Genomic DNA, 57,671 nt, shown 5'->3' on the forward strand with positions numbered 1-57,671 from the left:
GGATAAATTGTAACCCTATGATTATATTGTATTAATATTTACTCTTTCGGCGATAATGTGAATGTGCCTCGAAAAAGCGTGCACACCATTTGGCTTTCCTTACCAATAAGCTGATGAATAAACAGTCTTAGAGGGAGGGAAAAGATCATGACCAAAAGTCCGTTTATGGCAAGCCTTCAGCACGAGATTAGGCGACGAGGCTATGCGATTAGAACCGAGAAAAGTTACTTGTACTGGGTTCGTCGATTTATCCTTTTCCATCACAAGCAACACCCTACAGAGCTCAGTGACGAGGATGTAAAAACGTTTCTGTCTTATTTGGCGAATGCGCAGCAAGTTTCACCAAACACACAAAAGGTTGCCCTCAATGCATTAGCCTTTCTTTACAACCAGTTTTTAAACCAACCGCTAGGTAAGATTGCGTTTAGTCCGTCCAAAAAATCGCCGCGAATTCCAATTGTGCTCAGTAAAGAAGAAGTTTCCAAAATTTTTACCTACCTTAGCGCAAGAGATAAGCTGATTTGTGGGCTTATGTACGGCAGTGGCCTACGCATCAATGAGTGCTTGAGGTTACGTATTAAGGATTTGCTTTAACACCCACGCTACCGCCCTTTGGTTAGCGGCATCCAAAAGGCCTTACAGGGCAATTTTTTGCGGTTAGGTTATCAGACGCTGGGCAGTGTGTTTAGGCAAAGGAGTCTAAAATGTTGGCGGGGTCAGAATTTAGAAATTTTTGGGGGTATAAACGCAAAAAAGCCGCTGACTGAGCAGCGGCTTTTCTATATGTGGCGGAGAGATAGGGATTTGAACCCTAGAAGGGCTATTAACCCTTGCCGGTTTTCAAGACCGGTGCTTTCAACCACTCAGCCATCTCTCCGGAACGCGGCGTATATTATTGGCTTAGGCTTCGCTTGTAAAGTAAAAAGCGACGATTTTGATTTGTTTGGTTAGCTTTCGTGCAATAAAAAAGAGGCCAGCGTTTGGCTGACCTCTTTCGTCTGTTTTCTAAACAGTTTTAGATGTTTTCGACATCAAATTCTACCAATGGGCTCACGTCTGCGTCGTAGTCTACGCCGTCTACGCCAAAGCCAAATAGCTTCAAGAACTCGGCTTTGTATTCGTTGTAGTCGGTTAGCTCGGTGAGATTGTCAGTGGTGATTTGCGGCCACAAGTCGCGACAGTGCTGCTGAATGTCTTCGCGTAGCTCTAGGTCGTCTAAACGCAAGCGACGCTCGCTATCAACGGCAGGCTCACTGCCATCGGCTTGATAGAGGCGTTGAGTAAACATGCGATGGATTTGCTCCATGCAGCCTTCATGGACCCCTTCTTCGCGCATCTTTTTGAACACCATGGCGATATAAAGCGGCATAACGGGAATAGCCGAGCTTGCTTGGGTCACGACGCTTTTCAATACGGCGACGTTGGCGCTACCACCTTTGGCGGCAAGCGTCTGGTTTAGCTCGTTGGCGGCACGGTCTAAGTCCATTTTGGCTTTGCCTAGTGCCCCTTCCCAGTAAATTGGCCAAGTGAGCTCTGTGCCAATGTAGCTGTAGGCGACCGTCTTGCAGCCTTCGGCCAATACGCCGGCGTCATTGAGTGCGTTAATCCAAAGTTCCCAGTCTTCACCGCCCATGACAGTGACGGTGTCTTGGATCTCTTGCTCAGTAGCAGGCTCGACGCTCGCTTCGATAAGTTGATCTTTGTTGGTATCGACGGCGGTTGAGGTGTACGTCTCACCGATAGGTTTGAGTGATGAACGTACCAGCTCGCCGCTGTCAGGTAACTTACGGACTGGCGAGGCCAGTGAGTAAACCACCATGTCGATTTGACCCAAGTCTTGTTTGATCAAATCGATGGTTTTTTGCTTGGCCTCGTGCGAGAAAGCATCGCCGTTCAGGCTTTTTGAATACAGGCCTTCTTGCTTGGCAAACTTGTCGAACGCGGCTGAGTTATACCAGCCTGCGGTGCCTGGTTTTTTCTCGGTGCCTGGCTTTTCGAAGAACACGCCTATGGTTGCTGCGCCGCCACCAAAGGCGGCTGCAATGCGTGAGGACAAGCCATAGCCGCTGGATGCACCCACGACCAACACACGTTTTGGCGCATTGGCAATCGGGCCTTGCGCTTTAGTGTAGTCAATTTGTTCTTTTACGTTCGCTTCACACCCCACTGGATGGGTGGTTGTACAGATAAATCCGCGAATTTTAGGTTTGATGATCATATTCAACGTCCCTCACAAAATTGAGGCTAGGATAAATACTAACGCCTGCCTATGCATCCCCTTTTATGGAAAAAGGGCAAAAATACCCAGTGGTTGGAGGTGTTGCAGGCAAAAATAGTGGGCAAGATCGCAGTGTAAATCGGTTCCATGAGCGAGCCAACAAAAAAGCGTCTGCTCATCACAGACGCTTTTCATTAGCGTAATCACAGCATTTAAGCGGCTTTATTTGGGTTGGCTTTGTCGATAGCGCCCCCTTGTAACTGGTTTGAGGTAAACCAATCGGCCTCAAAGTCATCCACTTGTACGGCGTAAGCACGCAACGCATCGGCCTCAAGCAATTTTTCACGCGCATCGGCGGTAATAATATTTTGCTCTACCGCTTGTTGTGAACGGTCGGCCAGGCTGGCTTTACCATTGATTTTCTTGGCTTTTACTGCCTTGATCAGGGCTTTTTCGGTATCACGACACGCCCACATGGCTGTGAAGGCGCGTTCCATTACCGCCACCGGATCGTCGGCTTTTTCCCCGACATAGCAAAGATGCGTCCAACGGTCGCGCTCTGCACTTGGGGTCATTAACTGCTCGGCGATCTGGTTGAGCAGTTTATCGGACGGCATCGTATAACGCATGCCTAATGGGAACAGTAGCACCCGTAAACTACGACCCACGCCTTTGGCCGGGAAGTTGTTAAAGGCGCCATCAAAGGCTTTGGCACACTGGGCTAAGCAGTATTGCAGCGCATAGTGCACCATTGGCAGATCTTGGCTTGGACGCCCTTCATCTTCATAGCGCTTCAGGGTTGCCGATGCCATATAAAGGTGACTCAGTACATCACCAAGGCGCGCTGAAAGCATTTCGCGGCGTTTTAGCTCACCGCCTAGTGACAACATCGCCACATCGGTGGTTACCGCCAGTGCACGACTCATGCGAGTCAGGTGGCGATAGTATTTGGCCGTTTCACCACTAACCGGTGCACGGTTAGTCAGCGAGCCGGTTAACGCATTCACTAACCCCATGATGCTGTTTTTAGTGGCATGACCAATGTGTTTAAACAGCAGGTTATCAAATGCTTGTGCGCCTTGCTCTTGGTCTGGGTTAGCCGCCGCTTCCATCTCTTTAAGTACATAAGGGTGGCAACGGGTCGCCCCTTGACCAAAGATCATCAGGTTGCGGGTAAGAATGTTCGCCCCTTCCACGGTGATCGCGACAGGAATACCAAAGTAATGGTGGCCAATGTAGTTGAGTGGCCCCAATTGAATGGCACGACCCGCGTGAACATCCATCGAGTCGTTTAAGATGGTGCGCGCGATCTCGGTCATGTGGTATTTAGAAATGGCGGTGATGATCGCCGGTTTCTCACCTTGGTCAAGCGCGGTGGTGGTCAGGGTACGGGTCGATTCAATCAAGTAGTTCAACCCGCCCATGCGACCCAGTGCTTCGGCGACCCCTTCAAAGCGGCCAATATGCATACCAAACTGCTTACGTACATAGCTGTAAGCGCCTGTGGTGCGTGTGGCTAAGTGGCCGACCGCCGTGCCGAGCGCAGGCAGCGAGATCCCACGTCCGGCAGACAGGCATTCCACCAGCATACGCCAGCCTCGACCTACGTAGTCTTTCCCGCCGATGACCCAATCAATCGGAATAAAGACGTCTTCACCACGGGTGGTGCCATTCATGAAGGCCATATTGAGTGGGTTGTGGCGATCGCCAATTTCCACCCCTGGATGGTCTGCCGGGACCAAGGCACAGGTGATGCCGAGATCTTTTTTGTCACCCAACAACCCTTCAGGATCGCCGAGTTTGAAGGCAAGCCCAACGACACTGGCCACGGGGGCTAAGGTGATATAGCGCTTGTTCCAGCTTAAGCGGATCCCGAGAACCTCTTCGCCATTATGCTCACCCATGCAAATAACACCATGGTCGGGAATGCTCCCTGCATCCGAGCCTGCTTCCGGGCCCGTGAGCCCAAAGCAAGGCACTTCACGGCCATCGGCCAGACGTGGCAGCCAGTAATCGCGTTGTTCTTGGGTGCCGTAGTGCGTCAGTAGTTCTCCTGGGCCCAGTGAGTTCGGCACCATCACAGTGACCGCCGCGCTTAAACTGCGCGTCGCAATGCGCGATACGATGGTGGAGTTGGCCAGTGCTGAGAACGCGAGGCCGCCGTATTCTTTGGGGATGATCAGCGAGAAAAAGCGTTCTTTCTTCAAGTAATCCCACACCTCTTCCGGCAAATCTTTTTGCTCTTGCACGATTTTAAAATCGTCCAGCATGGCCAGTAAGGTATCGAGTTGGTTATCAATAAAAGCTTGTTCTTCAGCGGTGAGCGTTGGCTTGCCATAGCTATGCAAGGTTTTCCAATCTGGCGATCCGGAAAAGAGTTCGCCATCCCACCAAACGCTGCCCGCTTCCATCGCTTCACGCTCTGTCGCTGATAAGGGTGGCAGCACCTTTTTGAAGAAAGTAAACGCTTTGTCACTAATCAGTGAACGACGTAATGAAGTTTGAGAGCTCATGATTCAGGTCCTTTTGTTGATCATGGTTGCACTCTTGTTGCTGTTATTGTGCGACCAGAACGGGTTTTACATTGCATTCCACGCATTGTCAGACATCGACAATAACGTGGGCGAATAAATGAGGGCTGGCTCCACGCCTACCACGCCCATACGTTGTTGCGCTAGTCGGCCTGCGATTCCGCCGCAAACGGAAGCACTTGGCCTTGCTGCATCACTGCTGGCTCGGCGTTCATCCCTGCTGCTAAATACGGGATGAGGCGGTCAACGATCGCTTCGGTGTCTAACGTGCGATCAAAATCATTTTCGGCAATATCACGGAGTGCCTCGCTCGATGCCATGGTGAAAATGGCCGCGCCGAGCGTAAAATGGATGTGCCAGAAGACGGCTTCGGGAGTGAGTGCCGGGTTGGCTTTGTGCACCGCTTGGTTAAACAAGGATAAAACGTGCTCATAGCGCGTGGTAATAAACCAACGCAAGTGCCCTTGCACATCGGTGTAGCCTCGACCAATTAATTGCATAAAGGTGGCCGCGCCATGAGGCCGGTATTGGTCAAGTGCGAGTACCGGCTGTTTGGCACAAGAAAACACTTGGGCCATCGTACATTCACGCTGGCTTAACAACATTTGCAGTTGTTCGCCAAGTGCGGGCATAAATGCCTCGAGATAACGTCCAAGCACCGCGCGCACCAATGATTTTTTATCACCAAAATGGTAATTCACCGAGGCAAGGTTAACCCCTGCTTTGCTGGTGATGGTGCGCAACGATGTTTCTTTAAAGCCATGCTCGGCGAAGAGCTGCTCCGCGGCATCCAGTATTTTCGCTTTGGTGTCGCCTCGTCCTGCCATTATTCATTCACCTGATTTAAACGCTTGTTTAACTTTATACCGACAAGCCTTATTTAACAAGTAAGAAACACCTACGTATCGCATGAGCAACATCACATTATTGAGTGATGACAAGGTGATCAGGCCATTACTGGCGTTCAGCGCCCGTTTGTTGTCACCGTATAATGTTTGGTAAATGATCCGTCTGAGGCAGGAGGGGCAAGATGATATGTAACGTATTGAATATCAGAGACTAAACCAGTAAGTCCGTACGGCCGCAAAAATAAGCGGCGCTTTTTTTATACCAATGTGGGAACCCATTCGCATTTTTGCTAGTCACACCTTGTGCCACTGCTTTTTCTAGAAGACTTTTCTTCTATGCCCACTTGCTCGTTGCTTGTGGGCTTTTTTATGCGCTTACTCCCAAATCTGGGCTCTTTTCGCCCGATTTCGATGATTTAATGTCTATCCACAGTAAAGTGTGTCTGCGTTCGCTAACAGATGTGGTCACCCTATTATGTATTTCACTTTTCTTGTCGCTATGGCGTTGATCATTATGGTCGGCAGTATTTGCGGCGTTGTTGCGATCATTAAAGTGAGTTCCTTGCGTCATGATCTTGAGGCGACCCAACATGCACTGAGGCAGTTGCGTCAGAGGCAAGAGACCACGACAAGTTCCAGCGAGAACCACACGTCATCAAGTATGCGTTCGAGCAATGAACCTTCAGTAAAGTCATCAACGGAATCGGATGCTTTAGAGGAAAACCGCGAGCATCATACTCTCCAGCCCACAGATGCCCCCCCTCTTCACGACGATAACGCCATGCGTGCCACCAAAGGACATGCGATGGCATGGCTTGAGCGCGCGAAACAGCAATGGCTGGTTTGGAGTGGCGCCGGCATTTTTACCCTCGGTGGACTTTTCTTAATTTCCTACCTGATCAGCGAAGGCTATTTTCCCCCTCTTGCCCGTCTTGGCTTGGGAGCGCTGTTTGGCGTCGGTTTGATTGTAAGCAGTGAGTGGCTGCACGATAAGTTGCGCTGTTATACGCAAATTGATTGGCCGAGCTATGTGCCCGCTGCCATTGCGAGTGCGGGCTTTATCAGCTTGTTTGGCCTGACCTTGATGGCGGCGACGCCCTATCAGTTTATTTCTGATCCTATCGCTGTTGTGATGCTGGCGCTGATCTCGCTCGCTGCGACCTTCTACGGGCTTAGGTTTGGCCCACTACTGACCGTTGTCGGGCTCATCGGTGCGTATGGCGCGCCATTGTTCTCTACCAGTGCCACCCCCAGCTACGGGTTGCTCACCAGCTATTTTTTACTCGTCGCCGCCGCCATCACCTATGTGGCTCAACGTGTCGAGCGCCGATGGCTGTGGTATAGCTTGTGGGGGATGCATCTTGCTTGGTTATTTGCTTTTGCCCATTTTTCGGCGCCCCTGCTTATCGTCACTGGATTTGCTGTCGGCTCAGTCTACGTGCTGATTGCAGTACCAAGATTGGGTTGGTTGCTTAAACCAACATCTGACGGGCCACTATCTTGGCGTATTCTTGTCAATATTCGATCATGGTACCATCACGCACTCGACACCTGGCTGATGCTTGCCATTATGCTGATTGCATCAATGGCGGCATTTCCATTATCTATCACCGCTGGTATTCCATTGATCGCAGCACTAGTGGGGTGGCTTTACCTCGCTCCCCTATTCTCTGTGCGTTGGGGTGCTTGGCCTGCTCTGGGCTTAATTTGGGCCGCGCTTTGGCTACTGACAAGTGATCTTGATGGCTCTGCACTTGCCCAACATATGGGTTTAAGTATCGGTGTGTTTACCCTGTTATATGGTTTGGCCTTGGGTAAGCGTTCGCCAAAAAGCATTCACTTTATCTGGTTGGCGTGCCTAGCGACACCATTAATGGTGAGCCTAAACTCGGTAGTGACGGATCCGTTTTGGGGTGGGCAACCTCCTCACGCATATAGCACCCTATTATGGTCAGCATGTTTAGCCGGTGGCGCGGCGATATTAGCGGCATTTACTCGTTATTTTAAAGGGACAGACCAGACACAACATTTAGTCCGGTTAAGCCTATGGTGTGGGGTGAATGCACACCTTGCGCTTGCGCTGACCTTACTATTGAGCAATTACGCGCTAACCTTGGCGATCGCCCTTCAAGCCGTGGTGATGCTTTGGCTTACCCATAAATACAGGATTACACTCGCTGATTGGATTATTCAAGCCCTGGTCAGTCTTGTGCTCGCTCGCGCGACCTTATTATTGCTCACAACCAATCACATGACATCGGTGCCCGATACACTGTGGCTTTATCCGTCGCTTAGTCTGTTGATTTATGGCAGTCAGCGTTGGGTACAAAGCCAAACACTGCCCGCTTGGCTCACGGGTGCCCAGTTACAGCTCATCGCACTGTGGCTGACCAGCACGACAATTTGGCTGTGTGATCTTCAAGGCCTTAGCGGTGTCATCTATTCCGTCTCAGGCGCTGTGGTAATGAGTATGAACTGGTCATTGTTAGCTTGTGTTTATCTTTATCGCTATCGCCTCGCGCAGACGTTCGCTTTTTTATACCACTTTAGCGGGATAGCACTGCTGGCATTGAGCATACTCATTCAACTGATCCTCTTTGTCGACCACAATCCCTACTTTGAAGAGGTATCTATTGGTTATTCGCCACTTTCCAGTTTGCTCTGGCCTTGGTGGGGCGTCCCCTTGCTGGTTTGTCTTTGGCTGGGCCGAGAGGGATCCTCATCGAGCCTGGCGTTTAACGCGCGAGTACAACTGCTTACGGGTACCGCTGCGGCATTTTTTGGGTTCTTGCTCGTCAACGGATTAATCCGCCAAGCTTGGCAAGGTGACACCATTGTGCTTTCACTGCCAACATCAAACGCAGAGCTTTACACTTATTCATTGGTTTGGTTAGTAATTGGCAGCCTGACTCTGCTCGGTGGATACTGGCAACAATCGGTACGTGTGCAGCAAGGTGCCATGGCGACTTTGGCGTTAGTGATATTGAAAGTTTTCTTGGTTGATATGGCAAGTTTGGAGGGGCTAATGCGAGCTTTGTCCTTCATTGGCCTAGGGCTATGCTTAGTGGGTCTAGGTGGCTTATTCCAGTGGCTCAAACAACGCCAATGGGCCGTGTAGTGCTACACCAATTACACGCAGGATAAATAATTTATATCTGTTTCAATTTAACGAGATGGCGGCGTTTATTGCCGCCAAGTTTGTGATAAAAATCACGAAATCGTCGCCCATTGACAAGATTTAGCGACTTTTTTAAATCATCAGGAACTTCTTGGTCATCGCCCAGTCCTAATGGGTGCATCGGTAAGAAATGCCTTGTCCCCCTCAGCGATTGAGGTGCATGATTCACCTTTCTTTCCGAACTGCTGCTGCTTTTTCTACTTACTTTAGAGTTTATTTGTCTCTACCTTTATTTTTGCCCACCTTGTGTGGGCTTTTTTTATTTTGGTGCAGGGTCATCAGACGTTACCTGACCATTGGCAATCATTTGATAGGGCGACGCATACCGTAAGGTGAGTCCCAGCTGCGCCAGCGTATGCGAGGCATCAATCCATTTTCCATCGCCAGCACTTGGGTGATACTCAGGTGGCGCTAATCCCATTTCACGTGCAGCCCAGCTGTAATAAACGCTTTTGGATGGATGAAGATCCGCACTCAAATGGAAAACATGCCCCCATTGGCGCTGATGAATCATTGCACTGATTGCAGCCATAACATCGCTACGATGGATAAGGTTAACCGGCTCGCTGCCGCCAGACAGCCCTGTACGCCCTGACAACATGGTTGATGGGTGACGTTCACCGCCAATTAAACCTGCCAAGCGCAGTACACTGCCCCGCTCGCCATACACGCGATCAACATGGGCTTCAATGGCTTCATGCGCTTGACCGGAAGCCGTTGTCGCGGCGGTCGGTGTTTGTTCTGTGACTTGTCCTTTAAGCTCTCCATACACAGACGTCGTGCTAATAAAGAGCACATGTTCAACGCCCGCTTGTGCCAGATGATCGATAAAGGCGGTCATCGCGCTGCGGTAGGCATCAAAATCGGCATTACGTCGCCCTGCCGCGATATTGATCACCACAATGTCGCAATCAAGCAATGGCTGCGCGTGGTGGTAATCGGGCGCCATGACATCAAAAGGCACCATTGGCGCACCTAGTGACTGGCTCCATGCTTGCGCTGCATCCGATTGGCGCTTGGTCCCCACCACCTGATGCCCTGCCGCTAGCAAGTGCGACGCAAGGGGGGTACCCAACCAACCACAACCACAAATTCCGACTTTCAATCCTGACACAAGCACTCCTTAGGGTTACGTAATTATTTTTCAATGTAATCGGCTTCACACCGCTTTTTGCCCCATTTTTGACCGATTATTTATTTCACGCTGTAAATATATTCCTTCATTGTGTAAGGAAATAACCAAAAGCGTGAATGGTGACAAAGTTTTCATTCTCAGATAGTCATAATAATGTCATTACAAAGCGTGAGAAGATAGACTATTCATCATTAAACGGTGGTCAAAAACCGTGATGATTGACGTACTTAAACACTGCATTTTGTTCGCTCTCAGGGAGCGATAGTTTTTAATTTGGTCTTGAACGTAAGCGGTAACTCAGATGAATACTCTGGAAAAAATACAAAAAAATATTGAAAACTTCAGCAAATCTGAAAGAAAAGTTGCTGAAATTATTGTCGCCTCGCCTCAAACCGCTATCCACTCAAGCATTGCGACGTTAGCGAAAATGGCTGATGTGAGTGAGCCAACGGTGAATCGCTTTTGTCGTCGTTTAGACACCAAAGGATTTCCCGACTTTAAATTGCATTTAGCGCAGAGCTTGGCAAACGGTACGCCTTATGTGAACCGTAACGTTGAAGAGAACGACGGTGCCGATGCTTACACAGCCAAGATTTTCGAGTCAACCATGGCCTGTTTAGATGTGGCGAAGAACAGCATTGATACACACCAAATTAACCGTGCTGTTGATATGTTAACCCAAGCAAAGAAAATTTCTTTCTTTGGTTTGGGTGCGTCAGCGTCTGTTGCCCACGATGCGCAGAACAAGTTTTTCCGTTTTAACATCCCTGTCGTCTGCTTTAACGATATTGTGATGCAACGCATGAGCTGTATTAACTGCAATGACGGCGACGTGGTGGTGATGATCTCACACACAGGCCGGACCAAAAGCCTGGTCGACGTGGCGAACTTGGCCCGAGAAAATGGCGCCACCGTGATTGGTATCACCCAGCGCGATTCACCGCTCGATAAGGTTTGCTCGCACACCATTCAACTCGATGTCCCTGAAGATACCGATGAATACATGCCAATGGCAAGCCGCGTGGTGCAAATGACCGTCATCGACGTCTTGGCTACCGGTTTTACCCTACGCCGCGGCCCCGGCTTTAGAGATAACTTGAAACGTGTCAAAGAAGCCATTCGCGATTCACGTTTTCATAAAGAATCATTGACCTAATCCCGAGGAGTGCATGGCACTCCTTTTTTGTGTCATCTCGTTGATATTTTCCGTGCGCTACACTGATGTCAGCGTTTTATTGGTTTATTACTAAGCGGTGATGCTTGCCTTGTAACACGCTTCTTGCGCATCACCCTGTCTACAGGAGTTAATCATGTCTGCAAAATTGAGAAGAACGAAAATTGTCACCACCTTGGGCCCGGCAACGGATAAAGATAGTGTGTTAGAGGCCGTCATTCAGGCGGGTGCCAATGTCGTTCGCCTCAACTTCTCTCACGGCAGTGCAGAAGATCATATTAAGCGTGCCGAACAGGTGCGTGCTATCGCCGCACGACTGGGTCGCCATGTGGGGATTTTAGGCGATTTACAAGGCCCTAAGATTCGCGTATCCACGTTTAAAGACGGCGCTATTGTGCTTGCGGTGGGTGATAAATTTACCCTAGACAGCGATCTTTCTCCGGGAATGGGCGATCAAGACGCTGTGGGGCTGGACTACAAGGCGCTACCGCAAGATGTCACCCATGGCGACATTTTGCTGCTCGACGATGGCCGTGTACAGCTCAAAGTATTGGCCGTTGACGGCACCAAAGTGCATACCGAAGTCACGGTGGGCGGGAAGCTATCAAACAACAAAGGGATCAACAAGAAAGGCGGTGGCCTGTCTGCGCCTGCGTTGACCGAAAAAGATAAACAAGACATTCTCACCGCCGCCAAAATCAAGGTCGACTTTTTGGCTATCTCGTTCCCTCGCAACGGTCAAGACATGCATTATGCCCGCTCATTAGCACGCGAGGCTGGTCTGGATGCACGTTTGGTCGCCAAGGTTGAACGCGCAGAAACCGTGGTGAGCGATGCCAGTATTGATGACATTATCGAAGCGTCTGATGTGGTGATGGTGGCACGTGGCGATCTTGGCGTCGAAATTGGTGACCCTGAGTTAGTCGGGGTACAGAAACAATTGATCCGACGCGCACGCAGTATGAACCGCTTAGTGATCACTGCCACACAAATGATGGAGTCGATGATCACAGCCCCGATGCCAACCCGTGCAGAAGTGATGGATGTCGCTAACGCCGTGTTAGATGGTACCGACGCGGTAATGCTATCAGCAGAAACCGCAGCAGGACAGTATCCGGTTGAGACGGTACGCGCCATGGCAGAAGTGTGTGTCGGTGCGGAAAAAATGCCGTCGGTGAACGTGTCTAACCATCGCTTGGATCGTCAGTTTGATAGCCAAGAAGAGACGGTGTCGATGGCAACCATGTATGCGGCAAACCATATGAAAGGGATTAAAGCCATGGTGTCGCTGACTGAGTCAGGCCGCACCGCGTTGATGATGTCACGTATTTCATCGGGTAAGCCCATTTTCGCCTTGTCTCGCCATGAACAAACGCTGAATCGTGCAGCATTGTATCGCGGCGTCACCCCCGTGTATTTCGACAGCAACAGTGGTGCCGGTCCGCAAGTGGCCGAGCTTGCCCTGCAGACACTGAAAGCGGGTGGGTTTTTGAATGAAGGCGATCAGGTGATCATGACCCAAGGTGACCAAATGGAAGTGATTGGCTCAACCAATACGATGCGAGTCTTAACAGTGAAATAGCGAATGTCCATGAGGGCACGAGCAAAAACAGCAACGCAAAAGGCGATCGCAATCGATCGCCTTTTTTCATGGAACCTTCCTTTAGGACGACGATTTAGGGCGCCAGTGGGGATTAATATGTGCCATTAACAGGTGATCTTCCCATTGACCATTAATGAGCAGGTAATCCCGTGCTCGTCCTTCTCGTTCAAATCCAACGGCCTCTAACACCTTGGCACTGCGCGCATTGCATGGCATATAAGCGGCATTGACGCGGTGAATATGGATATTATCGAATAACCATTGATTGGTGGTCGCCAATGCGCGGCGCATAATGCCCTGCCCTTGTGCCGCTTGGTCTAACGAGTAACCGACGGTGCAAGAATACGAAGGATACTGCATCATGCTGGTATAAGAGATCACTCCCAATACCGTGGGAGAATCTTGCTTGGCAATTAAAAAATAATATGCCAGCTGATGCTTTTGTAACTCCATCAGCTGTAGCACCCGCCGTTTCCAGCCCTGCTCGGAGTAAAAGCCCGATGTTCGCGCCGGCTCCCAGGGGGCAAGAAAGACACGATTGCGCTGAAAGTATTGCACAACTCGCATGACGTCTTCATGGCTGATGGCATCAATGCGCAGTTCATCCACGGATAATCGCGGCAAATCACTCACCGAGGGTTCGTACATAGTCACTGTCTTGGCCCGCGTTATTTCTTACCAATGCCATAGTCGCGCAGTTTATTGGCGATAGCGGTATGCGAGACATCCAGCCGCTTAGCCAGTTTACGCGTGGAAGGGTAGCTTCGGTACAAGTTATGCAATATGCCAGACTCATAACGCTTCATGATTTCGTCCAACGATCCATCAATCGACTCTTCACTCAGAAACTGGGTGTTTTCGATTTCTGGTAACTGCACATCGTCTATCGTCATCACGTCGGCATCGATTTGGGTCATCGCATGCAATAACACATTGCGAAGCTGGCGGATATTACCCGGCCATGCATAGTGGGTCAGGTAGTCTGCAAGGGCGTCATCGATGCTTGGCTTGGATTGGCCCAAATCGGCGGCAAATTGTTTAATAAATAGCTGCGCAAGTGGCATCACATCCGCAGAACGTTCTCTCAGCGGTGGAACCGTCAGCGATAAGACATTAAGGCGATAAAAGAGGTCTTCGCGGAATTGATGCGCGGCCACCAGCTCAGGTAAATTTTTCTGCGTTGAACAAATCACCCGCACATCGACCTGCATTTCACGCTCTTCACCGACCCGACGGAAGGTGCCGTCTTGCATAAAGCGCAGCAGTTTTACCTGCAGGTGACGGCTCATTTCACCGACTTCATATAGGAAGACGGTGCCGCCGTCCGCTTGCTCTAAAATCCCTTTTTTCGCGCTACCGCCCTCTTCTGCGGCGGCCATGCCAAATAGCTCGGTTTCAGCGGCGTTATCAGGCATCGACACGCAGTTCACCAGCAAGAAGGGTTTGTCTGCCCGCAGTGAATGCCGATGGCAAGCGCGCGCAATCATCTCTTTGCCTGTTCCGGTTTCGCCTTGTACCAACAGTGGCGCGTCGAGCATCGCTAATTTTTTAGCTTGGCTCATCAGCTGCTTAAACTTGTTGGATTGGCCAACGAGGTGCTCAAAACCATGGTCGCTAGGCGTGCGGAAAACCGTTTGCGGGGTGTTATTCAGCGCCACTTGTTTCAGTTGGACCACGGCGCTCACGAGCACAGGCTGTTCGCTTTCATCGTTGATATGAACAGGCATCACTTCCATGAGGAAGTCGAGGCCAGCCATCACCACCATCCTACAGCTTTGGCTGGCTTCTTCTTTTTCCAGCCAATGGGCAAACTGAAAGTCAGGAAACACGGTGTTCGCATGCTCGTCGATAAGCTGATGCTCACTGGATCCAATCAGATCTTGCGCGGCTTTATTGGCCATATCGATGTAGCCGTCGAGGTTGATCGAGACCACAGGATCGGTCAGGCTTTCGACCAAGGCACGTAGCTCTTTATGCTCGCGCTCGGCAGGCAAGAACTGGACTTTGCGCACATCGGTGACCCCAGAAATCAGTCGAATTTCAGACATCAACTGACTAAAGGCTTCAAATTCAATTTCAGGGCAGTTCAGATAGATAATCCCGACTTGGTCGATTTCGATCCCGCGTAGATCAATATCGCGGCGAACCAGAATATCAAGCAGTTCGCGGGTCAGTCCGATCCTATCTTCACAACAGACTTTCAGTCTCATAATGGATTCCTGTAACGTGACAGTGATACCCAATACCGGCGCAGAACAAGATGGGATGAGGTGATTAAAACCTGCTCTGATCAAGACGTTACAAAAGCAATCGTCAGTATTTTTTCATGTGCCGGATTAGCTGTCAGGATAAGTTGACACTGAGGCGAAGTTTGAGCGGGTTAGGGTTAACAGTCAAGCCCTGATGCCATTTTTGCCTTGCGACATCACGTTTGTAGCACAGACTTTTGCCGTTTAAACTTTTGATTATATTATAAATAAAAACACAAGGTGACAGAGCGCAATGGGCTACGATGTCACCAAGAGCCTGTTACTAAGAGCATGTTACCAAGAGCGTCACCAAGGGCGCCACCAAGAACGTGTCACCACGCGTGCTACACGCATTCGCGTCAGTGGGGTGATTCGCCGGGGGTTGGGCTTTTACCCATTAGCCGTTTTACCAGCTCGCGCCGCAACTGTGACAAGCTCGGGGCCGCTTGCCCATGCCAAGGCAGTGGCCGCATCAGGGTCATGGTTTTTAATCCAAGGCGAGCCGTGAGCAAACCAATCCCCAACCCTTGGGCGACGCGGCCAGAAACACGTCCAGCGAGGTTCACTGAAAGGACATCAAAGCCGACATCGGTCATGGCCTCACTCGCGCCGGCAAGCGCCATGTTGGTGAGAACCATTTTAAGTAAACTCAATCGGGCTTTGACCCCAAGTTGAATGCCATACACGTTGGCAATCTTGGTCATTAAATGAAAATTTCGCCACGCAACCAGTAACATATCGGCGGCCGCCAATGGGCTAACGGCTACCATTAAGGCCGCCTCTTGCGAGTGTTTCGTCACCAAGGCTCGCGCTGCCTTATCTTGAGCGCTGAGTACCTGTTGCTCATAAAGGCCTAAAATTTCGCTGTCGTTATGGGTTGCCGTGATCGCTTGCTGCCACTGTGTAAAAGCTGGACGTTGTACTTGTCCGGTTTGCTCCGCTAACTGACGACAAAAGTGTTCGCCCTGCCCGACCGCATCACTGGCCAGCAGTTGCTCAGCCTGTTGGCGGACAGCATCGCGTTGCAGCAAACGACGCATCGCGCGCCATTCTTTACCCAGCATCACCAATCCAGTCGTGGCGATGGCGATCAACAAACCTTGCCAACCAAGGCTAAGCCAATCTTGCGCTAGCCAGCTTTGATACACACTGTCAGCGGATTGCCACAATGCCAGTAGCATGGTTGCCAACATAAGAAATGGCCACACTCGGCGTCGCTTGCGTGACGAGGGGGCGAGCGTTGCATCAAGTGAGGCTTCCCATTCAGCACTCGCCGCCGGCGTAAAATCATGGTCCGATTCAAACGTGGTGCCTTGTTGTATCCGGCTATCTAATGCCGTCTGGTCTATCTCGGCATCCTGTGCATAGGTTTGTTTTGGCTTATATTGGGTCATGACTACCTCATTTATCGAAATTTGTCGCCAAGCAAATAATCCAAGGCTTTATCCATGCGGATATGTGGCAAGGGGGCATCGAGCGGCGCGGGTTGCGGACGAAACGACGGGAAGTCAAACCCTTGATCCTGCCAGAAGGCATCTTCCGGTAACTGAGCCGGTACCTCTCCCGGGTATAACGTCACTGGGCTGTTATCGGCCAAATGGCCTTTTAACGCGCTTTGGGTGCTGCCTTTTACCGAGACATAGCCCGGTGTGGTTGCTTCAATCGCGGCGACACTTTGGCAGCGCATATCAATGCCTTCAAACGCCGCCTGTTGCCACGCTTGATGAACAATTTGTTGCAACAGGCTCACCAAGTTTGGATGTTGCTCGGGGGTCACATGATCGGCTTTGGTGGCGGCAAACAACACTTTATCGATACGGGGCGAAAACAGCCGTTTGAGTAACCCTGACTTGCCGTATTTAAAGCTTTGCATGAGCTGCTCAACGGCGAGGCGCATATCGTGAAACGCAGCGGGCCCTGCGTTCAACGGTTGTAAGGTGTCGACCAAGATGACTTGGCGATCAATTTTGGCAAAGTGTTCGCGGTAGAAATGGGCAACCACATGTTCACAGTAATAGTCGTAGCGCGCTTTGAGTACCCCATAGTTGGAGCCTTTCCCTGCTTTGGCCAAATCCTGTTCATTGTCCGAGCCAACCCAAGGAAAGAACTGCACCACAGGTGCACCAGCCAGTTCCCCGGGGAGCACAAACCGGCCAGGTTGCACCCAATGCAGCCCGCCATGTGCTTTACACTGGTGTAAAAAGGCCGTGTAGTCGGCAGCAATCTCAGCCAGCTTTTTTTCATCTGCAGGTGCAAACGGGTCGAGCGCCGCGGCTTTGGTTGTCCACGTGCCAGCAAGCTCGCCACGACGCCCGGTCAATAATCCCGACTGTTTAGCTGACCATTGCGAGTAGGTTTGACTCAACAAGGGTAAATCGAGCAGCCACTCTCCGGGGTAGTCAATAATATCAACGTACAAGGTCGCCATGTCGTTAATCGCTCTCAGTGCGGCAGACTGGGGCCGATACCGCACGGCTAGGCGTACTTCACTGACATCACGCGTGGGTGACGGCCACGCCGGCGGAGTACTATGTAGCGCCTGCATGGCAGAGTCGTAATCAAACGCGGGCAAGTGCATATGTGGATGTGGCTCTCGACGCGCCCCTAATCCACGTCCCTGCTGCACCAGTTGCATTAACGGCAAATTAGGCTCGGTCCCCAAATGCGTCAGCTGGTTAATGAGTGAGGTAATAAAGGCCGTTTTTCCCGCACGCGAGAGGCCAGTAACCGCAAGACGAACATGACGGTCAGCGCCTCGGCTGGCCCACTGCTTTACGCGCCTTTTCACTGATGGCATAAGTTTTTATGGCTCCTTGATCAGCCAAGCTGCCTACGACAGGCAGCCGCTGTGCATGGTTAAATGCGTGTTCTGATAAGTTGAGGCGGATTATAGCTTTTTAAACGCTTGATCAACGTTAAACGCTGATGATGTCACATAGGCTTCCATCTGAGTGATCTTGTCTTCCATTTGCGTGAACTCGCCGTTGAGATCACGGATCAGTTGGCTGGCTGACTTGCCCGACTGCCATGGCTTTTGTTTCACCTGATGCGCTGGCGCCGCTTGAGCCGGCTCAACCGTTTCGTGTTCTTGCGCCGGTTTTTTATCTAAGATCAGCACGGCGGCGATGTAGGCCACCACCACAAAAAAACCGAAGCCGAGCAAAAACGCGGAGACCGTCAGGATCCGCACTAACCAGGTTTCCATCCCAAAGTGGTTGGCAAGGCCGGCGCACACACCGGCAATGCGGCCGTTGTCTGGATCTCGATATAAGGTTCCCCTCATGCGCGTTGCCTCCATTGTGGCGCTTCAGCATCAAGCAAGCGCTCTAAGTTATCCACACGGGCTTGCAGTTTTTCAGCGCGCTGAGCCAGCTGCTGTAACGTTTCGTAATCTTGCCCACTTAAGCCCTGCTCAACTTGGCGTTTACTGCGGTAATGCAGCAACAGCCATAGCGGGGCGACGAACAGTAAAAATATCGCCAGTGGAAAGCCAAGAAATAGTGATGACATGTCCGCTCCTCGTCGTATTGGTTATGATTGATTATCTTTCATTTTGGCTTTTAAAGACGCCAACTCTTTCTCAATTTCGTCTTGGGCTTGAAGATCCGCGAACTCGTCGTCTAGTCCTTTGCCTTTGCCTTTGCCAACTTGATAACTGTCGGCTTCCGCTTCAAGTTCGTCAATACGGCGCTCGTATTGTTCAAATTTCGCCATTGCTTCGTCCGCACGACCACTGCCGAGGTGACGACGTACATCACGACGATTGCCCGCAGTCTCACGGCGAATGCTCAGCGATTGCTGACGTGCCCGCGTTTCGCTCAGCTTGGTCTCAAGCGCTGCAATTTCACCACTCAGTTTTTCAACGCTTTCCGCAATTAAACTCAGCTCTTCATCGAGTGCGACTTTCACATCATGCGCTTTCTGTTTTTCGATCAATGCAGCGCGCGCGAGATCTTCACGATCTTTTTGCAGCGCTAGCGAGGCTTTTTCCTGCCAGTCTTGAATTTGGCGTTCGATGTTTTCAATCTTACGCGCGACTTCTTTTTTATCTGCCAGCGCTTTCGCTGATGATGTCCGCACCTCTACCAAGGTGTCTTCCATTTCTTGAATGATCAAACGGATCATTTTTTGTGGATCTTCTGCCTTATCGAGCAAGGCATTGACGTTGGCATTGACGATATCTGCAAAACGAGAAAAGATTCCCATCATTGACTCCTTCTATTTGTTCAAGTTTGTTTAAACCTGCTCACACTTATTCAAACGGTATGCCAACTTTTTATGCACTATTTTTCAATCGGTTAAAAGCAGTTGCGTCGGCCTTCTAAACCGTTCATGATGAATAAAACCACTATTTGGTAAAAATCGCCATGCGAGAACAAGATAACTTACTGGGGGAGTCCGACCGTTTTTTAGCCGTGTTAGACCATGTTAGTCGGCTGGCCCCGCTCAACCGTCCGGTTCTGATTATGGGTGAGCGCGGCACCGGGAAAGAGTTAATCGCGCAGCGTCTTCATTACCTCTCAACCCGTTGGTCACAACCGCTTGTAAGCTTAAACTGTGCAGCGCTAAGCGAGGGGCTGATCGATTCTGAGCTCTTTGGCCATGAGGCCGGTGCTTTTACCAGTGCCAAAGGCCGACATGCGGGCCGATTTGAGCGCGCTGAGGGCGGAACTCTATTCTTGGACGAGATTGCTACCGCGCCTCAGGGCGTTCAGGAAAAGTTACTCCGTGTGATTGAGTATGGCGAATATGAACGTGTTGGCGGCACCACGCCTTTGCGCGCAGATGTTCGGCTGGTGTGCGTCACCAATGAAGATCTACCCGCGCTTGCACAAGACAACCAATTTCGTCCTGATCTGCTGGACCGGCTCGCCTTCGACGTTATCCATCTTCCCCCGCTTCGCGAGCGCCAGCAGGATATCTTGATCATGGCCGAGCACTTTGCCATGAAAATGGCGGTTGAGCTCGGTTATCCATTATTTGCGGGCTTTTCGCAACCGGCCCAAGCACAATTGCTAACACACTCCTGGCCAGGTAATGTGCGAGAGCTGAAAAATGCAGTTGAGCGGGCGCTTTCTCGCCATAATGATGCCACCACACCCATCGATACGATTTGTCTTGACCCATTTTCACCGCCTTGGCAGCCTCAGCAATCCACACATGCTCCTTCAGCGGTCAAAGGTTCATTTCCAGCCTTTCCTCTTGATCTGCGTGAGTGGCAAACCACACAAGAACGCGATTTGGTCACAGCGGCGTTGTCGCAAGCCAACTATCATCAGAGGAAGGCCGCGCAGTTACTCGGCCTAAGCTACCATCAATTCAGGGGGCTGTTGCGCAAGCATAACGTGGGACAAGATAACTAATCTTGTGGTTGCTCAACCTTTATCGGCACAGGGACAACTCACGGACACAGAAACGCAAGATAACCCTTACTTTACTTGGTGGTAAGACCGTTTCGGTGGTAGATTACGGGATTCATTTTGATAGCTGATTTTACTTGGTTTATGCGCGTTTTTTTCCAGTTTTTGATCCTGGGCGTGAGCGGTCTGCTTCTCGCAGGTTGTGATGCGGCTAACGATCAACGTGCGGCCGACAACCGTGGTTTTGTGTTTTGTGGCCCAGGCCAACCGAACACATTTAACCCTCAGTTGACCGATGGCGGCCTGACCGCAGACACCTTATCGAGCCAGCTGTACGATCGCCTGCTTCAGCTGAACCCTGACACCTACCAACCCGAGCCCATGCTCGCGAAAAGTTGGGAGGTCAGTGATGACGGTAAAACCTATACCTTTGTACTCCGTCGTGGTGTGGCTTTTCATCGCAGCTTGACCTTTACGCCGTCTCGTTACCTCAATGCTGAGGACGTTGTTTTCTCTTTTCGGCGCTTGATTAACCCCCGTCACCCTTTTCATCGCATTTCTGGCGGCCAATATCCATGGTTCGATAGCATGGATTTTTCAAGTTTAGTCTCGAGTGTCAAAGCGACCGATACCTATCGTGTGCAATTTACCCYCTCGCGACCCGATGTGTCGTTTCTTTCTACACTGGCCACCAAATTTTCGGTGATTCTTTCAAAAGAATATGCCAACCAATTATTAGCCGCCGGTACACCGGAAAAGATCGACGCCTACCCGGTTGGCACCGGCCCGTTTGCTATGGCTGAATATCAGCCTCGTGAATTAATTCGTCTGCGCCGCCACTGGCAATATTGGCAAGGTCCCGCCCCGATGGAGCAGGTGGTCTTTGATATTTCAACCCGAGGAACGGGCACCTTGGCAAAAATGCTGACGGGTGAATGTGATGTGCTCGCCTCTCCCGTTGCCAGTCAGTTACCCGTCGTGGTGAATGATCCGCGCTTTCGTTTATCATCTCAAACGGGGATGAACGTGGCGTTTATTGCGCTCAACACCCGCCATCCAGCGCTTTCGCAGGTGGAGGTTCGTCAGGCGATCAATCTGGCGATTAATCGCGGCGCCTTACTAAGCTCGGTGTATTATGGCACAGGCACGCCTGCCACCAGCTTGTTGCCACCGATGTCCTGGGCGTATGACCCTAATCAGCAAAGCCAACATGATCCCAAGCTCGCAGCGGCCCTGCTCGCCAAAGCCGGGTATCGCCATGGGTTCAGTGTTGATTTAACGGTGCCATTAAAGCCCACGGCGTTTAATCCAAGTCCGCGTAAAACCGCCGAACTGATCCAGGCCGATCTGGGAGAAATTGGCATAGACGTAAATATCATTCCAGAAAAAACCGTTAACCGCGCATCGATTCGGGAAGGCGATGACAGTCACGGTATGGTGCTTACCGGTTGGGTGGCCGATAATGGGGATCCCGATGCTTTTTTACGCCCGTTACTGACTTGCAATGCCAAGTTCACGGGGTGGAATATCGCCAATTGGTGTAACCGCTTTTTCGATCAAACCTTAAATGAGGCAATTGCGACAGACAATATGGCCATGCGCAAAACCTTATACCAGGACGCACAAACCATTCTTGACCGTCGGATGCCGGTGGTGCCACTTGCCCATGGTATTCAACACCAAGTCCGTGATGCACATTTAACCGGGCTCACGATGACACCCTTTGGGGCAGACAGTTTTGCTGATGTGTCACGGGAGCGCTAAACCATGCTGATTTATACCTTACGACGCTTCAACTTATTTTTGATCACCTTGGTGATCCTCACCTTGGTCGCTTATAACATCATTTTATTGTCGCCTGATTCAGGATGGCACCAATATGACTATTGGTTAGGGTGGGTTTATTATCTACGCCAACTCATTGATGGAAACCTAGGGCTTGCGGCTAACGGGGAGCCAGTGGTCAATATTCTTGCCCATGTCGCACCGGCGACTTTAGAGCTCTGTATTTCAGCGCTGGTCATTAGCGTGATGGTCGGCGTACCGCTCGGCACGCTCGCAGGGCTGCGTAGTCAAGGCCCCACTGATAAAGTGATTTCATCCCTCGCCGTCGTGGTATTTTCGATTCCGACATTCTGGTTAGCCATCTTACTGATTATGGTGTTCTCACTCGACTTACAATGGTTCCCCGTATCAGGCCGCTACAACCTTTTGTATGAGATTCCGCATATTTCTGGGTTTGCGTTAGTCGATTTATGGCTCTCGGATTTACCGCTCCAGGGAAAAGTCGCGACCGATATTATGCGTCATCTTGCTCTCCCGACACTGACGCTTGCCGTGGTTCCGACAACTGAAATTATTAAGATGGTCAGAAACTCAATGGCCTATGTGATGAGTCAGAATTACATTAAAGCCGCGGCCACTAAAGGGCTATCGAAAACCGAGATTGTGCTTCGGCATGGAATGAAAAACGCGATTCCGCCTATTATTCCCAATTTTGGATTATTGGTTTCCACCATGGTGACCTTTGTGATTATTGTCGAATCTGTATTTAACTGGCCAGGCATTGGGCGTTGGTTACTCGATGCGCTCCTTGTCAAAGACTATACCTCTGTACAGGCGGGCGTGCTCGCGATTGGTGGATTTGTCTTATTGATTAATATTGTCTCCGATGTGCTAGGGGCGTTTATGAATCCGCTGGTAAGGAAGAAATGGTATGCCCTCAAATAGTGTCTACGTTGAACAGCATATTCCCACTCAGTTTGAGCGGACTTGGACTGCCTTTCGCCGCAATAAGTTAGCTGTGATTGGGTTTTGGTGTCTAGCCGGGCTTCTCTTAGTGACCCTCTTTGCACCCTTGCTCGCCCCTTGGAGCCCGCAACATCAAACGGGTCAGCTTTTGATGCCACCCTCTTGGGTGCAGTCTGGGCAGATTGAGTTTTTTCTCGGCACCGATGATTTGAGCCGCGACATGCTATCGCGCTTAATTGCCGGCTCTCGCTTAACCTTTGGATTGGCGCTGATAACGGCATTAACCGCGTCGTTGGTCGGCATCGCTATTGGTGTGCTGGCAGGCATGACCAAGGGGCTAAAGTCCAGTGTGTTAAACCACATTCTTGACAGCATTCTTTCCATCCCTTCGCTGCTATTGGCGATCATTGTGGTCGCCTTTCTCGGTGTCGGTGAAACCCAGATATTGCTCGCGATTTGGTTGTCACTGATCCCTCGTATTATTCGTGCGGTGTATACCGCGGTCCACGATGAAATAGAGAAAGATTACATCATCGCCGCACGCTTGGATGGCGCGAATAATATCTATCTGTTACACCATTCTATTTTGCCGAATATTGTCACCGTATTGAGTACTGAAGTAACCCGTGCAATCTCGGTCGCGATCTTGGATGTTGCCGCGCTGGGTTTTCTGGGATTAGGAGCTCAACCCCCAGCCCCCGAATGGGGCGCTATGCTCGGTGATTCCATTGAGCTTATTTTTACCGCCCCCTGGACAGTGACTCTGCCCGGCATAGCCATTGCGTTTAGCGTGTTGGTTGTTAACCTTGTCGGTGAAGGCGTCAGCCAAGCCATCAACGCAGGAACTGAATAATGCCGTTATTAGATATTCGACACCTAACCATCGAAATTGAAACGCCTCAAGGGATGGTGAAAGCGGTTGATAGAATGAGCCTGACCATTAATGACGGTGAAATTCGTGGCCTGGTAGGAGAATCGGGCTCAGGCAAAAGCTTGGTCGCTAAGGCCATTTGCGGTGTGACCAAAGATCAATGGCATGTCAGCGCCGACCGTTTAAGGCTGGGCAATATTGATTTACTGGAGCTACCAGCCAGAGAGCGTCGCCACGTCGTGGGTAAAGATATTGCGATGATCTTTCAAGAGCCATCGACCTGTCTTGACCCCTCTGAAGTGGTGGGCCATCAGCTTGAAGAAGCGATTCCTCCCGCGTCGTTTTCTGGCAGTTGGTGGCAGCGTTTAAACTGGCGTAAACAGCATTCCATCGCCCTACTCCATAAGGTTGGGATAAAAGATCATCGGCGGGTGATGGACAGCTATCCTTACGAGCTCACCGATGGCGAATGTCAAAAGGTGATGATTGCAATGGCGATCGCTAACCGCCCTCGATTATTAATTGCCGATGAACCAACCAATGATTTGGATCCCATCACGCAAGCACAAATTTTCCGACTGCTCAGCCGCACCAATCAGCTGTCGAACACGACCATTTTGTTGGTTAGTCATGATCTGACTTTGGTTACGCGTTGGGCGGATAGAATTACCGTGATGTATTGTGGCCAGTCTGTAGAGTCGGGAAACCGAGAACAAATACTCACCACGCCCCATCATCCATATACAGACGCATTATTACGGACCATGCCGGATTTTAGCCGCGAGATCCCGCATAAAAGCAAACTAGAAACTCTGCCTGGATCAATACCGCCATTACAACATTTACCTATTGGTTGCCGACTTGGCCCGCGTTGCCCCTATGCGCAGCGTAAATGCGTAGAAGTACCGCGAACCGAGAAAGTGAAAAACCATAAATTTGCCTGTCATTTCCCGCTCAACATGGAGAACAAGCATGGCCGCTCTTCTTGAAATTGATGGGCTATCGAAAGACTATCATCACCGGTCTGGTTGGCTAAAAAAGCGCGTCACCCATGCGGTGAAGCCGGTGTCCTTTTCATTGGATGTCGGCGAGACAATTGCATTTGTCGGGGAAAATGGCTCAGGTAAGTCAACCTTAGCACGAATGATTGCTGGCGTGATTGAACCGACCGCGGGACAAATCCGCGTTAATGGCGATCCGCTCCGCTATAAAGATTATCAAACACGCTGCAAGCTCATACGGATGATCTTTCAAGACCCGAATACCTCGCTGAACCCACGCAACCAAATTGGACAAATATTGGAAGGGCCTTTGCGTCGAAATACCAATATGACACCTCAGGAGCGAGGGAAACGGATTAAAGACACCTTATTACGGGTCGGGCTAATCCCGGAGCACGCTTATTTTTATCCGCAAATGCTTGCTACCGGTCAAAAGCAACGTGTTTCGCTTGCAAGGGCGTTAATTTTGCAACCCAGTGTGATTGTTGCCGATGAGGCATTAAATGGCTTGGATATGTCAATGCGATCGCAGATCATCAACCTGCTTCTCGAGCTACAAGAAGAGATGGGGTTATCTTATGTTTATGTGTCGCAACACATGGGCGTGATTAAACATGTGACGGATAAGTTGATGGTGATGCAAAAAGGCGAAGTGGTTGAATCGGGCGATACCGCCTCACTGTTTGCTAACCCACAGCATAGCCTCACCCAAAGGCTTATCGATAGCCACTTTACCGCTCCGGTATTAGACAGGCGCTCTCGCAAATCCTCAGGTGCACGACCGTAATACAAGCATGAGCGGTCAGCTCTGTCCGCCGCTCATGCTTTTTTTGCTTGATGCTTCTCTTTGAATGCTTTCTCTTTGAATGCTTTTAGTGCGCTATCTGTTAATGCCTTCTCTGGTAAGACTCAGATAGCTGGCACATCAAGTGCGTAGGGATTGATTAATCGTATGTAACACAGCGGCTGGATCGGCAGCTTGGGTGACAGGTCGACCAATGACAAGGTAATCCGATCCTGCATTTATCGCTTCTTCTGGCGTCATAATTCGGCGCTGATCGCCTGCGGCACTGCCAGTCGGACGGATCCCTGGAGTCACCAACTTAAAGGTGTCACCACACTGCGCTTTAAGCAAACTGGCTTCTTGTGCTGAACACACCACACCATCCAAACCCGACTGTTGCGTCAGCTTGGCAAGATGCTGCACCTGCTCTTGTGGTGAGCGTTGTACCCCAGTTTGGCGTAAATCCGCATCCGTCATGCTGGTCAACACGGTGACACCGATAAGCAATGGGCGGTTGCCTCCATATGGTTCAAGCGCCTCGCGTGCTGCGCTCATCATGCGCTCGCCTCCTGATGCATGCACATTGACCATCCACACGCCTAGCTCTGCCGCAGCCGCTACAGCACGGGCACAGGTGTTGGGGATATCATGAAACTTGAGGTCGAGAAAGACGTCGTGTCCGCCTGCATGAAGCTGTTTGACAAGCGCCGGGCCAAACAAGGTAAACATTTCCTTGCCCACTTTTAAACGGCATGAACCTGGCTCGATTTTATCCGCAAAGGCTAACGCTTGGTTCATATCTGCATAATCAAGTGCCACGATGACTTTTGGGTCGTGCATGTTGTTTCCTCGTTCCTCGTTGAATGCTTATAAACGGCATAATGCCGCACTAACCGATAAAAAAACGGCGCTGCCTAAGCATCGCCATTACTCCCCATCAAGCCCTCGAATTGGCTTGATAGCGCCCCAGCTTTTGCAAGATGGGCATTGCCAATAAAGCGCATGCGTGGAAAAACCACATTTACGACATCGGTAATGAGGCTTCACTTTCATTTGTTCAGCGACCAAGCCTTTTAAGGTGTTCAAGCTTGCTTTTGCTCGCCCTTCCTCGGCTTGCTCAACATGGTATTCCATTAACTTATAAAAGCCGCGCATGGTCGGATTACGCGTAAGTTGGCGCGTAAGAAAACTCTGTGCCATGGCGATATTCTCGTTGCTGCCAATCACTTCAGAGAGCATTAGCTCGGCGCTGACGCCTGCATTCTTTTCAATACATTCTTTTAAAAAACGCACCAACTGCATCTCTCGTCCCAAAGCGCGATAGCTTTCTGCAAGCAAAGGTAGCGCTTCACTGACAAAATCAGCATCCTGCTCTAAGATGTTCTCGAGCTGTTTGAGCGCCCCTTTGTAATCTTCATGCTGGATGTCGAGCCTTGCCAATTTTAAGCTCGCTCGGACACAGCTTTTATCGTAAGACAAAGCACGACGTAACAATTGCCGTGCTTTGTGCTCATCACCCTCAGCGAGTTGCTGCATCGCAAGCTCACAGTGGAAATGTGCGATATCTTTACGCAGCTTATGTTTGCCCATTTTGACCAGCTTCGCTGCGGTATCGATTGCTTGCTCCCATTCTCGCGTTTGTTGCGAAATGGCAAGTAATTGCTGCAGGGCAAATTCGCGATAATCTGGCTCATCAACCAGCTCTGCAAAGATTTTCTCGGCGCGATCAAAAAAGCCGGCAACCATATAATCTTTAGCCAGCTGCTGCATCGCGAGGTTGCGCTGATCTAAGGTGAGATTGGGCCGGGCGATTAGGTTTTGATGAATTCGGATTGCCCGGTCGACTTCACCCCGAGAGCGGAAAAGGTTGCCCAACGCCAGGTGAGTATCAATGGTTTCGTTATCGACCTGCAAAAGCTCGATAAATAAGTCGACCGCTTTATCTGATTGCTCAGACAGCAGCAAATTGAGCCCCGCCACATATTGGCGAGACAAATGATGGGACTGTTCTTGCCGTCGATGACGAGCATTCCTGTTACCCATGTACCAGCCGTAACCGGCGGCAATCGGGAGTAACAGAAACAACAGCTCTAGCATGAATTATTGTTCCTTAAGCGGGTCCGTACGCAACTTATCAAGTTCTTTGCGTTGCTTTTCCACCTGTTTACGTAGTCTTCGAGCCGTCATTCGGGCTTTGAGATATAGTGCGCCGCAAACGAGCCAGCCAATGCCAAACCCGATGACAAAGACAATACCCAAGATGACGGATAAACGAAACTCACCCTGAGCGATTAAATAGTTAAAATTGACCACAGCTTGGTTTTGCGCTCCTAGCGCCAAGGCGATCAAAAAGCATAATACCAGAAACAGAATGCCGAGTATTTTCACAAGTATTCCCTCATTGCGAAAGGCCGAATGCCCGATCAGTTATGGTAGATAGACAAAGTGCGAGGCACCTGCCATTGTGAACATTGACGCTTGATTTCAATACTAAACGTCGTCGTTACCCTTCCCCTAGCTTACGCTTTATTCAGGCTAAGGTTAATCCGAATAACAACGTGTCGTCGTAGGTATAAGATCTTACACAGGAGGTATGATTATGCAGGAAATTCGTCACGCAAGCTATGATCAGCGGACATAAAAAAACGGCATACTTGCAGCATGCCGTTTTTTTCAGCGTCTATCGATTAACCATAAATGTTAACGCGATCACGAAGTTCCTTACCAGGTTTAAAGTGAGGGACGTACTTGCCGTCTAACTCGACCTTTTCGCCTGTTTTAGGATTACGCCCCACACGAGGCGCGCGATAATGTAGTGAGAAACTACCAAAACCACGGATTTCGATACGATCACCGCTTTCTAGTGTGCTTGCCATATGCTCAAGGATTTCCTTGATGGCATCCTCTACCTGCTTCGCAGATAGATGGGTTTGTTGACTACAGAGTCTTTCAATCAACTCAGATTTGGTCATAAACACCCCGCTTTAGTATGTTTCTCAACAGTATAAGTGCAGAGGGGGAAAATTTCCCCCTCAACGTATACATTATTCGCTTTTCGCTGCTTTAAACGCGTCAGCCATAGCGTTGCCGATAGAACCTTCTTCGGTTTTGTTCAGGCTCGCTACTGCTTCTTGCTCGTCAGCTTCGTCTTTCAGACGGACAGACAGGTTAAGAACGCGGTTCTTACGGTCAACACCGGTGAACTTCGCTTCAACACTGTCGCCAACTGAAAGCACTTGCGTCGCGTCTTCAACACGGTCACGCGATGCTTCAGAAGCACGCAGATAACCTTCAACACCTTCTGCTAGCTCAACCGTTGCGCCTTTCGCGTCAACAGCAGTTACCGTACCATTAACGATAGCACCTTTTTTGTTGGCTGCCAGGTAGTTGTTGAATGGGTCTTCTTCCATCTGCTTGATGCCGAGTGAGATGCGCTCACGCTCTGCGTCAACCTGAAGAACCACTGCTGAGATCTCGTCGCCTTTCTTGTATTCGCGAACGGCTTCTTCGCCTGTTGCGTTCCAAGAAATGTCAGACAAGTGAACCAGACCGTCGATGCCGCCGTCTAGACCGATGAAGATACCGAAGTCAGTGATTGACTTGATCTTACCAGTAACGCGGTCGCCTTTGTTCTGAGTTTCAGCGAATTGCTGCCATGGGTTGGCTTTACACTGTTTCAGACCTAGGCTGATACGACGACGCTCTTCGTCGATGTCCAGAACCATAACTTCAACTTCGTCACCCACGTTAACCACTTTAGATGGGTGGATGTTTTTGTTGGTCCAGTCCATTTCAGACACGTGTACCAGACCTTCAACGCCTTCTTCGATTTCAACGAAGCAGCCGTAGTCAGTTAGGTTAGTTACACGACCAGTCAGCTTGTGACCTTCTGGGTAACGGTTAGCAATGGCTACCCATGGATCTTCACCCAGTTGTTTCAGACCAAGTGATACACGAGTACGCTCACGATCAAACTTCAGAACTTTAACGTTGATTTCGTCACCAACATTAACGATTTCTGATGGGTGCTTAACGCGCTTCCACGCCATATCAGTGATGTGAAGCAGGCCATCAACGCCGCCCAGATCAACGAACGCACCGTAGTCAGTCAGGTTCTTAACGATACCTTTAACTTCCATGCCTTCTTGCAGAGAAGCTAGCAGCTCGTCACGCTCAACGCTGTTTTCTGACTCGATAACCGCACGACGAGAAACAACAACGTTGTTGCGCTTCTGGTCAAGCTTGATTACTTTGAACTCGAGCTCTTTGCCTTCCAGGTGAGAAGTGTCACGTACTGGACGAACGTCAACCAGTGAACCCGGTAGGAACGCACGGATGCCGTTCAGTTCTACGGTGAAACCACCTTTCACTTTACCGTTAATAACACCGTTAACGGTTTCAGCTTCTTCGTACGCTTTTTCTAGCTGGATCCAAGCTTCGTGACGCTTAGCTTTCTCACGAGAAAGCTGAGTTTCACCGAAACCATCTTCCACTGCGTCCAGGGCTACATCGACTTCACCGCCTACTTCAATTTCAAGTTCGCCAGCAGCGTTCTTGAATTGGTCAGCCGGAATGGACGATTCAGATTTCAGGCCTGCGTCAACCAGAACGAAACCGTTCTCGATAGCAACAACAGTACCCTTAACAATAGAACCTGGGCGAGTTTCGATTTCTTTTAGAGACTCTTCAAAGAGTTGAGCAAAAGATTCAGTCATTATATTTAAAATCTTCAATTTGATAAACGTCCACGGGTATCCTACCGCATGGGGTTGTAAAATATGTCAGCTATCATCCTTGCAGCTAACGGTTATAGACTGCTTATGCAGCCGATAATTTGCTTTCAATAAACGCTAACGCCTGCTCGATCACCTCGTCAATCGATAACGAGGTCGAATCTAGCTCTAAGGCGTCAGACGCAGGGCGCAATGGTGCCACCGCACGGTTGCGATCGCGATCATCACGCTCTTGAATTTCACTTAAAAGTTGCTCAAAGGTAACATTAACCCCTTTACCTTGCAACTGGTGCTGACGGCGACGCGCGCGTTCTTCTGCACTGGCATCCAAAAAGATTTTAGCCGCCGCCTTCGGGAACACGACCGTTCCCATATCACGTCCGTCAGCAATCAACCCCGGCTCACCAACAAAGGCGCGCTGGCGGCGTAATAATGCTTCACGAACCCGGGGTAACGCAGCCACTTTTGAGGCTTGGTTGCCTACCTGCTCGGTCCGCAAGGTCCCGGACACATCTTCGCCTTCTAGGATCACTTTCACCAAGTCTCCTTCGGCCAAAAACTGCACGTCTAAGTTGGCGGCCAGTGGCACCAGTGCTTCTTCCGATTCGGTATCAACGTCATGATGAATCGCTGCGAGAGCCAGTACCCGATAGATAGCTCCTGAGTCGAGCAGGTGCCAACCGAGCTTTTCAGCCAGTCGCATACATAGGGTTCCTTTTCCTGCACCGCTTGGTCCATCTACTGTAATGACAGGCGCCTGTATCGGCATAAATCTCTCCACGTTGGTCTCGATCGCTCAACGCGCCCGTTTTGTCGCATCAGGCTTTTGCTTGCATCACGCTTTAACGAAAACGGGCGGTTGTATAATTCGGTGCACATTATAGAAGAAATGGACAAGGAAATCATTGCTGCTGACTCAATATCAGCAGCAATAAAAAACCCTCACGCTTTATCATCAGTCAGCGCTGATCGCCGCTAGCTTGTCGAAGTAATCAGGAAAGGTTTTTGAGGTGCAACCCGGGTCATTGATGGTAACGGGCGTATCACTGAGTGCCACCAGCGAAAAACACATCGCCATGCGATGATCGTCATACGTGTCGATTGCCGCATGCTTAAGTTGCTTAGGTGGCTCAACATACAGATAATCGTCACCTTCTTCGACCACGGCGCCGAGTTTTTTCAACTCCGTTGCCATGGCATAAAGTCGATCGGTTTCTTTGACTCGCCAATTATACACGTTACGAATGCGCGTCGGTCCGTTTGCAAATAACGCAGCGACACCAATGGTCATCGCGGCATCGGGAATATGGTTAAAATCCATATCCACGCCTTGTAGCGTATTGCGGCGCGCTAACACGTAATCGTCGCCCCACTCTATGTCCGCGCCCATTGCGGCTAGCGCATCGGCAAACTGGATATCACCTTGTACACTTTTCCGTCCAATGCCTGTGACCTTAACTTCACCGCCTTTGATTGCCGCGGCCGCAAGAAAATAAGAGGCAGACGATGCATCGCCTTCAACCATAAAATGTCCAGGCGAGCGATAGTGCTGACCAGCCGGCACGACAAAGCGCTGATAGTTGTCGTTTTGCACCTCGACGCCAAATTGCGCCATGATAGCAAGGGTAATATCAATGTAAGGCTTAGAGACCAAATCGCCTTTGATCGTAATACGCGTTTCTTGGCGCGCAAACGGAGCAGCCATCAGCAGCGCGGTCAGAAATTGGCTGGAGATACTGCCATCGATGTTGACATCACCGCCAGCTAACCCTGTGCCTTTGATGCGCAATGGCGGGTAACCTTCGGCCTCGAGATAACGGACATCAGCGCCGATCGCATTGAGCGCGTCGACCAAGTGACCAATCGGGCGTTCTTTCATTCTTGGTTCGCCAGTCAAGGTCACCTCGCCTTTACCCAGGCACAGTGCCGCAGTTAAAGGCCGCATCGCTGTGCCGGCATTGCCCAAAAATAGCTCAAGCGGGGTGTCGACCTGAAAAGCTTGTCCCAGCCCCTCTACCATACATTCGGTGCGATCCGAAGACAGTTGATACGACACACCTAACGCGGTAAATGCATTAAGCATATGCCGAATGTCATCACTATCGAGTAGGTTGGTCAATCGTGTGGTGCCTGACGCTAACGCGGCAAGCAGCAAGGCGCGATTAGACACGCTTTTCGAGCCAGGTAGGTTAATTTGACCATTAACATGAGAGATGGGGGAAAGTGTCAGTTGCTCCATTCTGGTTTATATCCGTGATGCTTAGTGTCCCCAGAGTAACCAAAATACAAGCTGTCTCACAATTATTATTTTTATCAAAGTGTCGAGAAGGGAAATAAAAAGACCGCTTTCACGACAAAAGCGGTCTTTTTCGATAAATCTTACCTGGACACGGTGAATCAGCCGTGCGTTTTCTCAAACTCATGCATAAAGTCCACGAGGGCTTGCACCCCTTCTAGTGGCATCGCGTTATAAATAGACGCTCGCATCCCACCCACGTCACGGTGGCCTTTGAGTGCATGTAGGCCTTGCGCTGTCGCTTCCGCGAGGAAGGTGTCATCCAGCTCACTATTGGCCAGTTGAAACGGCACATTCATCAATGATCGGTTGTCAGGATGAATCTGGTTCCGGTACAAGCTTGACTGGTCTATGGCATCGTATAGCAACGCCGCTTTTTGTTGGTTACGCGCGTACACCGCTTCAATACCACCTTGTTGTTTTAACCACTTAAACACTTCAGCCGCAAGATACCAGCCAAAGGTCGGTGGTGTGTTAAACATGGAGTCTTTATCGGCCAATACTTTGTAATTGAGCACACTTGGCAATACATCTTTTGCCAAGCCCAGTAAGTCATCACGCACGATAACCAGTGTGAGTCCAGCAGGGCCAATATTCTTCTGTGCACCCGCATAAATAACACCATATTGAGACACGTCGATCGGACGTGACAAAATGGTCGATGACATGTCGGCGACAATCGGCTTATGGGTGTCGGGCAGATCGTTAATTTCAATGCCATCAATGGTTTCATTCGGGCAAAAATGCACATACGCAGCGTCACTACTGAGCAACCAATCTTTGGCGGGCGAGATAGCTCGCTTACCGTCACGCTCGCGTCGAACGTTAATCACATTCGGTGTGCAATAGCGCTTTGCTTCTTTGACGGCACTCTCGGCCCAATAACCACCATCAACGTAATCAGCAATGGTATGGTTGCCCATGAGGTTCATGGGTACTGCGGCAAATTGCGCACGTGCGCCACCTTGGCAAAATAGAATGTGATAATTCTCTGGAATAWCCAGCAGTTCTCGCAGATCCTGCTCAGACTGGCGAGCTAAAGATAAAAATGCCTCACTGCGATGCGAAACTTCCATTACTGACGTGCCAAGGCCTTGCCAGTTCATGAATTCTTTTTGGGCTTTAAGCATGACCTCACGCGGCAGCATCGCCGGGCCAGCTGAAAAGTTATAGACGTTATCCATGTTGGGGAGGGGCTCCTGCTTTTTGTCATCTCCCGCGTCCGTTGGACGGCAAGACTACTCGTTGTTTTAAAAAGACGTTTTAAGCCGTTCGTTTTAAAAGGCGTGTGATTGATTTAACACGTTTCACGCACATTTTGAAAGCACCAAGGCACATTCCACCCTGATTTCTTGGCACGCCTGGATATTTTTAGCGCTACCCAATCAATAGGCAATAAAAAAGGGCGCAGTTCACTGCRCCCTTTTTAATCTTACACCGAGTCACGATTAGGTGTTTGAATCCTCATCCGACGCTGGCGCGTCGTCTTGATCATCATTCACCGTAGGTGAAACATCCTCGTCCGACGTGTCGACACCCTCTGATTTATGGGTCGCAGCAGCTTCATTCGCCAGCGCTTCCATTTCTTCTTCATCAGGCTCTTCAATGCGCTGTAGGCCAACTACTTTCTCGTCATCGCTGACGCGGATCAGACGAACACCTTGGGTATTTCGACCCACTTGGCTCACTTCTTCGGCGCGAGTACGTACTAGTGTGCCCGCATTGGTGATCATCATCAGCTCGTCGCCTTCACACACCTGAATGGCACTCACGACATCACCGTTACGCTCGGAGACTTTGATCGATACCACCCCTTTGGTTGCACGACTCTTGGTCGGATATTCATCCAAAGCGGTACGTTTACCAAAGCCATTTTCGGTGACGGTTAGGATCTCAGCGCCGGCTTGCGGGATAATCAGCGAGACAACTTGGTCATTCTCGGCCAATCGAATACCTCGCACCCCTGCAGCGGTACGACCCATTGCACGCACGGTGTCATTTGAGGCGACAAACCGCACGACTTTACCGAATTGCGAGAACAACATGACTTCGCTGCTATCGTCGGTGAGCTGCGCGCCAATCAGGCTATCGTTGTCACGTAAGTTCACCGCAATAATACCGGCGCTACGTGGACGACTAAAGTCAGTCAACGGCGTTTTCTTCACCGTGCCGTGTGCGGTTGCCATAAAGACATATTTGTCTTCCTCGTACTCACGCACCGGTAGAATAGCGGTAATTCGCTCACCGTCTTCAAGCGGGAGTAAGTTAACAATCGGCTTACCACGGGCATTACGTGACGCATGCGGCAATTGATAAACTTTCAGCCAGTACATGCGGCCACGGGTGGAGAAGCATAAGATGGTGTCGTGGGTGTTTGCCACCAATAGACGCTCGATGAAGTCTTCATCTTTCATGCGCGTCGCCGATTTGCCTTTACCACCACGACGTTGCGCGTCATAGTCACTCAACGCTTGGTACTTGACGTACCCGTCGTGTGACCACGTCACTACCACATCTTCTTGGTTGATCAGATCTTCGATATCAATGTCGGCACTTGCCGCAGTGATCTCAGTTAGACGTTTATCACCATAGCTATCACGCACCGCTTCCAGCTCTTCACGGATGACCTCCATCAAGCGCTCAGTGCTCGCTAAGATGTGTAATAGCTCCGCGATTTGCTCTAGAAGCCCTTTGTACTCGTCTAGGATCTTTTCGTGCTCAAGCCCAGTAAGCTTGTGCAAACGCAGATCCAAGATCGCTTGCGCTTGTTGCTCAGTGAGATAATAAGACCCATCGTCGCGGGCACCAAATTCTGCCGCAAGCCACTCTGGACGGGCATTTTCGCCCCCAACCGCTTCAAGCATTGCCGATACGCCACCGAGTTTCCAACCTTGGTCTTGTAACTCTTGCTTGGCAACAGCAGGTGTTGGTGCTTGACGAATCAGTTCAATCACTTCATCGATGTTAGCAAGCGCGACCGCGAGCCCTTCCAGGATATGGGCACGATCGCGTGCTTTACGTAATTCGTAAACCGTTCGACGTGTAACCACTTCGCGGCGGTGATTGACAAAGCATTTCAACATTTCTTTCAAATTGAAAAGCTTCGGCTGGTTGTTGTCCAGCGCCACCATGTTGATACCGAACGATGTCTGCAATTGCGTTTGCGCGTAAAGGTTGTTTAGAACCACTTCCGCAACCGCATCGCGGCGACATTCGATGACAATCCGCATGCCGTCTTTATCCGACTCATCACGCAGTGCAGAAATACCATCGATTTTTTTGTCTTTTACCAACTCGGCGATTTTTTCAATCAAACGCGCTTTGTTGACTTGGTAAGGGATCTCGTTAACAACGATGGTCTCTTTACCATTTTTTTCTGTTTCGATATCCGCTTTGGCACGTAAGTAAACTTTACCACGGCCCGTTTTGTAAGCGTCTTCAATCCCTTTACGGCCATTGATCATTGCCGCGGTTGGAAAGTCAGGGCCTGGGATGTAGTCCATCAACTCGTCGATGGTAATATCTTCGTTATCGATGTAAGCCAGACAACCATTAACCACTTCGGTTAAGTTGTGAGGTGGGATGTTGGTTGCCATCCCGACCGCAATGCCTGACCCACCGTTGACGAGCAGGTTAGGTACGCGTGTTGGCAACACATCCGGGATTTGTTCGGTGCCATCGTAGTTTGGCACATAATCCACGGTTTCTTTATCAAGATCGGCGAGCAGTTCATGGGCAATTTTTGCCATGCGCACTTCGGTGTAACGCATCGCCGCCGCAGAATCGCCGTCAATAGAACCGAAGTTACCTTGACCATCTACCAACCTGTAGCGTAGCGAGAATGACTGCGCCATTCGCACAATGGTGTCGTAAACCGCACTATCACCGTGTGGGTGATACTTACCGATCACATCACCGACCACACGGGCCGATTTCTTATATGGCTTGTTCCAGTCGTTGCCTAGTACGTTCATCGCGAATAATACGCGGCGGTGTACTGGCTTTAGGCCATCACGCACGTCAGGAAGAGCTCGGCCAACAATGACGGACATTGCATAGTCGAGGTATGAGCTTTTCAGCTCCTCTTCGATATTGACTGGCGTGATCTCTTTAGCAAGATCGCTCATGGAGCCAACATCCCTCAAAATAATGTTTGCGTATTCAAATACGTGACCACGGAGAATAACACAAAGCCTTCTACGAGACACGTGAATATGGCCAAGATGTATCACGGATCTCGTTAGTAGACGCTCTGAATGCGTCTATACGGATAAAAACCCACCACTTCCGTATCTGGCTATGCATTTTTAAGAATATAAGCCCACAAGGTGTCTGAGCGCGCTGGCCTGATGTATCACGTCGCGCTGATAGATAGGCTTCTTTTTATCGTGTTGGATTTCGCTATAATGCAGCAAAACCGATAAGGAAGCTGTAGTTATGACTCAGGTATCAAATGTCGATCCGGCAGAAATTCAAAAGTTTGAAGACATGGCATCACGTTGGTGGGATTTAGAGGGTGAGTTTAAGCCTCTACACCAAATCAATCCTCTGCGTCTTGACTATGTGATGGCCAAAGCCGGTGGACTATTTGGTAAGAAGGTGCTCGATGTCGGCTGCGGTGGCGGGATCCTTGCAGAAAGCATGGCGCAAGAAGGCGCCGACGTCACCGGCTTAGATATGGGTAAAGAGCCACTCACCGTTGCCCGACTCCACGCGCTTGAAGCGGGCGTCGATGTTCAATACATCCAATCAACAGCCGAAGAACACGCCAGTAGCTTTGTCCAGCAATACGATGTAGTGACATGTATGGAGATGCTAGAGCATGTCCCTGAGCCCGCCTCTGTCATTCACGCCTGTGCCCAAATGGTTAAACCGGGTGGCCATGTCTTTTTCTCAACCTTAAATCGCAATACAAAATCCTGGCTATTTGCGATTGTCGGTGCCGAGCACATTCTGAAGTTAGTCCCGCAAGGCACCCACGAGCATCATAAATTTATTCGGCCCTCAGAGCTGATGACAATGATTGATAACACCTCGCTTAATGCCCAAGATATGACTGGGTTGCACTATAATCCGTTTTTCGACACCTATAAGCTGTCGAATACCAATGTCGATGTGAATTATCTCGTTCATACTCAGGCCCCCTAACCGACTGAAAAGGAAGCAAGCTGGCATGACTCCGTCGACCATCCTCTTTGATCTTGATGGCACCCTGCTCGATACTGCGCCCGATATGGGTGAAGCTGCGAATCGTGTTTTAGCCGAATTTGACCTGCCGCCTTTGACCGCGGAGCAAATATACACCCACACCAGTTTTGGGGCGCGAGGGCTGCTCACGGCCGGATTTGGCGAGCAAGCAAAACATCAAGATCCTATCGCCTTACGTGCGCGCTTTCTTTATCATTATGGCCAAGCGATTTGCCAAGGGACGCAGGTGTATCCAGGTATTGATGCACTGCTGGATAAGTTGGCGCATTTAGCGATGCGTTGGGGCATTGTGACCAATAAGCCTGAAGGGCTCACTCATCAGTTACTCGACCACTTTCCGCGTCTGCAAGCGGCACAAGTGATTGTGGGTGCCGATACTTATGCGCACGCTAAGCCGCATCCATTACCTCTTTTAGAAGCGGCCAAAACGCTTGATTGTGCGCCAGAGTGCTGCTTCTACGTCGGAGATATCGAAAATGATACTCGGGCGGCTCATGCAGCGAATATGAAGTCGATTGTTGCTGGCTGGGGATATGTGGGTGATCCGGCGCTAATTAGCAATTGGGAAGCAGATCATATTTTTACCACACCAACACAGCTTAGCGCCTTTCTTGGATCCTAGTCACACCCCACATTTTGTGGGGTTTGCTGGCTTTTCAATCAGTTAAAACCGATCACTGATCATGACTAAGATCAACCAAAATAAATTTTTTTTATTGCTAATTTTTGCCTTTCAGTGATTGAAATTTTCATTAATCTTGGCGGCCTTGAGCCAGTAGGTTGGTAGTTACTAACTTTAAGGATAACATCCCCAAGATATCCACACCCTAAGGCCGTCAGATTGGCTTGCAAAAGTGCGCCTATATCACTATCTTGTAACCGACTTACACGCCGACCCCTATATATAGTGTATGAACGACGCAACGTCCGCATAGAGGCCGACCAAAAAATCATCAGCATTTTATAAGAACTTGCAAAAAGAGCAGTTTGGCAAGGAAATATTGGGAAAGCATACAAATGAACCAAGAAATTACCGTATTAAAGCGTGATGGACGCAAAGAAAACTTAAACCTCGACAAAATCCATCGCGTTGTGACTTGGGCTGCCGAAGGCCTCTCAAACGTTTCCGTTTCTCTGGTTGAGATGCGCTCTCACATCCAGTTTTACGATGGCATGCGCACTGAAGATATCCACGAGACAATCATCAAAGCCGCTGCCGACCTTATCTCTGAAGAAAGCCCGGATTATCAATATCTCGCGGCGCGTTTGGCTGTCTTCCATTTACGTAAAAAAGCCTATGGCCAATTCGAGCCACCTAAGCTGGTTGATCATGTAAAAGGCATGGTTGAGAAAGGCAAATACGATAAACACATTTTGGAAGACTATAGCCTCGAAGAGCTCGAGGCCCTGGATGGCTATCTCGATCACTGGCGTGACATGAACTTCTCGTATGCGGCCGTCAAACAGCTGGAAGGTAAATACCTGGTACAAAACCGTGTCACCGGTGAGATTTACGAGAGCGCGCAGTTCTTGTACATGATGGTCGCTGCCTGTTTGTTTGCCTCTTATCCCAAAGAAACGCGTCTTGACTATATTCGCCGCTTCTACAATGCCGCGTCGCAGTTTAAAATTTCGCTGCCAACGCCGATTATGTCAGGCGTACGGACACCAACACGCCAGTTTAGCTCTTGCGTGCTGATTGAGTGTGACGACAGCTTGGATTCAATCAATGCGACGTCCAGTGCCATTGTTCGCTACGTGTCACAGCGCGCAGGGATTGGCATTAACGCAGGCCGCATTCGTGCACTGGGTAGCCCTATTCGTGGCGGTGAAGCTTTCCACACCGGCTGTATCCCTTTTTATAAGTATTTCCAAACCGCGGTGAAATGTTGCTCACAAGGTGGCGTACGTGGTGGTGCAGCGACTTTGTTCTACCCGATGTGGCACCGTGAAGTTGAATCGCTACTGGTATTGAAAAATAACCGAGGCGTCGAAGAGAACCGTGTCCGCCATATGGACTACGGGGTACAAATTAACAAGCTGATGTACACCCGTTTGCTTAAAGGTGGCAACATTTCGTTGTTCTCACCATCAGATGTGCCAGGGCTCTATGACGCATTCTTTGAAAACCAAGAAGAATTTGAGCGTCTGTATACCCAGTACGAAGCAGATGAATCAATCCAGCGTGAAACCGTTAAAGCCGTGGATTTGTTCTCACTGATGATGCAAGAGCGTGCGTCAACAGGCCGTATTTACATTCAAAATGTGGACCATTGCAATACGCATAGCCCGTTTGACCCATCTGTTGCGCCGATTCGTCAGTCGAACCTGTGTCTGGAGATTGCCCTCCCCACTAAGCCACTGAATAATGTTGAAGACGAGAACGGTGAAATTGCACTGTGTACCCTCTCGGCCTTTAACCTGGGTGCGCTTGAATCACTCGATGAGTTGGGTGAGCTAGCTGAATTGACCATTCGTGCACTGGATGCGTTGTTGGATTACCAAGACTATCCATTGCCCGCCGCACGTAAAGCGACCATGAACCGTCGTACGCTCGGTGTGGGTGTCATTAACTTCGCATACCACCTGGCTAAGCATGGCGTGCGTTATTCGGATGGCAGTGCGAATGGCCTCACGCATCGTACCTTTGAAGCCATCCAATACCACTTATTGCGTGCATCGGTAGAACTGGCGAAAGAGAAAGGCGCGTGTCCAGCCTTTAATGAAACCACCTATGCACAGGGCATTCTCCCTATTGATACGTATAAAAAAGATTTAGACGCGATTTGCGACGAACCGCTTCATCTGGATTGGGAAACCCTACGTAAGGATATTCAAACCCATGGTTTGCGTAACTCGACCCTGACAGCGCTGATGCCGTCTGAGACGTCTTCGCAAATCTCAAATGCCACCAATGGCATTGAGCCACCGCGTGGTTTTGTCTCGGTCAAAGCATCAAAAGATGGCATCTTGAAGCAGGTGGTACCGGAGTATGATAAATATAAAAATAACTACGAACTGCTCTGGAACATTGGTAGCAATGAGGGTTACTTACAGTTAGTGGGTATCATGCAAAAATTCGTTGACCAAGCGATTTCTGCCAACACCAATTATGATCCGAGCCGACATGCAAGCGGTAAAGTTCCTATGAACCAACTGCTTAAAGATCTGCTCACAGCTTATAAATTAGGGGTAAAAACCCTGTATTATCACAACACCCGTGATGGCGCGACGGACGGTCAATCCGACTCAAGCGCGGCACAAGCTGCCGATGATGATTGTGCCGGCGGCGCATGTAAGATCTAACACAATATGCGAAGGGCCCCACCCGGGCCCTTTTCTAGAGGTTAATAAGATTCATGGCTTACAGTACGTTTTCTAAAATTAACAACGATCCGCTTAAAGAACCGATGTTCTTGGGGCAATCGGTCAACGTTGCCCGTTATGACCAGCAAAAATATGAGATTTTTGAAAAGCTGATCGAAAAGCAGCTGTCTTTCTTTTGGCGCCCAGAAGAAGTCGATGTATCAAGCGACCGTATTGACTACAACAAGCTACCTGAACATGAAAAACATATTTTCATCAGTAACTTGAAGTATCAAACATTATTGGATTCTATCCAAGGTCGTAGCCCAAATGTGGCACTGCTTCCATTAGTGTCCATTCCGGAGCTAGAGACCTGGATTGAAACGTGGAGTTTCTCAGAAACCATTCATTCGCGCTCTTACACACATATCATTCGTAATATTGTCGCTGATCCAGCGGTTGTCTTTGACGACATTGTGATGAATGAACACATTCAAAAGCGCGCCGAAGATATTGCGCAGTATTACGACGATCTTATTCAACTAAGCAACTACTATCATCAGCTTGGTGAAGGCACACACACCATTAACGGTCATACCGTCACCGTGAGCTTGCGTGCCCTAAAACGTCAGTTGTATTTGTGTTTAATGTCAGTGAATGCACTTGAAGCGATTCGTTTCTACGTCAGCTTTGCCTGTTCGTTTGCGTTTGCCGAGCGCGAATTAATGGAAGGTAACGCCAAGATCATTAAATTTATCGCGCGTGACGAAGCGCTGCACCTGACCGGCACACAACATATGCTCAATATTCTGCGGAGCGGTCAGGACGATCCTGAAATGGCTGAGATCGCAAAAGAATGCGAGCAAGAATGCTTTGATCTGTTTAAAAAAGCCGCCGAGCAAGAGAAGGATTGGGCCGAGTATCTATTCCGTGATGGCTCCATGATTGGGTTGAACAAAGACATCTTGTGTCAATACGTGGAATACATTACCAACCTGCGTATGTCCGCTGTTGGCCTCGCCCCCGCGTACGACGATGCAACCCAAAACCCCATTCCTTGGATTAATGCGTGGTTGTCATCGGATAACGTGCAAGTTGCCCCACAAGAAGCGGAGATTAGCTCCTACTTGGTTGGACAGATCGACAATGAAGTCAGCGTTGAAGACTTCGGTGATTTTGAACTATGACCCGTATCACTATCGATGTGAATGGCGTGGAGGTGGGTGGCAACACCCACCAAAACTTGCTTGAACAACTCGAAAATGCTGGCATTCAGCCTGAATATCAGTGCCGAAGTGGTCTGTGTGGTGCGTGTCGCTGTAAACTTAATCAAGGTTCGGTCACCCAACACGATGCCATGGCTTTCGTGATGCCCGGGGAAATCCTTGCCTGCCAAAGTGCTCCACAAACTAACGTCTCAATTGTCTTTGACTACCAACCGGCATGCATTAAAAAACAAGTGAACGAGGCGTGACCGACAGTCACCGCCTCGTGGCGTGTTCTTCTTTTCTGTAACCTTCTCTACGCCAGCGTCTGTGCATCGATAAAAATGTCGTCGTGGCGAGTTAAGGATGCATAATCCGCAATAACGGCTTCACCACTAAGATAACGCCGTAGCATGTCTAATAAGACCGTCGCCATATAACAACGTGCATCGTCATTTGAAAGGTGTCGCTTAAAACTAAGCCGCTGCCCCCATTCACCTTCTGGGGTAGAAATCGCCACACATATCTGGCCGTGAAGCTCAGGCCCGCAGGCAAGTCCGATTTGACGCTGTCCTGGCGACGTCGTCGCACTTGCCATCGCTAATGACGCGGCTAAGGGATTAGCGACCGCTTGCTCTGGCACATGCGCATTCGACATTACCCAACCCTGCTCAACCAGATGTGCCGCCTGACCGTTTAAAGTGCTCGCCAGCCAACCACCAGTGAATTGTTCCGCAACTTTTAACACCACACCGTGATGATTGATATCCGCAGCTAATGCCGCCGTCATCGGCTCAGAAAAGGACACGACATAGTCCGCAAGACGATGCCGTAACGCGTCCAGAACCGCATCTTTTTCAACATGATCCGCTTCGATGAACAACTTAACTTCAATAAACGGCAAGCTGGAGCGATACCCGAGTGTTGCACTATTGGGAAGCACTAACGATGCCATCACATCGCTGATCCCCGACTCTGACAGTCCAAATGTAAATAAACGGTAACACGATCGCGCTTTAGCTGGGTAACTATGTAACAATTCAGGAAGAATTTGCTGTTCAACCATTGAGAAAAACTCAGAAGGCACTCCGGGCGTAAAGTAAAAGTGACATCCGTTGAGCTCACAGTGAAAGCCACAAGCAGTGCCTTTGGGGTTATCAATTAACCATGCGCCTTCTGGCAGCATCGCCTGCTTGAGGTTACTTTGGGCCATCGGCCGGCCTCGACGCTCAAACCGCTGTTTTAACTCGTCTAACCACGCTTCATTGAGGGTTAACTCTACCCCCATCGCAGCAGCCATGGCCGCCGTGGTTAAATCATCCGTGGTCGGTCCTAATCCGCCATTGACGATCACGACCTCTTCCGTTTGTGACAGGCGTACAAGCTCAATCGCCATATCATCAAGTTCATCGCCGATAGTCACACGACGAGACATCGCCAGCCCGTTTTCAAATAATACTCTTGAAAGCCAAGCGGCGTTGGTATCGGTAATATCACCCAGCAATACCTCTTCACCTGTCGAGAGCATTGCGATCCGTGGCAATGGGGTTTCATGTTGTTGTTTGTCCACCTTGCCGCTCCTTGTTGTCGCGATCATCCGACCTTGATTATGACATTAGACGGCACAATGCACTACCCCACCCTTGTCGTACACTTTATTTTACAACACCGTACCTGTAACATTACACAAAGCCGTTTTTTTATCTGTCTAGACGATGCACAATACGAATAAATTCAGGTTATCTTTTGTGCGAACACAACAATTAACTATTTATTAACATTGGTTAAACATAATATGAATAAAGTACTCGGAAGTTCGCTCATTATTGCGGGCACAACCATTGGCGCCGGTATGCTGGCGTTGCCTCTTGCCTCTGCCGGCATCGGGTTTGGCGCATCGATGGCACTCATGGGTGCGATGTGGGCCTTAATGACCTACACCGCCTTACTGATGTTAGAAGTGCATCAGTTCGCAGAGGCCGACGCGACATTGCACAGTTTAGCGAAACAGTTTTTGGGGGATAAAGGAAAATGGCTGGCGTCGTTTGCGATGCTCTTTTTATTCTACTCACTTTGTGCCGCATATATTGCAGGTGGGGGCAGCCAATTAAATGAAAAGCTGGCGCAATGGTCGGCCATTGAGCTACCACCTGCGGCAGGCGCCGTTTTATTTACGCTGGTTTTCGGTCTTGTGGTGACATTGGGCACCAGTAAAGTGGATTTAATTAACCGCGGGTTATTCACCATTAAGTTATTATTCTTAATCTTGGCCCTAACCCTACTGACGCCTCATGTCTCTAGCATCAACTTAGTCGAAATGCCCGTTGAACGAGGTTTGCTGGTTGCCGCGTTACCGGTCATTTTCACGTCTTTTGGCTTCCACGGCAGTATTCCTTCTATTGTGCGATACGTCGGGATCGACTTACCTTCGCTAAGAAAGGTCATGATTGTTGGCTCAACCCTTCCGTTGGCCTTGTATATCTTTTGGCAAGTAGCCAGCCTCGGGACGGTGGCACAGTCTACCTTGGTACAAAACGGTGAACTGTCCCAGTTTGTGGCAATTATCCAATCAGTGGTTCAACAAGACTATATCGCTTCAAGCATCTCACTGTTCGCCGATTTAGCACTAGCTACGTCTTTTCTCGGCGTCAGTTTAGGCTTGTTTGACTTTATCTCCGACAGCTTTAACCGCCAAGATAGCGTGCGTGGGCGCGTACAAACAGCGGCTATTACCTACCTCCCACCGTTGGTCTTTGCGCTATATTATCCGCAGGGTTTTATCACAGCGTTAGGATACGCCGCGATCGCACTCGTCATTCTTGCCGTGGTACTCCCGGTTTTGATGGTGCGTAAGGCACGCCAGACGGTCTCAACTGACGAGCACTATCAAGTCATTGGCGGTAATCTTGGATTGAGCCTGGCAATGGTCGGCGGTATCACGGTTGTCGCGGCGCAATTTATCGGATAACACACCGAGGGCCGACCTTGATTCACACCATCGGTCGCACCCCACGCTGATGGGGTGCGACCTTTAAGCACCGATAAGTCCGCGCGCCAATGTACTTATCCCCGCCAATGTACAGAGTATTAGCATCGCTCGGCGAACAAATTGCGGTTTAACACGTGGCGCAATACGGTAAGCCAACCAGGTCGCCAGCAATACGGCAGGAACGGCAAATGCCGCTTGTTTGACATGCCACCAGGTTAGATAATCGGTCGCGCTCAAGGCGATTAAAGACAAAATGCAGCTCACAACAAAGTAGCCTGCCAAACAGGCGCGCATTTTATTCACCTCTGCATGCTGTAACACAAGCGCCATCGGTGGGCCACCGATACTGGTCGTTGTTCCCATGACTCCCGACGTAAACCCAGCGATAAAAAAGTTACGCCGGTTGGGGGCAATATTAAAGCGCATCACACTGGCAAACACAGCGAGCAAGACGGCAGCACCTATAATAATTTCAAGCATTTGTGTCGTGACTACCAACATGATCCCGCCCGCAACCGCGGTGCCTGGAACTCGGCCGAAGTACGCCCAACTCAAATCACGAAAAGACAACTGATGACGATATTGCCAAGCGTTAATACTGGCTAATGTCAGCCCCACCATCGAAATTGTCGTTGGTACCAATTTCGGATCAATCATCAATAAAAGCGGCGCCGCTACGATCGCCATTCCAAAGCCAATCAAACTCTGCACAAAGCACCCTAACCCTAAGATCAGAGCCACCGCAATCGACACACCAATATCTGGCATAATAAAGTTTCTTCACATTAAACTATTTACCGCCAGTCTACCCATTTTCAGTCGCGGCAGCGAGTACCATCCGGCTTTGGCGCGCTAGATATTGTCAACTAGGCGTAACACGTTATGCACGTGCTTAATTGTTATTACGTCGTTTCTTTTTTATGTGAATATGGTCGCCATGAATATGGTCGCCATGAGTACGCTCTGCATGAATAAGGAGGTTTCTTGGCGTGAGTTCGCGTTCACAAAACTGGGTTAGCGTGACACGGTATCCATGTTGTTGAAGATACAAAACACGATCAAGCACTAGCCACAGCTCCATGGCGCGCCGAAATGCACTTTTAATTAGATTGATTTTCTCCAGCACGAAAAACCTTGCTTCGCCTCGAGCCAAGTAGTGAGTCTGATCAAAGTCGCCGGGGAATGTGAGCCCTTTTTGCGCGGCCCCCCAGCGGCAAAAGGCAGCGAATCCTTGGGTAAGCTGTGACTTTTTGAGTGCGGGTAGCGGCAAATAGTGCTCAGATTGTTGATAGTCACGTTGCCATTCATCAAAGCCCAACCGATAAGTGACCTCCTGCTCGCGTTGACGGCGCACCCGCTGCCCGCCAGTGACGGACTCTTGAACCGCGAGCTTTAAATCTGCTTTTGAAAGCGTCAGGGCGGCTTCCTGCGCCTGTGCGGATAAAGGTTGATACCTATCTCCGCGAATTAAATGATAACAACAAGGTGAAACCGTTAGTGCACGCATACCCGTTGCGACCGCCTTTTGAAGAAGCTTTACGTGTAAGTCGCCACACGCGTGCAACGCCAGCCCGTGCTCACAACCGGCAATGACGACTGTTGCCGCCTCACTCATTGCATCTAACGAGTAAAACTGCATCGGGAGCGCCTTTTGATCCGCGAAAGTTTGTCCCTGTTCGCACAGTTCCGATTGCCATTCTACGCTTTCTACTGGTTTACCTGTGATCGCCGCGACACCGCGCCCTAAGTATCCTTTTCCAGCGCACCATTCTAAATAACACGCCGTCTTATCTGTTTGCGGCATCGCGCCTAAATACGCCTGTATTTGCGCCCATTTGCGTCCCGGCACACCAACATTCAAGCGCGAATCAATTTCAATATCAGTATGTTGCGCCATCGGTACTGAGACTAACGCAGGTAACTGGTTTAACGCTGGCCACCAGGTCGCGAGTTTTTTTATCACAGCGTCTGGATCCGCGTTTAACGCCGCGAGTTGCGTATTATCCAACGTGGCGAGCCATTGGCAAAGCGGCCCGCCGTCTTGCCAAGGAAGCTGAGTATGCGCCATCGGCATCGGTCGCCACAGGTTTTGGTGCTGTATCAACAGATTGGTTAACTGATTAAATTGGTCGCTGAACGATAAAGATGACATGATTAGCATGAAGGTATTGATGAGTGCGTGATCAAAAAAGGCTGCCTCAGCAGCCTCGTCGTTTTAAACAGTTTATCGAACCGGAAGCGGAATGTCCTTGAACATAGCATCAATTTCTTCATTGGTACGCAGTGCAACCGCTTGGTCAATCACATTTCGGGTCAAATGCGGCGCAAAACGCTCAATAAAGTCATACATATAACTACGAAGAAAGGTTCCTTTACGGAAGCCTATCTTGGTGGTGCTCGCACCGAAAATATGACTCGCATCGATGGCAACCAAATCTGCATCAGCATGACTATCCATGGCCATGCTCGCGATCACGCCCACACCTAGGCCTAACTTCACATAGGTTTTAATCACATCCGCATCCGTTGCTGTGAATACAATTTTCGGTGTGCGGTTAGCGCGATGGAAGGCTTCATCCAGCTCAGATCGCCCTGTAAACCCAAACACATACGTCACGAGCGGATAGGCCGCAAGATCCTCAATACTGAGAGCCGTTTTTTGTGCTAAAGGATGATCGGGCGTGACAATGATCGAGCGGTTCCAGTGATAACAAGGCAGCATCACCAAATCTTCGTAGAGATGAAATGCTTCGGTTGCAATGGCAAAGTCAGACGTCCCTTTTGCCACTGAACTGGATATTTGCGTCGGTGTCCCCTGGTGCATATGCAAGGAAACTTTCGGGTACCGCTTGGTAAAGGCTTTGATCACGTCGGGTAATGCATAACGCGCTTGCGTATGGGTGGTCGATATATTGAGGTTCCCCATTTCAGGATGAGTATGCTCACTAGCGACCGCTTTGATGCTTTCTACTCGTGATAAAATGCTTTGTGAGATCTCGACAATCGCCTCACCGGCTGGTGTTACTTGCGTTAAATGCTTACCACTTCGTTCGAATATTTGTACGCCTAGCTCATCTTCCAACAGCCTGACTTGTTTGCTAATCCCAGGTTGAGAGGTATACAAACTTTCCGCCGTCGCAGATACGTTAAGGTTGTGGTTAACGACTTCAACGATATATCTAAGCTGTTGTAATTTCATAGTGCAGACGCGTCAGCCTCGTGGGTTAAGTGGCAGCATGGTTTTATATCACTCATTTATATACCCAAATTCGACTATTTAATAGGCTTTGGTTATATAAACGTTAGCGATTGCACATTCACTAAGCAATTTACCCTGTCATTCTAACCGACTCGATCGCAAATAGTATTTTATTGCAACAACTTTATCGCAGATCGCGAGATCATGGGCCACACTCATAAAGGCGCATTCGACGAGGCCGCAACGCTCAGAGTTAGAGGCGGATCACTCATGCAGCTTTCACCTTTCGATTGATGCTATCTCTGTCAGTCGAGATGGTGTATCTTAACCAGTTGAGTTTATTGCAAGGAACATCGACGCTAAATTATGAATATTGCCTTGATAGCTGGCCTTTGTGTCATATTGCTCGGCCTGATTGTCGGCTACAACATATTGGCTCAACAACGAAAGCAAATCGAGTCTCACAAGCGCCAAGAAATGGCGAAGCACATTGCCGTCATCGATGCGACTGAAGAGCTGATTGGCAATGCGCATAACCTACCCTATAGCGGGACGTTACTGGCGTGCTTGAACAAAAAGATCTTGGATTCCTTGAAAGCCATGTACGAGGTCGATCCATCGGATAAGTCAATTAAGCAACGAATTAGTGCGACCCAGGCTCAAATCGATCAGGTCAAACAAAGCTACTCCAACCGGGACTCGACATCGTTTAAAGTGCCTAATAACGACCGAGAGGCAATATCGATGCTCAAACTCGTCAAGCGCTTGCGCTCAGTGGTTAAAGCCGAGCATTCGAAAGGCCGCTTGGCAACGCAAGCTTTTGTGTCGGAAAACGCGCGACTAGAGCAAATGCAGCTCAAGATAAATATTGAGAACGTGATTAAACGTGCCAACGATGCGAAAAATAAAGGTCAAATGGGCACGGCGCAGCAATTACTGAAAAAAGCGATCGATGTCGTCAGTCCAAAGACCGATGAATACTCGTCAGAGATGAAACAGCATCTTGAAAAAATGCACAGCGACATCACTCATACGCTAAACAGTGGTCATGAGAAATTGCAGTCCGAGCAAGAAGAAGAAAAAAGCGAATTGGACGAGCTGTTTGCTCCCAAGAAAAAATGGTAGCGTCTCTCATCACAAATCCCAAAGGCGCTTGATGACAGCGCCTTTTTTCATGCCCAGCGTGTCTTAACTGGCTGTGGTCTTAACTGCTTCTATTGCGCGTTGGTCTTTGCAACAATATGGTCTAGCACACCGTCTGCTGCTTGCTCCAATAAGTCCAGTACGTGCTCAAATCCATCGTCGCCGCCGTAATAAGGATCAGGGATCGCACCCTCCGTTTGCTCTCCCCAACTGAGAAACAGAGACAGTTTGTTTTGGTAATCAGCCGGACATTGTGCATGCAGGTCGGCCAAGTTATTTTCATCGGCCGCTAAGATCATATCGAAATCCGCAAAATCTTCCTGCCGTACTTGACGGGCTCGAATACCGGCAAACGAGTACCCTCTCGCTTGACCTGCCTGTTGGCTCCGCTTATCTGGCGGATTACCTTGGTGATAACCTGCTGTCCCCGCAGAATCAATGTTCACCATGATCCCTCTCGTCTGGGCACGGGCGCGTAATACCGCTTCTGCCGTGGGTGAACGACAAATATTGCCTAAGCAAACCACCAATAGACTCGACACATTTTTTGGGGTTGTCATCGATAGAGTCTCCTTACTGGTAAAGTTTTACTCTATCAAGTCAACACTCGGATGCCTAGTCGCTTCAATCTGCTTGCCTTTGCGTTGTTATGGGTAGCATGAAGCATGACGTCGCTTTACTATGGTGTAACGTTTATTTGGGGTTAGAAATCGTATGTCAGAACAAGGACACAAACAGCGTCAGCAAAAGTTAAAAGAAAAAGTTGATGCTCGAATTGAAGCCGCGCAACAAGAAAAAGGGCTCCTCCTGATCATAACGGGCAATGGTAAAGGTAAATCGACATCCGCGTTTGGCACAGTGGCGCGGGCCGCCGGCCATGGGCTAAAGTGTGGCGTAGCTCAGTACATCAAGGGCACGTGGGCTTGTGGAGAGCGGGATTTACTGAGCCAACATGGTGTCGACTTTCACGTGATGAGTACCGGTTTTACCTGGGATACGCAGGACAAAACCGCAGACACCCAAGCCGCTCAGCAAATATGGGCAGCGTGTCAGGCGATGCTTGCGGATGACCGCTACGATTTAGTGGTACTGGATGAGATCACCTACATGATCACGTACGACTATATCAGCCTCGATGAAGTCATTGATGCGCTGCAACAACGCCCTAGCGAACAATCCGTTATCATCACTGGGCGTGGCGCACACCGCCGCTTAGTTGAGATGGCAGATACCGTCTCGGAAGTCAGAAACGTTAAGCATGCCTTCGACGCCGGCGTGAAAGCGCGCCAAGGCATTGACTGGTAAGCCACCGAGTAAAAACAAAGAAAGCCGAGGCTGACGTTACCCTGAGCGCCGCTTTTCTCAGGGCTTCGCGTTTAACGATATCGACTGCGTCTTGTCCACGGCATCCTCTTGGCAAGACTGGCGACACAAACGCGCATCAATCGATTGATCACCCAGCAATCGCTGCCAGAGGGTTGGCAAGGCGCTGTCTCGTAGCGGCCCTGGCTCAAGCTGCTTAGGCATAACTGACTGCCACTGCCCTTCGGCGTCTTGCTCGGCAAGCAAGAACTGAAAGGGTTGATAGTTTGCTACGCCAAAACGCAAGTCGGTCACCACCTGCTGCCCATTCCGATTTTCAAAACGAATAAAATCACGCGAAAACGTGCGAAGTGCCATTAATGTTTCCGAGCCCGCTAGTGGCCATTGTCCGCGAGGACGCGTGATCCATTGAATATGCTTATCTTTGTCTAAGCGTGACGCGAGTCCTTCCCAGTAGTGGTCGTCGCCGATAATCACCACTCGCCACAGCAGCGTGTTAAACGGGGTGGGCATAATAATATGCGGCCGCCCTGCCAAGTCGGTTCCTTGGGTTTGGGTTGCAACACGTACTTCAATCTTTTCAAGCTGATAGACCGAACTGGCCAGGTAGAGCGTAGAGACTGCCAACCCGATACCACATGCTTTGGCGCCCCGATGTCGCCAAATACACGCGGCGATAACACTGACCAATAAGGGCACCGTATAAAGTGGGTCAATAATAAACAGGCTGGCGACTGCTACCGAAGGCACGTCTAACGGCCAAAAAAGCTTGGTACCATAAACCGTCATCGCATCCAACAACGGGTGTGTCACGAGCACCGCGATCACCAGCGTCATGACTTGCCACAGCGGCCATTGACGACGCCATCGCCACCCGCACCATCCTATGATTGCACCAACCCAAGGCAGCACAAATAATGAGTGACTGAATCCACGGTGGTTGACCGTATTCGCCACCGGATCGCCATAATCAATCAGCACATCTAAGTCAGGTAAGGTGCCCAATGCAGCACCGGCCAAAAGCACTTTTGGAGAACAGCGCTTGCCCGAGACTAACCCAGCAACCGCCGCGCCCAGTGCCGCCTGGGTAATAGAATCCATCGCTTATCCTTTAACAAGGTTTTGATTTATTAGCGTAAAAAGTTGTAAACCGATCACTGGAATAAATTAAGCAGTTTATCGGTTGCCTCTTTTACCTTGTCATCATCCGCTTTATCACCCAGTAACTTTTTAATCCCACGCTGTGCTTCTTTGCGTGCCTTTTCTTCCAAGACTTTGTTGCTGCTGAGTAGCTGCTTGATATCTAATTGATAACTCGGCGATTGCCAGGTACCGGCCACCGTCACTGGGATGGTCACATCACGAAGTTCATCAATATCTTTACCGCCTTGACCCTTGCTGGTTTCAACCACAGACGTGAACACATCAAAATCTAACGTTTCTTTCAGCAAATCAGTTTGCCCCTCACTTCTGACTCGCAGCGCTGGGGCTTCTAGTAGCAGATCGTTGGTGCGTGCCATGCCATTTCCGATGGTAAAACTGGCGGTGAGCGCACTAAAGTCGGTTTTGCGCACATCGTTGGCAGCGTTGCTGGTCGCTTCTCCTTTCAACGTCGCTTTTGCTTCTCTCAGCATTTGTGCCAAGTTAATGCCGTTGATCGCGCCATCCTCAAAGAAAATCGCAGCACTGCCCTGAATCGCCTGACGGAGAGCATAAGGCGATAAACCTTGACCTTGGAGGTTAATATCCACATTGCCTTTGCCTTCAAGCAGATCAACCTGTGCGACATCCTCCAATAACGGCAAGATGGCAATGTTGCGTGCTTTTTTACTCACTTGATAGCGCGCGGGGGTTTGAGTGGCATCTAACATCCCTTGCACAACTACCCTGCCTTCATAGGCTTGCGTGATCAGCTCGGACACGTCGACTTTGCCACGGTTGATAGCAACCGTGGCGCGTGTTTGTCCTAAGGTAACGTTACTCACGGTAAGCCCTTTCATCGCCAGTGAGCCGGCAATATCCAGCGTCTTCAACACTCTCAGATCAGGCTCTTCTTGGCTAAGTGACCCAGTTTGCGTACTGGGGCTGGATTCATCATTGGACCCAGACTGACTTTCGTTTGCAGATTGACGAGGCGCTGCATTGTCTGTCGGTAACAAGGTATCGAGATCGATGTGATTGGTATTGAGTGCAAAACGAATTTGCGGGATATCTGCCAGCTTGATGGCCACTTTACCGTTTATGACCACCTCGTCAGTATTAAGACGGCTGGTCATCTCAGTGATATCTAACGTTTGCTGCTTGGCATCGAAGACGATATCTGCCGCCAGCTCTTGAGTCAGCGACTCGCCGGGTAATGCGTCACCCGAGAGCTGAGTGAGCATGTCCAACCCCTGCACTGTGACCTTGTCTTGGCTTTCTGCCACAGTAACTTGTGCGTTTCCAGAGGTTTCAACCTTTAGCTCTGACGTCTGCGCATTGATATTAAAGCCGAGCTGAGCCGCTTGACCCAAGGCGGCACGGTCGAGGGTAATATTGGCTTCATTGATGGTCATCTCGCCTTGTTGTGCCGAAACATTTAGCGCAAGTTCTCGTAACTGACTTTGTTGTGGATCCGCGGCAAGCTTCAGTTCACCCTGCCCTTGCGCGCTGAAGGTCGCACCATCCTGTTCGCCACGCAGTGATACGGTCAGTGGCGTCCATATATCGGTTGCTATATTGCCCACTTGGAGATCAACATCTCGTAAGGCCGTTTGCGTACCCACCTGATCATCTTTAATCACGACGCTGGCATTGGTGACGCGTAGACCTTGTAAAGAAACTTGCCACGTCCCACTCACTGTATCTTGCTGGCTAGCCGGCTCTGACGACGTCGAACTTGTCTGTTGCTCTGCCGACGCGCCAACGTTTTTTGGTTGAGTTGGCGTCACTGTTTGAGCTGGCGTCACATTGCTATCGCCGTTCGCCAACGTTTGAATAAATACATGCGGGTCTTGTAAGACAATTTCACCCACTTGTAATGTCTGAGACATCAATGGCAACACATCAACGGATAATTGCGCGCGCGACAAACGGAGTAAATCAGGCTCATCAAAACCAGGTCGGTTTTTGATCGCCACATCAGCAATGGAAAAGCCCAAACTCGGCCAGAACTGCCACTCGATGTCGCCACCGATAACGACCTCATAGCCCGTTTGCTCTGCGACTTGTTCCACCAGCAAGGGTTTAAATTGATTGGGGTTTACCGTGGCAATTAAAGTCGCGACGGCGCCAATCAACACCACGACAAATGCTGCGAGAATAAGGACGATTTTTTTTATCATTGCAAGATGCTCCTTGTGTGTCAGACGCGTTATCGACCACGATTTAACCGTCGAGTTCCTGGTGAGAAAAAAAATGCGCCCTCAGGCGCATTTCACTCATTAAGCCTTGTCTTGGCTAATACGAGAGGCCACTGCCCCTTGCTGATTTTTGTACTTGGCATTGTCCCGTTTATTATAAGGCTGGTCCGCTGACCCTGACATGGGCTCAAAGCTTAAGGCGCCGATCGGCATGCCGGGACGTAGCGCTAACGGTAGACGCCCATTATTATAAAACTCTAGAACAATTCGCCCTGACCAGCCCGGATCTATTCGGTGTGCCGTGACATGGACCATCAAACCCAACCGCGCCAACGATGAACGGCCATCGAGCCAACCGACAATATTATCGGGTAATGTCACAGCCTCATGCGTGACTGCCAAGGCCAATTGACCCGGATGAAGATAAAAAGGGTCGCCGTCAGCGATTTCTATTTCATCACTCATAACACGCTCAAGCTGGGCGTTCACTTCTTGTTTCGGCCCCGATAAATCAATATAAGCGGCCCCATGATCGTTAAACACACGGAACTGGTTACCCAGGGTCACATCCGCAGTCACGCCCGAAATCGCGTCTGCGGCAGGACGGGGATCAATTTTGATGCGGCCATCATCAAGGTGTTCTTTGATATGCCTGTCGCACAGTCGCATCTAACATTCCTCACGGTTATTTACTCACGCGGTGTCTTGCTTTGTGCACCGCACTCATTCGATATATTCGCGCACACATTCGATATATTCGCGCACACATTATGGATTAAACCACGACTGATTACCTAGAGAGACAGTCATTGACCCATCATGTGATGGGAGATCATGCCTTACGCTTTAAGTAAACGCGCGATATGCGCTTTTAGTACATCAATCGCAATGCGGTTTTTACCCCCGCGCGGGACAATGATATCGGCATATTGCTTCGACGGCTCAATAAACTGCATAAACATAGGGCGGACCGTCTTTTGATACTGCTCCATCACCGAATCCATGGTACGACCGCGCTCGGCAACGTCACGTTTCATCCGACGCAGTAAACAAATATCAAGTGGCGTGTCCATAAAGACGCTGGCGTGGATCAAATTGCGAAGACGGGGATCGGTGAGAAGCAGAATACCTTCGAGGATGATCACTTTTTTGGGCGTCATCGTCGTGGTTTCTCCCATACGGGTATGCTCGGAGTAACTATAAACCGGCACATCAGCCGGCTGACCGGCGACCAATGCTTCAAGATGCTCACACAAAAGATCGTGATCCAGTGCCTGAGGGTGGTCATAATTGGTTTTTACGCGCTCTTCCATGCTGAGGTGGCTCTGATCACGATAATATCTATCTTCTGTAATCACGCCGATTTGATGATCACCGACTTTTTCCTTTAATTCCTTATAAATGGTGCTGGCGATCAGGCTTTTACCGGAAGCAGAGGCACCTGCAATACCGATAATAACGCAGTGGTGGTTGTTGTCACTCATAATATGAATACCCAGGGGAAGCTTGGCGGAATCAACATAAACCGCCTGATTATAGGGAGTTGAAGCAGCTGGCGCCAGAGAAAATCGCGCTTGTCTGTGCATCCGGCCGCTTTAGCCGATAAATCACGGCCGGTTGCGCAATCAGGGCGACACAGTTTGTACGCTAATCTGTTCAGGACGTGTTTCACCTTGCCAGTAGAGCTGACTGGCGACCGTCGCTGCCATCTGTCGATAAACCGCCGCATGCTCACTGTTAGGGCGCGCGACCATGCTTGGAACACCGGCATCAATATCTTCCCGAATCGCGACATGAAGCGGTACCTGTGCAAGCACTGGCGTCCCCTGCTCTTGCGCCATTTTATCGGCACCCCCTGAGCCAAAAATGGCTTCATGATGGCCGCATTGCGAGCAAATGTGATAACTCATGTTTTCTACCACGCCCAACACGGGAACGTGAACTTTTTCAAACATCGCCACCCCTTTCACCGCATCGGCCAATGCCAAATCTTGTGGCGTTGTCACCACAATCGCGCCTGTCACCGGAAACTGTTGCGCCAAACTCAGTTGGATGTCACCGGTACCAGGCGGCATATCGACGACTAAATAGTCCAGCTCGGGCCACCGTGTTTCGTTGATCAGCTGTGCAAACGCTTTTGAGGCCATAGGACCTCGCCAAACAGTCGCGTTCTCTGCGGGCACCAGATAACCGATCGAGTTTGAGGCGATACCATGGCGCGTCACAGGCTCCATTAACTTGCCATCATGGGTTTGTGGCTCACTATCTTTGGCGCCCAACATGATAGGTAAAGACGGCCCATACACATCCGCATCAACAATGCCGACTGCAGCGCCCTCCGCATGCAACGCAAGCGCTAGGTTCACAGCGGTGGTCGATTTACCGACGCCACCTTTCGCTGAGCTCACAACAATCAGGTTTTTCACCCCTTTCACCGACGTTTTTTCGCCCGTTTTTAACGGTGCCACCCGTTGCATCAGTTCAAATTGGTTGGCAAGGGCATCAGACTGCGCACTGAGCCAATCTTTAAGCGCTTCAGCGATAGAGTGCGCCGCAAAGGGGAACGTGACCCTAAAGCCATGATCTGCGGTTCTCACCCACCCCGTTTGGCTTGCCCACTGCTCGACCAACTGCGGGTGTGAGAATTGATTAAGTAACGCGATCGCATCATCAAGGTTTGAGAGCGAAGCAGCTGTGTCTTCTTTTTTTGTTTTTTTCTTTTTGGACCCAAAAAACATCCAGCACCATCCCGTTGATTGAAATATGTTAGCCGCTCGTGTGCGTCTTTAACGGATAAACGCGCGAGGACCCGGCCTTACACTAGGCAAGGCATATCGTATCAGGTAAGATTTCCGCAATCATTCCATTCATATCATAAGAGCGAATAAACAAGATTATGGCTGCAAACCCACGGAAAATTCTGGTGACCTGTGCGCTGCCTTATGCGAACGGCTCGATTCATTTGGGCCACATGCTCGAGCATATTCAGGCAGATGTATGGGTTCGCTATCAACGCCTGCGTGGCAACACCACTCACTTTATTTGTGCTGACGATGCTCACGGCACACCTATCATGTTAAAAGCGCAGCAAATGGGTGTCGAGCCAGAAGCCATGATCGCCGGCGTGCAACAAGAGCACCAGGCAGATTTTGATGGCTTTGATATCAGCTTCGATAATTACCACAGCACCCACAGTGATGAAAACCGCGAATTAGCGTCATTCAT

Annotated in this window: 49 protein-coding genes and 1 tRNA gene (1 of these 50 running past the window's edge); 19 read left to right on the forward strand and 31 right to left on the reverse strand. The window is 49.9% G+C overall.

Annotated features, from left to right (window positions below; all coding sequences use genetic code 11):
- The first annotated feature begins 147 nt into the window (after window positions 1–147).
- Window positions 148–594: a phage integrase N-terminal SAM-like domain-containing protein gene (locus tag BZG78_RS08580; protein ID WP_077660958.1), complete on the forward strand. Its 447-nt coding sequence runs from the start codon at window positions 148–150 to the stop codon at window positions 592–594.
- A gap of 192 nt (window positions 595–786) precedes the next feature.
- Here the strand turns inward: BZG78_RS08580 and BZG78_RS08585 are convergent.
- From BZG78_RS08585 to BZG78_RS08600, 4 genes are all read right to left on the reverse strand, one after another.
- Window positions 787–877, reverse strand: a tRNA-Ser gene (locus tag BZG78_RS08585).
- A gap of 138 nt (window positions 878–1,015) precedes the next feature.
- A complete protein-coding gene (gene fabV, locus BZG78_RS08590) occupies window positions 1,016–2,218 on the reverse strand; it encodes an enoyl-ACP reductase FabV (RefSeq protein ID WP_021022366.1) in 1,203 nt (400 codons plus the stop codon).
- 212 nt (window positions 2,219–2,430) lie between these two features.
- Entirely contained in the window at window positions 2,431–4,731 is a 2,301-nt protein-coding gene (locus tag BZG78_RS08595; RefSeq protein WP_021022368.1) for an acyl-CoA dehydrogenase, read from the reverse strand.
- Window positions 4,732–4,892: 161 nt separating this feature from the next.
- Window positions 4,893–5,576, reverse strand: coding sequence for a TetR/AcrR family transcriptional regulator (locus BZG78_RS08600; protein ID WP_077460224.1), 684 nt, complete (start codon window positions 5,574–5,576; stop codon window positions 4,893–4,895).
- Window positions 5,577–6,072: 496 nt separating this feature from the next.
- Between BZG78_RS08600 and BZG78_RS08605 the strand changes: the two genes are divergently transcribed.
- Window positions 6,073–8,715 (forward strand): DUF2339 domain-containing protein, encoded by a 2,643-nt coding sequence (locus tag BZG78_RS08605; protein WP_077660959.1) that lies wholly within the window; start codon window positions 6,073–6,075, stop codon window positions 8,713–8,715.
- A 319-nt stretch (window positions 8,716–9,034) separates the two neighbouring features.
- On the opposite strand, the gene BZG78_RS08610 is transcribed toward BZG78_RS08605, so the two are convergent.
- On the reverse strand, window positions 9,035–9,889 hold the full coding sequence (locus BZG78_RS08610; protein ID WP_158011792.1) for an SDR family oxidoreductase: 855 nt from the start codon (window positions 9,887–9,889) through the stop codon (window positions 9,035–9,037).
- Between the two features lie 322 nt (window positions 9,890–10,211).
- Here BZG78_RS08610 and BZG78_RS08615 point away from each other — a divergent pair, with 322 nt between their 5' ends.
- Entirely contained in the window at window positions 10,212–11,066 is an 855-nt protein-coding gene (locus BZG78_RS08615; RefSeq protein WP_021022372.1) for a MurR/RpiR family transcriptional regulator, read from the forward strand.
- 154 nt (window positions 11,067–11,220) lie between these two features.
- Entirely contained in the window at window positions 11,221–12,666 is a 1,446-nt protein-coding gene (gene pyk, locus BZG78_RS08620; RefSeq protein ID WP_021022373.1) for a pyruvate kinase, read from the forward strand.
- An 81-nt stretch (window positions 12,667–12,747) separates the two neighbouring features.
- On the opposite strand, the gene BZG78_RS08625 is transcribed toward pyk, so the two are convergent.
- The 7 genes from BZG78_RS08625 to pspA all read right to left on the reverse strand — a co-directional run bounded on the left by BZG78_RS08625 (window position 12,748) and on the right by pspA (window position 19,142).
- Window positions 12,748–13,335 carry a GNAT family N-acetyltransferase gene (locus BZG78_RS08625; RefSeq protein WP_077660961.1) on the reverse strand — a complete coding sequence of 196 codons (588 nt, stop codon included), beginning with the start codon at window positions 13,333–13,335 and terminating at the stop codon, window positions 12,748–12,750.
- A 20-nt stretch (window positions 13,336–13,355) separates the two neighbouring features.
- On the reverse strand, window positions 13,356–14,897 hold the full coding sequence (tyrR, locus tag BZG78_RS08630; RefSeq protein ID WP_077575833.1) for a transcriptional regulator TyrR: 1,542 nt from the start codon (window positions 14,895–14,897) through the stop codon (window positions 13,356–13,358).
- A 398-nt stretch (window positions 14,898–15,295) separates the two neighbouring features.
- Window positions 15,296–16,330 (reverse strand): TIGR01620 family protein, encoded by a 1,035-nt coding sequence (locus BZG78_RS08635; protein ID WP_077660962.1) that lies wholly within the window; start codon window positions 16,328–16,330, stop codon window positions 15,296–15,298.
- Between the two features lie 11 nt (window positions 16,331–16,341).
- Window positions 16,342–17,733 carry a YcjX family protein gene (locus BZG78_RS08640; RefSeq protein WP_077660963.1) on the reverse strand — a complete coding sequence of 464 codons (1,392 nt, stop codon included), beginning with the start codon at window positions 17,731–17,733 and terminating at the stop codon, window positions 16,342–16,344.
- A 90-nt stretch (window positions 17,734–17,823) separates the two neighbouring features.
- Entirely contained in the window at window positions 17,824–18,219 is a 396-nt protein-coding gene (pspC, locus tag BZG78_RS08645; RefSeq protein ID WP_021022378.1) for an envelope stress response membrane protein PspC, read from the reverse strand.
- On the reverse strand, window positions 18,216–18,446 hold the full coding sequence (gene pspB, locus BZG78_RS08650; RefSeq protein ID WP_021022379.1) for an envelope stress response membrane protein PspB: 231 nt from the start codon (window positions 18,444–18,446) through the stop codon (window positions 18,216–18,218). Before pspB ends, pspC begins: the two co-directional genes overlap by 4 nt.
- A gap of 21 nt (window positions 18,447–18,467) precedes the next feature.
- Window positions 18,468–19,142: a phage shock protein PspA gene (pspA, locus tag BZG78_RS08655; protein ID WP_077660964.1), complete on the reverse strand. Its 675-nt coding sequence runs from the start codon at window positions 19,140–19,142 to the stop codon at window positions 18,468–18,470.
- 161 nt (window positions 19,143–19,303) lie between these two features.
- Here pspA and pspF point away from each other — a divergent pair, with 161 nt between their 5' ends.
- From pspF to BZG78_RS08685, 6 genes are all read left to right on the forward strand, one after another.
- Window positions 19,304–20,299: a phage shock protein operon transcriptional activator gene (gene pspF, locus BZG78_RS08660; RefSeq protein WP_077660965.1), complete on the forward strand. Its 996-nt coding sequence runs from the start codon at window positions 19,304–19,306 to the stop codon at window positions 20,297–20,299.
- A 141-nt stretch (window positions 20,300–20,440) separates the two neighbouring features.
- Window positions 20,441–22,060, forward strand: a complete 1,620-nt coding sequence (gene sapA, locus BZG78_RS08665) for an ABC transporter substrate-binding protein SapA (RefSeq protein ID WP_077660966.1) — start codon at window positions 20,441–20,443, stop codon at window positions 22,058–22,060.
- 3 nt (window positions 22,061–22,063) lie between these two features.
- Window positions 22,064–23,026, forward strand: a complete 963-nt coding sequence (locus tag BZG78_RS08670; protein WP_021022383.1) for an ABC transporter permease subunit — start codon at window positions 22,064–22,066, stop codon at window positions 23,024–23,026.
- Entirely contained in the window at window positions 23,013–23,900 is an 888-nt protein-coding gene (gene sapC / locus BZG78_RS08675; RefSeq protein ID WP_021022384.1) for a putrescine export ABC transporter permease SapC, read from the forward strand. The genes BZG78_RS08670 and sapC overlap by 14 nt, the downstream gene beginning before the upstream one ends.
- Window positions 23,900–24,907 (forward strand): oligopeptide/dipeptide ABC transporter ATP-binding protein, encoded by a 1,008-nt coding sequence (locus tag BZG78_RS08680; RefSeq protein ID WP_077660967.1) that lies wholly within the window; start codon window positions 23,900–23,902, stop codon window positions 24,905–24,907. Before sapC ends, BZG78_RS08680 begins: the two co-directional genes overlap by 1 nt.
- Window positions 24,891–25,706 (forward strand): ABC transporter ATP-binding protein, encoded by an 816-nt coding sequence (locus BZG78_RS08685; protein ID WP_021022386.1) that lies wholly within the window; start codon window positions 24,891–24,893, stop codon window positions 25,704–25,706. Before BZG78_RS08680 ends, BZG78_RS08685 begins: the two co-directional genes overlap by 17 nt.
- A 138-nt stretch (window positions 25,707–25,844) precedes the next feature.
- Here BZG78_RS08685 and pyrF read toward each other — a convergent pair whose 3' ends face one another.
- From pyrF to gyrA, 9 genes are all read right to left on the reverse strand, one after another.
- Window positions 25,845–26,543 (reverse strand): orotidine-5'-phosphate decarboxylase, encoded by a 699-nt coding sequence (gene pyrF / locus BZG78_RS08690; RefSeq protein WP_077660968.1) that lies wholly within the window; start codon window positions 26,541–26,543, stop codon window positions 25,845–25,847.
- A gap of 87 nt (window positions 26,544–26,630) precedes the next feature.
- Window positions 26,631–27,800 carry a lipopolysaccharide assembly protein LapB gene (gene lapB, locus BZG78_RS08695; protein WP_021022388.1) on the reverse strand — a complete coding sequence of 390 codons (1,170 nt, stop codon included), beginning with the start codon at window positions 27,798–27,800 and terminating at the stop codon, window positions 26,631–26,633.
- Window positions 27,801–27,803: 3 nt separating this feature from the next.
- Window positions 27,804–28,091: a lipopolysaccharide assembly protein LapA domain-containing protein gene (locus BZG78_RS08700; RefSeq protein WP_077660969.1), complete on the reverse strand. Its 288-nt coding sequence runs from the start codon at window positions 28,089–28,091 to the stop codon at window positions 27,804–27,806.
- 299 nt (window positions 28,092–28,390) lie between these two features.
- Complete coding sequence (gene ihfB, locus BZG78_RS08705) at window positions 28,391–28,675, reverse strand: integration host factor subunit beta (protein WP_021022390.1); 285 nt, start codon at window positions 28,673–28,675, stop codon at window positions 28,391–28,393.
- A 72-nt stretch (window positions 28,676–28,747) separates the two neighbouring features.
- Window positions 28,748–30,418, reverse strand: coding sequence for a 30S ribosomal protein S1 (rpsA, locus tag BZG78_RS08710; RefSeq protein ID WP_021022391.1), 1,671 nt, complete (start codon window positions 30,416–30,418; stop codon window positions 28,748–28,750).
- Window positions 30,419–30,521: 103 nt separating this feature from the next.
- Window positions 30,522–31,205 (reverse strand): (d)CMP kinase, encoded by a 684-nt coding sequence (gene cmk / locus BZG78_RS08715; protein WP_077460208.1) that lies wholly within the window; start codon window positions 31,203–31,205, stop codon window positions 30,522–30,524.
- A 186-nt stretch (window positions 31,206–31,391) separates the two neighbouring features.
- Window positions 31,392–32,675, reverse strand: a complete 1,284-nt coding sequence (gene aroA / locus BZG78_RS08720; protein ID WP_077660970.1) for a 3-phosphoshikimate 1-carboxyvinyltransferase — start codon at window positions 32,673–32,675, stop codon at window positions 31,392–31,394.
- Between the two features lie 158 nt (window positions 32,676–32,833).
- Complete coding sequence (gene serC, locus BZG78_RS08725) at window positions 32,834–33,916, reverse strand: 3-phosphoserine/phosphohydroxythreonine transaminase (protein WP_077660971.1); 1,083 nt, start codon at window positions 33,914–33,916, stop codon at window positions 32,834–32,836.
- Window positions 33,917–34,180: 264 nt separating this feature from the next.
- Window positions 34,181–36,859, reverse strand: coding sequence for a DNA topoisomerase (ATP-hydrolyzing) subunit A (gyrA, locus tag BZG78_RS08730; protein WP_077660972.1), 2,679 nt, complete (start codon window positions 36,857–36,859; stop codon window positions 34,181–34,183).
- Between the two features lie 310 nt (window positions 36,860–37,169).
- Here gyrA and ubiG point away from each other — a divergent pair, with 310 nt between their 5' ends.
- The 5 genes from ubiG to yfaE all read left to right on the forward strand — a co-directional run bounded on the left by ubiG (window position 37,170) and on the right by yfaE (window position 42,720).
- Window positions 37,170–37,880: a bifunctional 2-polyprenyl-6-hydroxyphenol methylase/3-demethylubiquinol 3-O-methyltransferase UbiG gene (gene ubiG / locus BZG78_RS08735; protein WP_077660973.1), complete on the forward strand. Its 711-nt coding sequence runs from the start codon at window positions 37,170–37,172 to the stop codon at window positions 37,878–37,880.
- A 25-nt stretch (window positions 37,881–37,905) separates the two neighbouring features.
- Window positions 37,906–38,562, forward strand: a complete 657-nt coding sequence (gph, locus tag BZG78_RS08740) for a phosphoglycolate phosphatase (RefSeq protein ID WP_077460204.1) — start codon at window positions 37,906–37,908, stop codon at window positions 38,560–38,562.
- Window positions 38,563–38,957: 395 nt separating this feature from the next.
- A complete protein-coding gene (gene nrdA / locus BZG78_RS08745) occupies window positions 38,958–41,246 on the forward strand; it encodes a class 1a ribonucleoside-diphosphate reductase subunit alpha (RefSeq protein WP_077660974.1) in 2,289 nt (762 codons plus the stop codon).
- A 53-nt stretch (window positions 41,247–41,299) separates the two neighbouring features.
- Window positions 41,300–42,433 (forward strand): class Ia ribonucleoside-diphosphate reductase subunit beta, encoded by a 1,134-nt coding sequence (nrdB, locus tag BZG78_RS08750; protein ID WP_021022399.1) that lies wholly within the window; start codon window positions 41,300–41,302, stop codon window positions 42,431–42,433.
- Complete coding sequence (gene yfaE, locus BZG78_RS08755; protein ID WP_021022400.1) at window positions 42,430–42,720, forward strand: class I ribonucleotide reductase maintenance protein YfaE; 291 nt, start codon at window positions 42,430–42,432, stop codon at window positions 42,718–42,720. The genes nrdB and yfaE overlap by 4 nt, the downstream gene beginning before the upstream one ends.
- Before the next feature lie 47 nt (window positions 42,721–42,767).
- Here yfaE and BZG78_RS08760 read toward each other — a convergent pair whose 3' ends face one another.
- Complete coding sequence (locus BZG78_RS08760) at window positions 42,768–44,021, reverse strand: CinA family nicotinamide mononucleotide deamidase-related protein (protein ID WP_242413007.1); 1,254 nt, start codon at window positions 44,019–44,021, stop codon at window positions 42,768–42,770.
- A gap of 225 nt (window positions 44,022–44,246) precedes the next feature.
- Between BZG78_RS08760 and tyrP the strand changes: the two genes are divergently transcribed.
- Window positions 44,247–45,419, forward strand: coding sequence for a tyrosine transporter TyrP (tyrP, locus tag BZG78_RS08765; protein WP_077660975.1), 1,173 nt, complete (start codon window positions 44,247–44,249; stop codon window positions 45,417–45,419).
- Window positions 45,420–45,482: 63 nt separating this feature from the next.
- Here the strand turns inward: tyrP and BZG78_RS08770 are convergent, their stop codons facing one another.
- From BZG78_RS08770 to cysB, 3 genes are all read right to left on the reverse strand, one after another.
- Window positions 45,483–46,208, reverse strand: coding sequence for a sulfite exporter TauE/SafE family protein (locus BZG78_RS08770; RefSeq protein WP_077460202.1), 726 nt, complete (start codon window positions 46,206–46,208; stop codon window positions 45,483–45,485).
- Window positions 46,209–46,332: 124 nt separating this feature from the next.
- The gene (locus tag BZG78_RS08775) at window positions 46,333–47,592 is read right to left on the reverse strand and encodes a methyltransferase (protein ID WP_158011793.1); all 1,260 of its coding nucleotides are present in this window, start codon (window positions 47,590–47,592) and stop codon (window positions 46,333–46,335) included.
- 72 nt (window positions 47,593–47,664) lie between these two features.
- Window positions 47,665–48,639, reverse strand: a complete 975-nt coding sequence (cysB, locus tag BZG78_RS08780; protein ID WP_077660977.1) for an HTH-type transcriptional regulator CysB — start codon at window positions 48,637–48,639, stop codon at window positions 47,665–47,667.
- 366 nt (window positions 48,640–49,005) lie between these two features.
- On the opposite strand from cysB, the gene BZG78_RS08785 reads away from it, so the two are divergent.
- Window positions 49,006–49,764 (forward strand): hypothetical protein, encoded by a 759-nt coding sequence (locus tag BZG78_RS08785; protein WP_021022405.1) that lies wholly within the window; start codon window positions 49,006–49,008, stop codon window positions 49,762–49,764.
- A gap of 89 nt (window positions 49,765–49,853) precedes the next feature.
- Here the strand turns inward: BZG78_RS08785 and BZG78_RS08790 are convergent, their stop codons facing one another.
- Entirely contained in the window at window positions 49,854–50,342 is a 489-nt protein-coding gene (locus tag BZG78_RS08790) for a low molecular weight protein-tyrosine-phosphatase (RefSeq protein ID WP_077660978.1), read from the reverse strand.
- Window positions 50,343–50,496: 154 nt separating this feature from the next.
- Between BZG78_RS08790 and cobO the strand changes: the two genes are divergently transcribed.
- Window positions 50,497–51,087 carry a cob(I)yrinic acid a,c-diamide adenosyltransferase gene (cobO, locus tag BZG78_RS08795; protein ID WP_077575849.1) on the forward strand — a complete coding sequence of 197 codons (591 nt, stop codon included), beginning with the start codon at window positions 50,497–50,499 and terminating at the stop codon, window positions 51,085–51,087.
- A 57-nt stretch (window positions 51,088–51,144) separates the two neighbouring features.
- On the opposite strand, the gene BZG78_RS08800 is transcribed toward cobO, so the two are convergent.
- The 5 genes from BZG78_RS08800 to apbC form a co-directional block, all read right to left on the reverse strand.
- Complete coding sequence (locus BZG78_RS08800; protein WP_077660979.1) at window positions 51,145–52,206, reverse strand: metal-dependent hydrolase; 1,062 nt, start codon at window positions 52,204–52,206, stop codon at window positions 51,145–51,147.
- A 53-nt stretch (window positions 52,207–52,259) separates the two neighbouring features.
- Window positions 52,260–54,428 (reverse strand): AsmA family protein, encoded by a 2,169-nt coding sequence (locus tag BZG78_RS08805; protein ID WP_077660980.1) that lies wholly within the window; start codon window positions 54,426–54,428, stop codon window positions 52,260–52,262.
- Between the two features lie 99 nt (window positions 54,429–54,527).
- Window positions 54,528–55,115 (reverse strand): dCTP deaminase, encoded by a 588-nt coding sequence (dcd, locus tag BZG78_RS08810; protein WP_021022410.1) that lies wholly within the window; start codon window positions 55,113–55,115, stop codon window positions 54,528–54,530.
- Between the two features lie 170 nt (window positions 55,116–55,285).
- Window positions 55,286–55,930: a uridine kinase gene (udk, locus tag BZG78_RS08815; protein WP_077460248.1), complete on the reverse strand. Its 645-nt coding sequence runs from the start codon at window positions 55,928–55,930 to the stop codon at window positions 55,286–55,288.
- Between the two features lie 141 nt (window positions 55,931–56,071).
- Window positions 56,072–57,184 (reverse strand): iron-sulfur cluster carrier protein ApbC, encoded by a 1,113-nt coding sequence (gene apbC, locus BZG78_RS08820; protein ID WP_077660981.1) that lies wholly within the window; start codon window positions 57,182–57,184, stop codon window positions 56,072–56,074.
- Window positions 57,185–57,342: 158 nt separating this feature from the next.
- Between apbC and metG the strand changes: the two genes are divergently transcribed.
- A protein-coding gene (metG, locus tag BZG78_RS08825; protein WP_077460195.1) for a methionine--tRNA ligase crosses the window boundary here: on the forward strand, window positions 57,343–57,671 show its 5' portion. 1,708 nt of this gene lie beyond the right edge of the window; 329 of the gene's 2,037 nt are visible here — the first part of the coding sequence; it begins with the start codon at window positions 57,343–57,345; the stop codon falls past the right edge of the window.

It is taken from the genome of Salinivibrio sp. MA351 (assembly GCF_001996065.1).
GTDB classification, from domain to species: domain Bacteria; phylum Pseudomonadota; class Gammaproteobacteria; order Enterobacterales; family Vibrionaceae; genus Salinivibrio; species Salinivibrio costicola.

What these genes read in the sequence shown, in the direction of transcription:
- cobO (WP_077575849.1), top strand. Translation starts at nt 50,497, where the DNA reads ATGTCAGAACAAGGACACAAACAGCGTCAGCAAAAGTTAAAAGAAAAA.
- apbC (WP_077660981.1), bottom strand. Translation starts at nt 57,184, where the DNA reads ATGTTTTTTGGGTCCAAAAAGAAAAAAACAAAAAAAGAAGACACAGCT.
- BZG78_RS08680 (WP_077660967.1), top strand. Translation starts at nt 23,900, where the DNA reads ATGCCGTTATTAGATATTCGACACCTAACCATCGAAATTGAAACGCCT.
- pyk (WP_021022373.1), top strand. Translation starts at nt 11,221, where the DNA reads ATGTCTGCAAAATTGAGAAGAACGAAAATTGTCACCACCTTGGGCCCG.
- yfaE (WP_021022400.1), top strand. Translation starts at nt 42,430, where the DNA reads ATGACCCGTATCACTATCGATGTGAATGGCGTGGAGGTGGGTGGCAAC.
- dcd (WP_021022410.1), bottom strand. Translation starts at nt 55,115, where the DNA reads ATGCGACTGTGCGACAGGCATATCAAAGAACACCTTGATGATGGCCGC.
- BZG78_RS08615 (WP_021022372.1), top strand. Translation starts at nt 10,212, where the DNA reads ATGAATACTCTGGAAAAAATACAAAAAAATATTGAAAACTTCAGCAAA.
- BZG78_RS08635 (WP_077660962.1), bottom strand. Translation starts at nt 16,330, where the DNA reads ATGACCCAATATAAGCCAAAACAAACCTATGCACAGGATGCCGAGATA.
- BZG78_RS08595 (WP_021022368.1), bottom strand. Translation starts at nt 4,731, where the DNA reads ATGAGCTCTCAAACTTCATTACGTCGTTCACTGATTAGTGACAAAGCG.
- BZG78_RS08640 (WP_077660963.1), bottom strand. Translation starts at nt 17,733, where the DNA reads ATGCCATCAGTGAAAAGGCGCGTAAAGCAGTGGGCCAGCCGAGGCGCT.
- BZG78_RS08770 (WP_077460202.1), bottom strand. Translation starts at nt 46,208, where the DNA reads ATGCCAGATATTGGTGTGTCGATTGCGGTGGCTCTGATCTTAGGGTTA.
- cmk (WP_077460208.1), bottom strand. Translation starts at nt 31,205, where the DNA reads ATGCCGATACAGGCGCCTGTCATTACAGTAGATGGACCAAGCGGTGCA.
- pspF (WP_077660965.1), top strand. Translation starts at nt 19,304, where the DNA reads ATGCGAGAACAAGATAACTTACTGGGGGAGTCCGACCGTTTTTTAGCC.
- pspB (WP_021022379.1), bottom strand. Translation starts at nt 18,446, where the DNA reads ATGTCATCACTATTTCTTGGCTTTCCACTGGCGATATTTTTACTGTTC.
- BZG78_RS08605 (WP_077660959.1), top strand. Translation starts at nt 6,073, where the DNA reads ATGTATTTCACTTTTCTTGTCGCTATGGCGTTGATCATTATGGTCGGC.
- BZG78_RS08685 (WP_021022386.1), top strand. Translation starts at nt 24,891, where the DNA reads ATGGCCGCTCTTCTTGAAATTGATGGGCTATCGAAAGACTATCATCAC.
- aroA (WP_077660970.1), bottom strand. Translation starts at nt 32,675, where the DNA reads ATGGAGCAACTGACACTTTCCCCCATCTCTCATGTTAATGGTCAAATT.
- tyrR (WP_077575833.1), bottom strand. Translation starts at nt 14,897, where the DNA reads ATGAGACTGAAAGTCTGTTGTGAAGATAGGATCGGACTGACCCGCGAA.
- BZG78_RS08805 (WP_077660980.1), bottom strand. Translation starts at nt 54,428, where the DNA reads ATGATAAAAAAAATCGTCCTTATTCTCGCAGCATTTGTCGTGGTGTTG.
- BZG78_RS08800 (WP_077660979.1), bottom strand. Translation starts at nt 52,206, where the DNA reads ATGGATTCTATTACCCAGGCGGCACTGGGCGCGGCGGTTGCTGGGTTA.
- gph (WP_077460204.1), top strand. Translation starts at nt 37,906, where the DNA reads ATGACTCCGTCGACCATCCTCTTTGATCTTGATGGCACCCTGCTCGAT.
- BZG78_RS08670 (WP_021022383.1), top strand. Translation starts at nt 22,064, where the DNA reads ATGCTGATTTATACCTTACGACGCTTCAACTTATTTTTGATCACCTTG.
- pspC (WP_021022378.1), bottom strand. Translation starts at nt 18,219, where the DNA reads ATGAGGGGAACCTTATATCGAGATCCAGACAACGGCCGCATTGCCGGT.
- tyrP (WP_077660975.1), top strand. Translation starts at nt 44,247, where the DNA reads ATGAATAAAGTACTCGGAAGTTCGCTCATTATTGCGGGCACAACCATT.
- lapB (WP_021022388.1), bottom strand. Translation starts at nt 27,800, where the DNA reads ATGCTAGAGCTGTTGTTTCTGTTACTCCCGATTGCCGCCGGTTACGGC.
- nrdB (WP_021022399.1), top strand. Translation starts at nt 41,300, where the DNA reads ATGGCTTACAGTACGTTTTCTAAAATTAACAACGATCCGCTTAAAGAA.
- ubiG (WP_077660973.1), top strand. Translation starts at nt 37,170, where the DNA reads ATGACTCAGGTATCAAATGTCGATCCGGCAGAAATTCAAAAGTTTGAA.
- gyrA (WP_077660972.1), bottom strand. Translation starts at nt 36,859, where the DNA reads ATGAGCGATCTTGCTAAAGAGATCACGCCAGTCAATATCGAAGAGGAG.
- fabV (WP_021022366.1), bottom strand. Translation starts at nt 2,218, where the DNA reads ATGATCATCAAACCTAAAATTCGCGGATTTATCTGTACAACCACCCAT.
- ihfB (WP_021022390.1), bottom strand. Translation starts at nt 28,675, where the DNA reads ATGACCAAATCTGAGTTGATTGAAAGACTCTGTAGTCAACAAACCCAT.
- BZG78_RS08785 (WP_021022405.1), top strand. Translation starts at nt 49,006, where the DNA reads ATGAATATTGCCTTGATAGCTGGCCTTTGTGTCATATTGCTCGGCCTG.
- BZG78_RS08625 (WP_077660961.1), bottom strand. Translation starts at nt 13,335, where the DNA reads ATGTACGAACCCTCGGTGAGTGATTTGCCGCGATTATCCGTGGATGAA.
- pspA (WP_077660964.1), bottom strand. Translation starts at nt 19,142, where the DNA reads ATGGGAATCTTTTCTCGTTTTGCAGATATCGTCAATGCCAACGTCAAT.
- udk (WP_077460248.1), bottom strand. Translation starts at nt 55,930, where the DNA reads ATGAGTGACAACAACCACCACTGCGTTATTATCGGTATTGCAGGTGCC.
- cysB (WP_077660977.1), bottom strand. Translation starts at nt 48,639, where the DNA reads ATGAAATTACAACAGCTTAGATATATCGTTGAAGTCGTTAACCACAAC.
- pyrF (WP_077660968.1), bottom strand. Translation starts at nt 26,543, where the DNA reads ATGCACGACCCAAAAGTCATCGTGGCACTTGATTATGCAGATATGAAC.
- BZG78_RS08790 (WP_077660978.1), bottom strand. Translation starts at nt 50,342, where the DNA reads ATGACAACCCCAAAAAATGTGTCGAGTCTATTGGTGGTTTGCTTAGGC.
- BZG78_RS08580 (WP_077660958.1), top strand. Translation starts at nt 148, where the DNA reads ATGACCAAAAGTCCGTTTATGGCAAGCCTTCAGCACGAGATTAGGCGA.
- sapC (WP_021022384.1), top strand. Translation starts at nt 23,013, where the DNA reads ATGCCCTCAAATAGTGTCTACGTTGAACAGCATATTCCCACTCAGTTT.
- BZG78_RS08775 (WP_158011793.1), bottom strand. Translation starts at nt 47,592, where the DNA reads ATGTCATCTTTATCGTTCAGCGACCAATTTAATCAGTTAACCAATCTG.
- BZG78_RS08600 (WP_077460224.1), bottom strand. Translation starts at nt 5,576, where the DNA reads ATGGCAGGACGAGGCGACACCAAAGCGAAAATACTGGATGCCGCGGAG.
- nrdA (WP_077660974.1), top strand. Translation starts at nt 38,958, where the DNA reads ATGAACCAAGAAATTACCGTATTAAAGCGTGATGGACGCAAAGAAAAC.
- rpsA (WP_021022391.1), bottom strand. Translation starts at nt 30,418, where the DNA reads ATGACTGAATCTTTTGCTCAACTCTTTGAAGAGTCTCTAAAAGAAATC.